Raw genomic sequence first — 46107 nt, 5'->3', positions numbered from 1 at the left:
GTAGCTCCGCTACGAGGATATTCGTCCCGCACGCCGAGGGCACGCACCGAACGCCGCTCCTTGCTCCACGGGGCAACTCAATACAGGCCCTAGTGGTGAAATCCGGACCGGGGTGCGGTGGCCGGTGCGGGCGGGGGCGAGGCCGTCAGGTGTTCGACGGCGCGGCGCAGGTCCGCGACGAGCAGGGCGATCTGGTCGCGGGTGACTCCGTGGCGGACCAGGACGCGCTGGATGACGGTGTCGTCGCGGTCGGCGGGCAGCGGGTACGAGGGCACCTGCCAGCCGCGCATCCGCAGCCGGTCGGAGAGGTCGTAGAGGGTGAAGGGGGAGGAGTCCGGGTCGGTGAGCGTGTAGGAGACGGCGGGCAGGGCTCCCTTGCCGTCGTAGAGGAGGGTGAAGGGGCCCATGTCGGCGATCTGGCGCGCCAGGTACTGGGCGGTGTCGGCGCAGGCCTGCTGGACCCTGGTGTAGCCGCCCCGGCCGAGGCGCAGGAACAGGTAGTACTGGGCGACGATCTCACCGCCGGGGCGGGAGAAGTTGAGGGCGAAGGTCGGCATGTCGCCGCCCAGGTAGTCCACCTTGAAGACGAGTTCGTCGGGGAGCATGTCGGCGGAGCGCCAGATGATCCAGCCCACTCCGAGGGGCGCGAGTCCGTACTTGTGGCCGGAGGTGTTGACGGAGGCGACGCGCGGCAGCCGGAAGTCCCACACCACGTCGGGGTGGAGGAAGGGCGCGACGAAGCCGCCGCTCGCGCCGTCGACGTGGATGGGGACGTCCCAGCCGTGCTCGGCCTGGATCCGGTCGAGTTCGGCGGCGAGTTCGGCGACGGGCTCGTAGTCGCAGGTGTAGGTGACGCCGAGGATGGCGACGACGCCGATGGTGTTCTCGTCGACGTACTGGGCGAGCTGATGGGGCTGCAGTCCGGTGGCGCCGGGCTCCAGCGGGACCTGGCGCAGCTCGACGTCGAAGTAGCGGGCGAACTTGTCCCAGCAGATCTGGACCGGCCCGCAGACCAGGTTCGGGCGGTCGGTGGGAAGCCCCGCGGCGCGGCGGCGTTCGCGCCAGCGCCATTTGAGGGCGAGGCCGCCGAGCATGGCGGCCTCGCTGGAGCCCGTGGTGGAGCATCCGGTCGCGGTGGTGCCGGCGGGGGCGTTCCACAGGTCGGCCAGGATGTTGACGCACCGGGACTCGATCTCGGCGGTCTGCGGGTACTCGTCCTTGTCGATCATGTTCTTGTCGAGACAGACGTTCATCAGGCGGTGCACGCCCTCGTCCGACCAGGTGGTGCAGAACGTCGCGAGGTTCTGGGAGGCGTTGCCGTCGAGCAGGAGCTCGTTGCGGAGGAGCTCGTAGACGACCTCGGTGGGCGAGTGGTCCTCCGGAATCCGGTACTTGGGGAGGATCTGGCCGCTCAACGTGGACGCGAACACGTCCGTATCGGCGTCCTGGCGGGATACGTCCTTCGTCTCATGCAGAGCCATAGCGGGACTATAAGTGACAAAGCTCGCTATTCATTGGCAGAACGGACATCGGCGCGGGGTGCGGCCTGCAGGCCGTCGGCGGGTGGAGCCGCCTCGGACCGCCGGCCGTCGCGGCCCGACCACAGGAGGGCGGCCGCCAGAAGGGCGCCCCCTCCCAGCAGCCAGGGCAGCGGGCCCGGCGGGAGAAGGCCCGCGATCGCACCGGTGAGGGCTGCCGACAGCTGCAGGGCGAGGGACTGCACGGACAGGGCCGTGGCCCGCCCCGATCCTTCGACACAGCGGTGCAGCAGCTCACCCTCGTTCGGGCCCGCAGCACCGAGCCCGAGGTAGACCAGCCCGAAGCCGGCGGCCGCGAGGACCGCCGGGCCCGTCCCGGCGGACGCCGCCGTGGCGGCCAGCAGGAACAGGCCGCCCGCCGCGGCGCAGAGGCTCACCAGGACGGCCCGCTCCCCGCTGCCGGCCAGCGCGGCGGCGCGGGGCGCGAGATGGCTGCCGACGGCGGAACACGCGAATCCGGCACAGGCGAGCAGAGCAAAGAGCACCGCACCCGACTCCGCAGCACCCGTCAGGGCCGCCGTGCGGCCCGGTGTGAGCAGCTCGACCACGGACAGCGCGCCGCCGGCGCCCGCCGCGCCGAGGAGGACCCGCCGGACCAGCGGGTCGCGTCCGCCGAGGCGCAGCCCGCCCGACACGGTGGCCGGGATGCCCCGGAGCACGCCGCGCAGCGTGGTCGCCGGCCGGGGCGGCTCGGTCAGGGCGGCCAGGGCGTGGACGACGAAGGCGACCTCGACCGCCGCGCCCAGCAGCAGCGGGACGGAAAGGGGCAGCACCAGCCCGGAGGTCGCCGCGCCCAGCCGGGCTCCGAGGTCCGGTCCGACTCCGAGGAGCCAGGGCAGGGCGCCGCCCAGCAGGGTGCCGCTCGCGAGCGCGGCGGACTTCGCGGAGGAGCCGCGGGCCAGGCCGGTGCGCAGTTCGGCGCCGGGACCGGCCGAGGCCTGGACGGTGTCGACGTACCAGGCCTCGGCCGGCCCGCTGGACAGGGCACGGCCCGCGCCCATCAGCGCCATGCCGAGTCCGAGCTGCCAGGGGGCGGTGCCCAGGGCCACGAGGGTGAGGGCGGCCAGGTTGGCCACGCCCGCGGCCGCCAGGACGCCTCGGCGCCCGAGGGCGTCGGACAGTCCCCCGGTGGGCAGTTCCAGCGCGACGACGGTGAGGGAGTGGGCGGCGAAGCAGCCGGCGATGGCCGCCAGCGTCAGGCCGCGCTCGGTGAGCAGCAGGATCAGGGGGGCGATCGTGAGCCCCAGTGGCAGCCAGAACAGGACGCATACCGTGACGTAGCGTCGGCGTGCGGCGGACGGGTCCGGCATCGTGCTCACGAGGCGTCCCCGGCGGCTCCGGCAGCCCCGGCAGCCCCGGTGTCGCCAGCGGCCCCGGCGTCCCCCGCGTCTCCCGTGGCCCCGGCGGCTCCAGTGACCCCCGCGGCCCCGGAGTCGCCGTCGGCTCCGGCGTCCCCCGTGGCCCCGGTGACCCCCGCGGCTCCCGCGGCTCCGTCCGGGCCGGCTCCGGTCTCGCGCGGCGCCAGCGGCAGGCCGGCGGTGAGGAGCACGACCTGCACCGCGCGCGGGTCGTCCGCGTCGCGCGCGGCCAGGTCCCGCAGGCGCCCGCGGAAGGATTCCCACAGTTCGGTGAGGGACTCGGGGGTCAGCCGGGGCATCCGGTCGCTGATCCCGGAGGGCTCCACCCATTCCCCGCCGAGCCGGCCCTCGGCGATGTCGGCCTCGTGCCGGACGAGCGACTCCTCCAGGTGCTGGATCTGCAGCCTGCGGGAGAGGGTGACGTAGGCGCGGCTGCCCGGCGTGGCCTCCATGGCCCGGTTGCTCCAGGAGGTCAGGGCGTGCACCGCCCGCCAGCGGCGCTCCCGCCCGTCGCGGTGCTCGGCCTCGGCGACGAACGCGTACTTCGCCAGCACCCGCAGGTGGTAGCTGGTGGAGGCGGACGACTCCGCTGTCCTGACGGCGAGTTCGCTGGCGGTGGCGGGGCCGTCCTGCCGCAGCATTCCGAGCAGCCGGATGCGCAGGGGGTGCGTGAGGGCCTTGAGCGCCGCCGCGTCCTGTTCGGGATCGAGAACGCGTTTTTGATCTTCGCTGGGCATGAGGGGGAGGATAGGGCGGCCCGCACACTCTCCAAAAGTATCTTTGCAGAAGCTTTTCGGGAGAGTTCACACCGCGTGCGACGGCTGCCGGGCCGTCAGGGGCGGGCGTGGAGGTACGCCTCCAGCCCGGCCGCGCCGGTGAGCAGGGCGCGGCCACGGGAGGACAGGCGGTCGCGCCAGGTGTGCAGCGCCGCCTCCAGGGGTTCCAGTCCGCCGGCTGCGCGGACCTCCGCGAGCAGCGGGGCGATCTGCTCCAGCAGGTAGCCGCCCCGCCTGAGCTGACGGGTCAGGCACGCGTCCCGTACGGCCGCCTCGTCGTAGACGCGGTAGCCGGTCACCGGGTCGCGGCGCGGGCGGACGAGTCCGGCCCGTTCCCACACCCGCAGGGTCGCGGGACGGATGCCGAGCCGGTCCGCGAGGGGCCCGATGAACAGCTCGCCGGGGGCGGACACGAAGGGGAACGTCGGCCGGGCGGGAGCCAGGTCGCGCAGGGCGTCCTCCACCGCCCGGAGGGTCCGCCGGTCCGCGAGCAGTTGTGCGTGGCTCTCGTCGATGAGGCGGAACGCCTCCTCCGCCGCGCCCCCGTTCACCGCCCGCATGATCGACGTCGCCGTCCGGTGTCCGTGGCCGGGCACGAGGGCGAGGAAGGCGTCCAGGGCGTGAGCGTGGAGCGGGGTGTAGGTGCGATGGCCGTGGGGTGTGCGGTCGGCGGGCGGCAGGATGCCCGCCTCCTCGTAGTTCCTGACGGCCTGGGTGGACAGGCCTCGCCCGCGCGCCAGATCGACCGGCCTCAGCCGCTCACGGGTTTTAAGGTTTCGCCCCATCCGCCCGACGATATCGCGCGAAAGTTTCAACCGGTGCTTCAACGATAGCGTTGAAGGCATGGCTACCGACATCAAGAACGTCGTCCACGCCGTCGAGGCCGGCGCCGTCATGGGCCTGCTCCCGGCCCGGCCGCGGGTGCTCGCACTGGGCGAGCCCACCCACGGCGAGGACGCCCTGCTCGACGTGCGCAACGAACTCTTCCGGCAGCTCGTCGAGGAGGAGGGCTACCGGACGATCGCGATCGAGAGCGACTGCCTGACGGGGTTGCTCGTCGACGCGTACGTCACCTCCGGCACCGGCAGCCTCGACGAGGTCATGGAGCACGGGTTCAGCCACGGCTTCGGCGCGTCCGAGGCCAACCGTGAACTCGTGTGCTGGATGCGGGCGTACAACGACGGCCGGCCCCCGTCCGACCGGCTCCGCTTCGCCGGGGTCGACGGTCCGCTGGAGATGACCGGAGCCGCGAGCCCCCGGCAGGCCCTCACCGCGCTCCACTCCTACCTCGCGTCCCACGTCGACGAGGACCTGCTTCCCTGCACGGCGCACACCCTCGACGGGCTGCTCGGCGCCGACGACCGCTGGAGCGAGCCCGCCGCGATGACGGACCCGGCGCGGTCGGTGGGCCGGTCCGCCGAGGCCGGGGAACTGCGGCTGCTCGCCGACGACCTCGTGGCGCTGCTCGACGCGCGGACCCCGCAGCTGATCGCGGCGACCTCGCGGGAGGAGTGGGAGCCGGCCCGGTTGCACGGACGCACGGCCACCGGCCTGCTGCGCTACCACTTCTGGATGGCCGACGCCTCTCCCGGCCGCATGGCCCGGCTGCTCGGCCAGCGGGACCTGATGATGGCCGAGAACCTCCTCGCCCTCGCCGAACGCGGCCCCACCCTGGTCCACGCCCACAACAGCCACCTCCAGCGGGCGAGGAGCTCGATGCGGATGGGCGGCCTGCCGCTGGAGTGGTGGAGTGCGGGATCGATCGCGAGCGCCCGCCTCGGCGAGGAGTACGCCTTCTTCGCGACGGCCCTCGGCACGATCCGGCACCGGGGCGTCGACGCCCCGCAGCCGGGCACGCTGGAAGGGCTGCTGTACGCGCTCCCTGACGACCTCTGCGTCGTCGACTCCCCCGGCCTCGGCGCCGCCCTCGCCGACACGCTCGCCGCACCCCGCGCGTCCGCGTGGTTCGGCTACTTCCCGTTCGAACCGGCCCACTTGGCGGTGACCGACGGGCTCGTGTTCATCAAGGACATCCCGCAGGGCCGTGCCACGTCCATCCGACCGTCCCCCTGACGCTCTGCTTCCGGCCGACTCTGCCGTGTGACACCGTTCATACGACCCCCGCCCGTCAGGAGAAATTACCGTCCAGTAGGGTAGATCCCGCAGATCTTCCCGTCCGGACCCCAGGAGCCGGTCCGGACGGGAAGATCATCCAACTTGTTCTACCGGCAACTTATCCGTCGATGTCCGGATACCAGTGGGGCCCCTTCCGAGCGCTGATACCTCTTCGGGCATGAACAAGATCACCCGCCGTCAGGCTCTGGGGACAACTGCCGGTGCGCTCACCGTCCTCGGCCTGACCGCCGCAGCAACGAGCGTCGCCACGAGCGCCGCCGCGACCCCCGCCGCGCCCACACCCCCGGGCACGGTCGACGAGGTCTACCAGGGCCGTCGCATCCAGATCACCCCCGGCGCAGGAGGCCACCACGGCGGCCACCACTCACCCGGTCAACCCACCGTCCGCATAGACGGCAGAGAACTCCACATCATGCAGAACGCCGACGGCAGCTGGATCAGCGTGATCAACCACTACGAGACCTTCACCGAGCCCAAGCTGCTCGCCCGAGCCGCCGTCCGCGACCTCCAGGGCGCTCCCCTCGTCCCCTTCGGAGGTGTGGCATGACCGTCCGCAAGAACCAGGCCACGCTGACCGCCGACGAGAAGCGTGCCTTCACCTCGGCCCTGCTGGAGCTCAAGCGCAACGGCAGCTACGACCGCTTTGTCACCACCCACAACGGCTTCATCATGAGCGACACCGACTCCGGCGACCGCGTCGGCCACCGCTCCCCCTCCTTCCTGCCCTGGCACCGCCGCTTCCTGCTGGAGTTCGAGGAGGCGCTGCAGGCGGTCGACGCGAGCGTCGCGCTGCCCTACTGGGACTGGACCGTCGACCGCACCACCCGCGCCTCCCTGTGGGCCCCCGATTTCCTCGGCGGCAGCGGGCGGGCCCGGGACGGACAGGTCATCGACGGCCCCTTCGCCTACTCCACCGGCCGCTGGAACATCGACGTGCGCGTGGACGGGCGCCCCTACCTGCGGCGCGCGCTCGGGGCGGGCGTCGCGCAGCTGCCGACCCGCGCCGAGGTGGACTCCGTCCTGGCCATGCCGGTCTACGACATGGCTCCCTGGAACAGCTCCTCGGGCGGCTTCCGCAATCACCTGGAGGGCTGGCGCGGGGCCAACCTGCACAACCGGGTGCACGTGTGGGTCGGCGGACAGATGTCCACCGGGGTCTCCCCCAACGACCCGGTGTTCTGGATGCACCACGCCTTCATCGACAAGCTGTGGGCGGACTGGCAGGCCAAGCACCCGCAGTCCACGTACCTGCCGGCCGCCGGCACGACGAACGTGGTGGACCTGAACGACACCATGCGGCCGTGGAACAACGTGACCCCGGCGGACATGCTCGACCACCGCAAGTTCTACACCTTCGACACCGAACCGGCCGCCGCCGCCGCCGCCAGCCACCGGTAGTGCAGTTCGGGGCGGCCGACCTGGCCGTACCGGGGGGTCCGGTCCGCGCGGCCGGTGTCCACCAGGTGCTCCAGGTAGCGGCGGGCGGTGATCCGGGAGATCCCGGCCGCCTCGGCCGTCCCCGCCGCGGTCAGCCCCTCGGGCGCGGCCCGCAGCAGGGCGGCGACCCGGTCCAGGGTCGGCGCGCTCAGTCCCTTGGGGAGTTCGGCCGGGCGGGGGGCGCGCAGGGCGGCCATCGCCCGGTCCACGTCGTCCTGGCCGGCCGCCTCGCCCGCCGCCTGGCGGAACTCGGCGTAGCGCAGCAGCCGTTCGCGCAGGGTCGGGAAGGCGAAGGGCTTCAGGACGTACTGGACCACGCCGAGCGAGACGCTCTCACGGACCACGGCCAGGTCCCGGGCGGAGGTCACCACGATCACGTCGACGGGGTGCCCGGCGGCCCGCAGTCCGCGCGCGAACCGCAGGCCGTGCCCGTCGGGCAGACCGAGGTCGAGCAGCAGCAGGTCGACCCTGGTGCGCTCCAGCACCCGGGTGGCCTCCGCGAGCGAGTGGACGGCTCCGACGGCGGTGAAGCCGGGCACCCGGTCGACGTAGAGCGCGTGCGCGTCGGCGGCGACCTGGTCGTCCTCGACCACGAGCACGCGCACCTCGGCGCCGCTCATCGCGCGTCTCCCGCGACCCGGGCCCGCTCCGCCGCCCGCCCGGGCACCCTGGGCAGCCGTACGGTGAACTCCGCGCCGCCGCCCGGCCCCTCCGAGGCGACCACCGAACCGCCGTGGCGCTCCGCGACCTGGCGGACGAGGGCGAGGCCCAGGCCGCGGCCCTCGCCCTTGCCCGACCAGCCCCGGCGGAACACGTCCACCCCCTCGGGCAGTCCGGGTCCGTTGTCCGCGACCCGCAGCAGCAGCCCCTCGCGCTCGGGCCGCAGGGTGACCGCTATCCGCGCGCCCGGCACGGCCGTCACCGCGTCGACGGCGTTGTCCATGAGGTTGCCGAGCACGGTCACGAGGTCACGGGCCGGCGGCAGTCCGGCCAGGTCGGCGAGACGTCGGCTGTCGGCGGTGACGACGAGTTCGATGCCCCGCTCGTGCGCCTGGGCGGCCTTGCCCAGCAGCAGCGCGACCAGGACCGGCTCGCCCACGGCGGTGACCACCTCGTCGGTGAGGGCCTGGGCCAGTTCCAGCTCGGCGGTGGCGAAGTCCACCGCGTCCTGCGCGCGGCCGAGCTCGATGAGCGAGACCACGGTGTGCAGCCGGTTGGCCGCCTCGTGGGCCTGGGAGCGCAGCGCCTGTGTGAAGCCCCGCTCGTGGTCCAGCTCACCGGTCAGCGCCTGCAGTTCCGTGTGGTCGCGCAGGGTGACCACGGTGCCCCGGCGGCCGCCGCCGGCGACCGGCGCGCTGTTGACCACCAGCACCCGGTCCGCCGTCAGGTGCACCTCGTCCACCCGGGGCCGGTCGGCCAGCAGCACGCCGGTGAGGGGGGCCGGCAGGCCGAGGTCGGCCGCCCCGGTGCCGGTGACGTCCGCCGGCAGGCCCAGCAGCTCGCGGCCCGCGTCGTTGATCAGGGTGATCCGGCGCTGTCCGTCGAGCATCAGCAACCCCTCGCGCACGCCGTGCAGGGCCGCCTGGTGGTAGTCGTACATCGCGCTGAGCTCGGCCGCGTTCATGCCGTGAGTGTGGCGGCGCAGCCGGGCGTTGACGACGTACGTGCCCACGCCGCCGAGGGCGAGCGCGCCTCCCGCGACCCAGACGAGGGCCGAGAGCTGCGCGCCGAGCCGGTCGCTGACGGCGCGGACGGTGATCCCCGCGCTCACCAGGCCCACGATCCTGCTGCCGTCCTCCAGCGGGGTGACCACGCGGATGGAGGGGCCGAGGGTGCCGGTGTAGGTCTCGCTGAAGGTCTCGCCGCGCAGGGCCGCGGCGGTGTTGCCCAGGAAGGGCTCGCCGATCCGGCGCGGATCGGGATGGGTCCAGCGCCTGCCGTCCGGAGCCATGATCGTCACGAAGTCGACCCCGGAGTCCACGCGGACCTTCTGGGCGTAGGGCTGGAGCTCGACCGACGGGTCGCTCCCGCGCGCCGCTCCCCGTACCGCCTCCCGCACGGAGGGCGAGTCCGCGACGGCCCGCGCCACCGCCCCCGCCTGGCGCCTGGCGGCCTCCTCGGCCTGCCCCCGGGCGGTGGCGTAGGCGAAGACGGCGCAGCCGGCCACGACCACGGCCACCAGCAGGACCTGCATGGCGAAGAGCTGGCCGGCGAGGCTGCGCGGCGGGCGAGGGAAGCGGAACATGGCGCTCAGTGTGCACCGGGTCGTGAACTCAATGAACGCAAGGGTGACCGGGGTCACAGCCCTGGGTGATGGTCTCCCCGGACGACTTCACCACCAGGAGGCATCGTGGCCGCCAAGCGCGACAGAACGCACTATCTCTACATCGCGGTGATCGCCGCGGTGCTGCTCGGCATCGGGGTCGGGTTCGCCGCGCCCGGCGTGGCCGTGGAGCTCAAACCGCTGGGCACGGGCTTCGTGAACCTCATCAAGATGATGATCTCGCCCGTGATCTTCTGCACGATCGTGCTGGGCATCGGCTCCGTGCGCAAGGCGGCCAAGGTGGGCGCCGTGGGCGGACTGGCCCTCGGCTACTTCATGGTCATGTCCACGGTGGCGCTGGCCATCGGTCTGCTGGTCGGCAACCTCCTGGAGCCGGGCAGCGGGCTGCAGCTGACCGAGGCGGCGCGCAGCGCGGGCGAGGCGCAGGCCGCGGCGGGCGGGGCCGAGAGTACGACGGAGTTCCTGCTGGGGATCATCCCGACCACGATGGTCTCCGCCTTCACCGGCGGCGAGGTGCTCCAGACACTGCTGGTGGCCCTGCTGTGCGGGTTCGCGCTCCAGGCCATGGGCGCGGCGGGCGAACCGGTGCTCCGGGGCATCGGACACGTACAGAAGCTGGTGTTCCGGGTGCTCGCGATGATCATGTGGGCGGCTCCCGTGGGTGCCTTCGGGGCGATCGCGGCGGTGGTCGGGGCAACGGGCATCGACGCGCTGAAGTCCCTCGCCGTCATCATGATCGGCTTCTACACCACCTGCCTGCTCTTCGTCTTCCTGGTGCTGGGCACCCTGCTGCGCGTCTGCACGGGCGTCAGCATCTTCGCCCTGCTGCGCTACCTGGGCCGGGAGTTCCTGCTGATCCTCTCCACCTCCTCGTCGGAGTCGGCGCTGCCGCGGCTGATCGCGAAGATGGAGCACCTGGGCGTCTCGCGGCCGGTCACCGGCATCACCGTGCCGACCGGGTACTCCTTCAACCTGGACGGGACCGCGATCTACCTGACGATGTCCTCGCTGTTCGTCGCCGAGGCCATGGGCACGCCGCTGGCCCTGGGCGAACAGGTCTCGTTGCTGCTCTTCATGGTCATCGCCTCGAAGGGCGCGGCCGGGGTGACCGGCGCGGGCCTGGCCACCCTCGCCGGCGGCCTCCAGTCGCACCGGCCGGAACTGGTCGACGGGGTCGGCCTGATCGTGGGCATCGACCGGTTCATGAGCGAGGCCCGGGCGCTGACGAACTTCGCGGGCAACGCGGTCGCCACGGTGCTCATCGGGACGTGGACGAAGGAGTTCGACCGCGACCGGGCCGCGGAAGTCCTGGCGGGACGCGCGCCGTTCGACGAGAAGACGCTGGTCGACGACGGGCACGGGACGGATACGGCCGAAGCGGACACGGCCGCGACCGGCGCCGCGGACACGGCTGCGGACACCACCGCTGACACGACCGCCGTGCCGGCCCCGGCACACAACCCCAAGGACGGCGTACCGGTCTGACACCCTCCTCCGGCCGGTCCGCCCGTACGCGGCCGGCCGGGCAGGGCTCGCCCCCACGGTGCCCAGCCCGGCCGGCCCGCCACATTCTCCGCACTTGCACCCATAGTCGGTATTCGGCCACCGATAAACGAACCCCCGTGCTGTAAAAGGTACTTCCGTAACCGGCCGCGTGCATGACATCTTGCGTCCACCACTTGTTTCGTACGACCCGGCCTGACCACCGGGTCAACGGAGGACGCATTGATACCCCACATATCCAGCCGACCTCGACGTACCCTCGTGCTGGCCGCCACGCTCGGCGCCGCACTCGCCTTCGGGGCCCCCGCCGCGCTCGCCGGCACCGCTCCGGTCTCTCCGTCCGGCTCCGCCGCCTCCGCTCCCGCGGCGGCGCCCCGGGCCGCGGCCCCTGCTTCCCAGAGTGCGACCTGGGTTGCCGGCACCCGCGCCTACCTCGTGATCACCGCGCCCGGTGACACCACGGCGGTCCGCAACGCGGTCACCGCCAACGGCGGAACGGTCTTCCAGTACTACGACGCGATCGGCGTCATCACCGCCCACTCCGCCTCGGCCTCCTTCGCCGCCACCATGCGCGGCGTCAGCGGGGTCCAGCAGGTCGGCGCCACCCGCACCTCGGATGTGCCGGCGGACGCCTACAACCCGGCGCTGCCCGCCAACCCGGCGCAGTCCACGACGCCTTCGGGCGAGCCGGTCCGCGCCGACATGACCCAGATCAAGGCCGACCAGGCCTGGGCGGTCACCACCGGCTCCGCGTCCGTCAAGGTCGGCATCCTGGACACCGGTGTGGACGACCAGCACCAGGACCTGGCCCCGAACTTCAACGCCGCGGACTCCGCCTCCTGCGCGTACGGCAAGCCGGACACCCGTACGGGCGCCTGGCGCGACATCGGCACCCACGGTACGCACGTGGCCGGCACGGTCGCCGCCGCCAAGAACGGCAAGGGCGTCATCGGCGTGGCCCCCGGCGTGAAGATCTCCTCGGTGCGCATCGCCGAGCCGAACTCCTCGCTGTTCTTCGCCGAGAACACCATCTGCGGCTTCATGTGGGCCGGTGACCACGGCTTCAAGGTCACCAACAACAGCTACTACACGGACCCGTGGCAGTTCAACTGCCCGGACAACGCCGACCAGGCAGCCATCATCGAGGGCGTCAAGCGCGCCCAGGAGTACGCCGAGGGCAAGGGCTCGCTGCAGGTCGCGGCGGCCGGCAACTCCAACCTCGACCTGGCGAACAAGACGACCGACACCGAGAGCCCGAACGACTCGACGCCGGTCAGGCGCACCATCACCAACGCCTGCCTGGACATCCCGACCGAGCTCCCGGGCGTGGTCACCGTCTCGGCGATGGGCACCACCGCGAAGGCCTCGTACTCCAACTACGGCCTGAACGTCATCGACGTCACGGCCCCCGGCGGCGACGCCACCGGCATCTACAGCACCCTGCCGGGCGGCAAGTACGGCTCCATGAGCGGCACCTCGATGGCCTCGCCGCACGTGGCCGGTGTGGCGGCGCTGATGGTCAGCACCAACCCGGGCATCACCCCGGCGCAGCTGCGCGACAAGCTGGCCACCCAGGCCAACGACGTCGCCTGCCCGTCGGACAGCCGCTGCAAGGGCACCACGGCGAAGAACGGCTTCTTCGGCGAGGGCCAGGTCGACGCCCTCAAGGCGGTCGGCAGCACCCCGCCGCCCGGCACGTACTTCGAGAACACCGCGGACGTCGCCATCGGTGACCACACCACGGTGGAGAGCCCCCTCACCGTCAGCGGCGTGACCGGCAACGCCCCGGCCACCCTCAAGGTCGGCGTGAACATCGTCCACACCTACATCGGTGACCTCAAGGTCGACCTGATCGCGCCGGACGGCTCCGTCTACACGGTCCACAACCGCTCCGGCGGCAGCGCCGACAACATCAACCAGGTCTACACCGTCAACGCCTCCTCCGAGGTCGCGAACGGCACCTGGAAGCTCCGGGTCAACGACAACGCCCGCGGCGACATCGGCAAGATCGACTCCTGGAACCTCACCTTCTGAGGTCTCCTGCGGTCTCCTGAGGTCTCCTGATCCGGTGGAGCGGGACGGCACCCAGCGCCGCAGGACGTCGGCGAGCCAGCCGAAGACGACGTCGCAGTGCTGCTGCGGGGCCATCGGGGAGCAGTGCAACTGCGCCCCGGTGGCCTTCGTCGGTTTCACGTACTCCCGCCGCGTGCGGAGCAGTTCGTACATCTCGCGCGGCTGCCCCGGGTAGAACTGCTCGACGTCGTAGTCCAGGACGGGTCTGCTCGGAGAGACCGGCCGCCTTGATCGTGTCGACCGCGGTCAGCACCTCGCCCCGCGCCCTGCCCTGCCCTGCTCCGAGCGGGCCGCTCAGCGCGGCCGGGTGCGCAGGACGCAGTCGCCGCACAGGCCGCCGCCGGGCACCCGGTAGTACAGGCAGCAGCTGCGCCGTACGAAGGCCACGCCGAGCCCCTCCTCGTGGACGAACGTGCCGGTGCCCGCGAGCGCGCCGCCCTCGGCCAGCAGAGCGCGTACCACCTCGACCGCCGCGCCGCCGGGCACCCGGTCGATCAGCACCCGCAGGGCGCCGACCAGGCCGGACGCGGCGTTTCCCCGCAGGACCGTCGGGGACACCCCGTACCGCCGGCGCAGGTCCGCCTCCAGCAGGGTCAGGTTGCCCAGGACCGACTCCCCCAGCCCGTCGACGGGGCGGGCGGCGGGCTCGGGCAGCCAGAGCTGGAGCGAGCCCTCCTCCGGCAGCCGCCACCACACCCGGTCGGCGGCCAGGTCCGGCACCCGCCCGTCCAGCGCCGCGCACCCCAGCCCGATCGACCACAGCCGGGAGGCGATCCCGAACTGCGCGGTCGAGGCGGCCACCCTGCCGGGACCGCTGCCGATCCGGCGGCCCACCTCGGCCACGTACGGCCCGAGCTGCTCGCCGTAGAGGGCGGTGAGGGGCCGGAAGCCCGGGCCGGGCGGCTCCTGCCCGTACGGGACCGTGAAGAAGGGCCCCACGGCGGCCAGTCGCCGCAGTACGTCGTCCATACCCGGAATGATCTCAGGCCCGCGCCTGGACGTGCTCACGTCAGCGCCTCCGGTGCCCGGTCAGGCGGGGTCCGGGGTCGCTCCTTCCAGGACCTCCACGTAGTGCGGGTTGCGCATGATCCCCAGCACGTTGCCGAAGGGGTCGGTGACCGCCGCCGTGACGAAACCGCCATCACCGTGCGCGGTCACCGGCTGGTACTCCTGAGCTCCCAGCTCCAGGAGCCTGCGGTGGACCCCCGGGAGGTCGTCGACGGCCCAGTAGGCCACCGCGCCGCCCGGCTCCTTCGCGGCTCCCGGCGGGGCGTAGCGGCGGTCGACGATGCCGATCTCGTGCTGGTAGTCGCCGATCCGGAACTCCGCGTACCCGGGCCGCTCGAAGTACGGCGCGGTGCCGAGCACCTCGGTGTACCAGGCCTTCGCCGCCTCCAGGTCGTCGGCCCAGAAGTTGATCGTCGCAAATCCGCGCAGCATGAGCACCCTCCTCGACGTGATCCTCCGGCGACTCTACGGCGGCCCCGGGTGGCGCAGTCGTGTGGCCCGCGATCCGACCGCCCGTGGACACTTCACCGACGGCCGTGCGTTCGAGGCCCGGACCGGCGGGAGGGCCGCGGCGTCACCGGCGGGGAGGGCCGGCGGAACGCCGCCCGGCTGTGCCGCGGATCTCACCGCATCACCGCAGGTCAGGAGTGATCGCGTGGCGTCCGGAGGCCGTGCGCGCGGCCGTCCGGGGGGCCCGCGCGGCCCAGGGGAAGGGATGTCCGAAGATCAGGATTACGGGGGCTGTGCCGCGGGGACCCAAGTCGGCGAAAACCGGCGTCACACCATTGCCAAATTGGGGCTTCATGGAAGGACTTCAAGGGGTTACATTGAGCCACTCGCGTTCATCTGACAGCCGATCGTCTTTCACTCGTGTTTTGCACGGGGGGCGACGTCGTGGACGCAGACTGTGCAACCACCCCACCGCCCAGAAGGACCGAAGGCTCCGTGCCCGTACCCGTACACCTCGCGGGCCGCACCGTGCGGCTCGAGCCCCTCGCACCCCACCACACCGAGGCCCTGGCCGTGGCCGGTGCCGAGGATCGTACGACTTACGCCTTCACCCCCGTACCCCACGGGGTGCAGGCGTCACACGAGTACATCGACCGCGCCCTCGCCGATCAGGCTGCGGGTCGATCGCTCCCGTTCGCCATCGTCAGAGCCACTGACGGGCGGGTGGTCGGTTCGACCCGGTTCCTGGAACTCGACTACTGGCAGGGGCCGCTGGTGTGGCCCGCCGTGCCCGGCGTCCCGTTCGGCGATCCGGCGACGGCGATCCCCGATGCCGCCGAGATCGGCAATACCTGGCTGTCCCCGACCGCCCAGGGCACCGGCATCAACACCGAGGCGAAGCTGCTCATGCTCCGCCACGCCTTCGAGACCTGGGGTGTCCGGCGCATCTCGCTGCGCGCCGACGCGCGCAACGGCCGGTCCCGGGCCGCGATGGAACGTCTCGGCTTCACCTGCGAGGGGGTCCGCCGGGCCCATTCGCGGGGGCTGGACGGCGCCGTCCGCAGCACCGCCTTCTACTCGATCCTCGACGAGGAGTGGCCGGCCGTACGGTCGATCATCGAGCTGAGGCTTTCGGCGGGGGCGCAGCGCAAGCGCCGCCGCAAGACGCTGATCCCGGCCTAGGGAGTCGGAAGAACGGAAAAACGGTCCTGCCCCGGCCCTCGTCCCGCCCCCTCATCCGAGGAAGGCCGGGGCGAGGGCCGATTCCATCCGCCCGGACGGGGCCCGCCCCAGCCGGCGGACACGGCGTACAGGTCGCCTCCGGGCGGGGCGGGCGTTCCCGGGGCGGAGCGGGGCGGGCGCTCCAGGGGAGGGGCGGGCGTTCCCGGGGCGGGGCGGGGCGGGCAATGGGCTGCCCCAGGAAACCCCAAGAGAAGGGAAAGTGCGGAACCCCGACGTACTTCCGTTCATCTTCCGAACGGAAGAACCGAGTCGTCGGACCACCCGCCCCTCTGGGGCAGCACCAGCCGGAGAGCCACCGCACATGTCGTACGCACCCGAGGGGCAGCAGCACCAGCCGTACAGGCCGGAGGGGCACACCCCGCAGCCGCCCTACGGCGACCCGTACGGGCAGCCGTACGGGCAGGGACAGTCCCCCTACGGTGAGCAGTACGGCGGGCACCCCGGGCAGCCGGGGCAGCCTCCGCGGGAGCACCGGGAGCAGGAGCGGCCCGAGCGGCCGCGCCGCCGGGGCCGGCGCGGGCTGATCGCCGCCGTCTGCGTCCTCGCGCTCGCGGGCACGGCCGCCGGCGTGATGACCTACTACGAGATACCCCCGTTCACCGACAAGGGCTCCTCGGTGTCCTTCGGGCAGAACGGCGGCGGCGCGGGTTCCGGCCAGGGCGGTCCGGGGGACGCCCGGCAGCCGGCGAACTCCAGGATGCTGATGCCGACGGGGCCGGCCGCCGAGTTCAAGAACTCGATGACGCTGCCCGACGGCACGCACGTGGCCGTGACCACCCTGGACGGCAAGAAGTCCGGCTTCAAGGGCAAGGTCTGGGTCTGGGCCCCCAAGGAGTACGACGACCCGAAGTTCGCCAAGAGCGGCTTCCCGGTCATGATCGCCCTCCCGGGCGGCGCGGGTTACCCGAACAACTACTGGATGGGCACCGACCTCGGCCTCCAGACCAGCATCAGCAAGTGGTACGCGGAGGGGAAGAGCAAGCCCTTCCTGCTGGCGATGCCGGTGCTCAACCCCGGCCCGGACGACAAGGGCGTCTACTGGGACGGCTCCGACATCCCCGGCCAGCCGAAGATGGGCACCTGGCTGACCGAGGACGTCCCGGACCTGATGAAGGCGAACTTCCGCACGGTGAAGTCCCGTGACGGCTGGGCGTTCATGGGCTCGTCCACCGGTGGGTTCGCCGGGATGAAGGCCGTGCTGAAGCACCCGGACAAGTTCAAGGCCGTGATCGCCTCCGGCCCGGACATCGTCCCGGACTCCTCCCTGTGGAAGGGCCACGACAAGGAGAAGGCCGAGAACAACCCGGAGCTGCTGGCCCAGCAGCTGATCGACACCAAGGGCCCGGACGTCTACATCGCCTTCCAGGTCGGCGACAACGAGAGCAACAAGAAGACCCTGCCCGACGTGCAGAAGTTCGTCGCCGCCTTCGGCGACAAGGGGCCCGTGCACACCAGCCTGCGGGTGATCCCGGGGGGCCGGCACAACGCCAAGACCTATGTCCCGAACATGGGCGAGGGCCCGATCCAGTACATCAGCAAGGTCATGGAAGGACCGGTCGAGTAGCCGCCGGCGCCTCCGTCCGCTCGCGCTCCGGCCCGCCGAAGACCTTCGGCGGGCCGTCGCCGTTCCAGGGCGCCCAGCCCGGGGAGCCCGTCGTCGCGAACCGCACCCACGCCGCGTGCATCTCGTCGGCGAGCGCCTGGGGGGCGGCCGGACCGGCCAGTGCGGCGGCCTCGGGCACGGACAGGGTGTCGAACACGAAGCCCAGCTCCAGGGCGTGGCAGGCGCCGAGCCCCGGGACGCCCGAGCACCAGGCGAACTCGTACAGGAAGCTCGGCGCCGTCCGCCGCACCGCCGCGAGCCTGCGCAGCGGATCGCGCAGCAGCCGGTCGGTGAAGAGCTGCCCGGCGAGCTCGGCCGGTCCGGCACCGGGCAGGGCGTCGCGCAGCTCCTGTACGGCGGCCCGGTCCTTGCCGGTGCGGGCTCGGGCCAGCGCCACGGCGAGCGGGCCCAGCCGGTCCAGGAGCCGCATCCCGCCGGTCGGGGCGAGCCAGAGCCGGTACTCCTCGGTGGTCCATCCGAACAGCAGCGGGATGTCGTCGGAGGGCGCGTCCGTGTCGGCGGTCAGGGCGTCGATCGGGTCGACGGGCAGCGTGTCCGGGTCGACGACCAGGCCGAAGGCGGGGCCGCCGAGGAGGGGGCCCGATCGGCGCAGGACGGCCGCCTGGGCGGCCAGCAGGTCGGGCAGGGAGGTGGCGGTGAAGGCGTCGGCGGTGGCCTCCGCCTTCAGCAGCGAGGCCATCCGCCGGACGATGGCGCGCACCCTGGAGCGCGCCGTCGCCTCGGGGGCTCCGCTCTGCAGGGCCGCACGGTGGAAGAGTCCGGCCGCGCGCGGGGCGGCCAGGAGGGCGCCGATGCTGATGGCCCCGGCGGATTCGCCGAAGAGGGTGACGCGGCCGGGGTCTCCGCCGAAGGCCCCGACGTTGTCGCGGACCCATTCGAGGGCGGCGATCTGGTCCAGCATGCCGCGGTTGGCGGGTGCGTCGGGGAACAGCCCGTACCCGAGGACGCCGAGGCGGAAGTTGAAGGAGACCAGCACCACGCCGTCGCGGGCGAAGGCGGCGCCGTCGTAGACGGGCACGGCCGAGGAGCCCCGGGTGTGCGCCCCGCCGTGGATCCACACCATGACCGGCAGCCCGGCCCCGGGGGTCGGGTCCGGCGTCCACACGTTCACGTTCAGGCAGCCGTCGCCGGGGATGACCGGGTCGGTCAGCAGGGCCGCGAACGCGGGCGGGTAGGGCACCTTCGGCGCGGTCGGGCCGAAGGCCAGGGCCTCGCGCACACCGTCCCAGGCGGCCGGTGGCGCGGGCGGCGCGAAGCGGAGGGCGCCGACGGGCGGGGCCGCGTACGGGATGCCCAGGAAGACGGAGACCCCGTCGGCCCCGGTACGGCCCTCGACCAGGCCGGCCCCGGTCCTGACCCGTGGCCGGTCCCGCCCGCCCGCGACGCCCTCTGTGCTCATCCCGTCCTCCTGCCGCTGTACCGGTCCCGCACGGTCGCACAGCCGTCCAACGGGTGACAAGGCGTGACCGGCCCGGGGACCGGCCCGGTTGGACGGGCATGCGAATCCTGCGTATCCACCACACTCTGCCCGTCCTGCTGCTGGCGGGCATCTCGTGCGTCGCCGGTCCGGCCCACGCCGCAGGGCCGGATTTCCAGTACGTCGGCCAGGACGACCGGGTCCACGGGCTCACCGCGCCGCGGGGCTGCGTGGCCGCGGAGGGCGGCGGCGGCCGTGCGGTCACCAACGCGACCCGGGGGACGGCGATCCTCCATCAGGGGCCCCGCTGCACGGGCCGGGTCGTGGGGACGTTGCGGGCCGGGGAGGCCACTCAGGTGCGGCCCTCCTTCGCCTCCGTCGATTTTCCCGTCACCGGGTAGGCGCGGGGGCCGTGACCCCACGGCCCTCCCGGCGTTGTATGCCATGTCAAATGCCACAGACTCTGTGGCGCCCCACATCTCACGAGGAGATCTTGATGTCGCGTATCGCGAAGGCATTCGCCATCACCGCTGTCACCGGTAGCGCCGTGGTCGCCGGTGCGGGCCTGGCTGTCGCCGATGCCGGAGCGCACGGTGCGGCGGTCGGCTCCCCCGGTGTCCTGTCGGGCAACCTGCTCCAGGTTCCGGTGCACGTCCCGGTCAACGTCTGCGGCAACACCGTGAACGTCATCGGTCTGCTGAACCCGGCGTTCGGCAACACCTGCGTCAACGCCTCGGGCGGCGGCGGCCACCACACCGAGGGTGCGGGCTACGGCCACTGATCACCTGCTCGGCCGAAGGGCCCCCGCCGTACGGCGGGGGCCCTTCCCCTGTGCCCGTACCCGGCTCCCGGCACCTGCGCGGACGCGCAGGCGGGGGACGGGTCATTCGTAGCGGTACTGGCCCTGGTGGCCAAGGACCTCGCGCGGGGTGACGTCCCACGGCGGCATCGGCTCGTCGAGGGCGATCACCCGGCCGCGCTGGAGGTCGCCGAGGGGCAGGGGCGCCGCCGGCAGATAGCCGGAGCGGGGGTGCTTCTGCTGCCAGCGGTCCCAGAGCAGGTCCACGAAGGCGTGGTGCAGCCAGAACGCCGGGTCGTTGGGCGCCGTACCACCGGTCATGTGTCCGCCGATCCACTGGTGGACCTTGTTGTGGTTGCGCCAGCGTTCGCTCCTGGGGGCCGCCCAGCCCTCCAGCTTGTTGCGGAAGCCGCCCGCCGTGGCCGTGGAGTCCCAGGGCGAGACGTCGTAGACGGGATCGTCGATCGCCCACTGGAGTTCGGCCGGTGTGGGCAGGGCGATCGGGTTCTGCGGCCGTCCCAGGTTGCGGGTGAGGAACGCGGACTCCGTGATGCCCACCGTCACCGTCCAGTTGCCCTTGTCGTAGGCGAACGGCCCGTTCATCACCTTGCGGTCGGCGGCGCGGCCCGTGCCGCCGAGGAAGTCGTCCGCCCAGAGCGAGGAGACCGGGCTGGTGTCGGTGGTCCAGTCCCAGTACGGGACGGACACGCCCGGGTCGATCTGCCGCAACTGCTTCTCGAACTCCAGCAGGTAGAGCCGGTGCCACGGGAAGAAGGACGGCGACATGTGCCCGACGCGCAGCTTGCGGTCGCGGTCGGGCACGAAGTACTTGTCGTGAGTGCGCACCAGGGCGTCGTAGGCACCGCTGCGTTTCAGCTCCAGTACCGCCGCGGTGAAGCGCTTCTTCTGGGCGCTGGTGAGGTTCTTCTGGTTCTGCCGGACGTGCAAAGCGGGGGTCCTCCCGTTCCCGTGTCTGTGTCAGCCGTGGTGCGGGGCCGCGAACGCCAGCTGGGCCGTCCCCAGTTCGTCGACGGCGGCCCGGGCCAGTTCCAGCGGGGTCGGATAGGACTGGAAGTGGTTGATCCCGCTGAGGTAACTGCCGTCGGCCCGGCGCATGACGTGCAGCGGGCGTCCGTCGATGCGGACCCCGGCGACGTCCACGGCGATGTGCCGGCCGCGGTAGGTCTCCTCCTCGGCGAGCGGCGCCGGGGTGAGGGTCTGCCGGGGGCGGCGGGCCCGGAGCACGGGGGCCAGGGCCGCACCCGTACCGGCCAGCACGGCCGCGGTGAACGCCGCGCGCAGGAGCGCGCGTCGGGTCAGTGGTGCGGCGGCGGTTGCTGCGGACATGCGGTCTCCCTCGCTCGATGGCCGGCGGCTACGGGTCTAACGCCGCGCGGCGGGCGAGGTCACCCGCGGGCGCCCGGGAGCCGCTTGTAGAAGAGGGTGGTCGGGTGCAGCCGGCCCGCCGGGTCGGTGGCGTAGTCCGGGATGGTGCCCGCCTCCGTCCAGCCCGCGCGGCGGTAGACGCGCTCGGCGCCGCTGCCGGTCTCGGTGTCCAGGAACAGCAGCAGCACTCCGGCTCGGACGGCCTCGCTCTCGGCGTGCGCGAGGAGGGCGCCGGCGGTGCCGCGGCCCCGGGCGTCCGGGTGGACCATGAGCTTGCGCAGCTCGGCGCGGTGGCGGCCGTTGGGCTTGGACTCCCGGTACCAGCTGACGGTGCCGTCGAGGGGGCCGTCGGTGCCGGTACGGGACACCCACAGGGCGAGGGACCCGTCCTCGACGGCGGGCAGCAGGGAGTCCCACCACGCGGCGGCGTCCGCGTGGTCGATGCCCGCGAGGAAGCCGAGCGAGGAGCCGTCGGCGACCACGGCGTGCAGGAGGGCGGCGAGTTCGTCGCGATGGGAACGCAGGCCGGCGGCGGACAGCCGGGTGATCACGGTGGTCATGCGGCGAGCATAGGGATCAGCCGGGGACGCGCCGGAGGCGGGGCAGGTGCAGGTCGCGGAAGATCGCCGCCAGCCGGAGGGCGAGGACGAGGCCGGCGGCGACGGTGATGGCGGCCGGGTCCGGGGCGCCGGCCCCGCGCAGGCCGAGGTAGGCGGCGGCGCCGGCGAGCGCGGCGGTCGCGTAGACCTCCTCGCGCAGCAGCAGGGGCGGGAACTCCCCGCACAGGACGTCGCGGACGACCTCGCCGGTGACTCCGGTCAGGACCCGGCACCCCGGTCGGAAGTACGACCGCGGCGCCGGGCGCGGGCGGGGCACCGCGGTGCGCGACGGCGGGGCCCCGCGTCGTGCGGGCACGTGTCCGGTCCGGCACCCGTGACCCCGAAGCCGCACCGGCGCGTCGGCGCATCGGCGCAACCCGCTACGGCGCCGGGAGTTCCGCGAAGTCGGCCACCAGGCCGCGGTGGTGGCCGGCTGTGCCGAAGGCGAGGGAGTCGGCCTTGGCCCGCTTGAGGTAGAGGTGGGCCGGGTGCTCCCACGTCATGCCGATGCCTCCGTGGAGCTGCACGCATTCCTCGGCCGCACGGACGGCCACGCCCGAGCAGTGGGCCTGGGCGACGGCGACCGTCAGGGGTGCGTCGGGGGCGCCGACCGCGAGGGCGTCGGCCGCGGCCCTGGCGGCCGCGCGGGCGGAGGCCACGTCGAGCCAGAGCCGTGCCAGCCGGTGTTTGAGGGCCTGGAAGGAGCCGACGGGCCGGTTGAACTGGTAGCGGCCCCTGACGTGTCGAACGGTCTCGGTCAGGCACCACTCGGCGAGCCCGACCTGCTCGGACGCGAGCAGACCCGCCGCGCAGAGCAGGGCTCCGGCGACCGCCGCCCGGGCCGTGGCGGGGTCGGCGAGGCGGGTGCCGGAGGCCGCGTCGAGGGTGACGGTGGCGAGCGGACGGGTCAGGTCCAGCGGGACCGTCGGGGTCACGCCGGACGGTGATGCCGGGACCGCGTAGAGCCCGGTGTCGGCCAGGACGAGCAGTACGTCGGCGGCCACCGCGTCGGCCACGGCGGTGACCGTGCCGGTCAGGATCCCTCCGCCGGCGTCCCGCACAGGGGCCGGCAGGCGGGCCCCGGGGGCGAGGGTCAGCGGCACGGCCGGGGCGCAGACCGTGCGCCCCGCCGCCAGCTCCGCCAGCAGCGCGGCCGCTTCGGCGGTGTCGCAGCCGAGCAGGATCTCCGTGGCGAGCACGGCGCTCGTGAGGTAGGGGACGGGCGCCACGGCGCGGCCCAGCTCCTCCAGCACCACGGCCGCCTCACGGTGGCCCGCGCCCAGTCCGCCGAGCTTCTCGGGTACGAGGAGCCCCGCCGTGCCGATCTCGACGGCGAGGGTGTGCCACAGGGCCGGGTCGTGCGGCCGGCCGGTCTCGGCCCGGGCGAGGACCTCCTTGGCGTCGCACCGGTCGGCGAGGAGCGAGCGTACGGCGGCGCGCAGTTCCTCCTCGGTGTCGGAGTAGAGGAGGCCGGCCGGGGCCGCCGGCGCTGTCGGTGCCGTCATCGGGAGAGGTCCTTCCATGCGAGGTCCTTGTCGTCGCGCGGCTCGGGGGGCAGACCGAGGACGCGTTCGGCGACGATGTTGAGGAGGATTTCGCTCGTTCCGCCCTCGATGCTGTTGCCCTTGGCGCGCAGGTAGCGGTAGCCGGCGTCGCGGCCGGTGAAGTCGACCAGCTCCGGGCGGCGCATGGTCCAGTCCTCGTACAGCAGGCCCTCCTCGCCGAGGAGTTCGACCTCCAGTCCGCTGATCTCCTGGTTGAGCCGGGCGAAGGTCAGCTTCATGCCCGAGCCCTCGGGGCCGGGCTGGCCGGCGGCGAGCTGCTGGCGCAGCCGTTCCCCGGTGAGGCGGGCGACCTCGGCCTCGACCCACAGTTCCAGCAGCCGCTGGTGGAGGGCGTGGGTGCGCAGTTCGGGGCGCTCGCGCCAGGCCGCGGCGACGGGTGCGATCATGCCGCCCTCGCGCGGGATGCGCATGCCGCCGATCGAGACGCGTTCGTTCATCAGGGTGGTACGGGCGACCGCCCAGCCCTCGCCGACGGCACCGAGGCGGTGGGTGTCGGGGATGCGGACGCCGGTGAGGAAGACCTCGTTGAACTCGGCCTCGCCGGTGATCTGGCGTAGCGGCCGCACCTCGACGCCGGGGGTGTGCATGTCGCAGAGGAAGTAGGTGATGCCCTGGTGCTTGGGCAGGGCCGGGTCGGTGCGCGCGACGAGGATGCCCCAGCGGGCGTTGTGGGCACTGGAGGTCCACACCTTCTGGCCGTCGACGGTCCACTGGCCCGCGTCCTCGTCGAGGACGGCGCGGGTGGCGAGCGCGGCGAGGTCCGAACCGGCGCCGGGCTCGCTGAAGAGCTGGCACCACACCTCCTCGCCCACCCACAGGGGCCGCAGGAAGCGCTGCTTCTGCTCCTCGGTGCCGTACGCGAGGATCGTGGGCGCGGCCATGCCGAGGCCGATGCCGATCCGGCGCGGGTCGTTGTCGGGGGCGCCGGCGGCCTCCAGTTCGGCGTCGACGACGGCCTGGAGGGAGCGGGGCGCGCCGAGGCCGCCGAGGCCCTCGGGGTAGTGCACCCAGGCGAGCCCGGCGTCGAAGCGGGCGCGGAGGAACTCGGTGCGGCCGGTCCCGGCGGGCGGGTGCTCGGCGAGCAGGTCCCTGGTGCGGGCGCGCAGTGCCTCGGGGGTGAGCGGGGTGCCGGTGGTCATCGGGCCGCTCCGTCCAGGCCCGGTACGACGACCAGGCGGCCGGTGGTGGTGCCGTCGGCGAGGCGCTGCACGGCGTCCGCGGCGTCCGCGAGCGGGACGCGTTCGCTGACGAGCGGGGTGACCGCGCCTTCGGCGGCGAGCCGGGTGAGCTCGGTGTGGCAGGCGAGGACGGCGGCGGGGTCCTTGGCCGCGTACAGGCCCCAGTGCAGGCCGAGCATGGAGTAGTTCTTCACGAGGGCGTGGTTGAGGGCGGGTGCGGGGATGGTGCCGCTCGCGAAGCCGACGACGACGATCCGGCCCTCGAAGGCGACGCATTTGGCGGAGGCGGCGTAGGCGTCCCCGCCGACCGGGTCGTAGACGACGTCGGCGCCGCGTCCGCCGGTGAACTCCTTGACGCGGGGGGCGATCTCCTCCGCGGTGCGGTCGATCACCAGGTCGCAGCCGAGTTCCTCGGCGGTGCGGGCCTTGTCCTTGCCTCCGACGACCCCGATGACGGTGGCTCCTGCGGCCTTGCCCAGTTGGACGGCGGCGCTGCCGACCCCGCCGGCGGCGGCGTGTACGAGGAGGGTCTCGCCGGCCTGCAGGCCCGCCCGGCGGTGCAGGCCGAACCAGCCGGTCTGGTAGCCGATGTGGAGGGCGGCCGCCTCGGCGTCGTCGAGGGTGTCCGGGGCCGGCAGCAGGGCGCGGGCGGGTGCGGTGACGTACTGCGCGAAACCGCCGTGCGGCAGGCTCGGGTTGGCGATGACGCGACGGCCGTCCTCGGTCTCGCCGCAGATCTCGACGCCGGGGGTGAAGGGCAGCGGCGGTGTGATCTGGTACTGCCCGCGGACGAGCAGCGCGTCGGGGAAGTTGACGTTCGCCGCGAGCACCCTGAGTCTCACCTCGCCCTCGCCGGGCACCGGTTCGGGAACCTCTTCGAGGCGCATGGCCTCGCGGGGCTCGCCGGGGGTGTGTACTCGCCATGCCTGCATCCGGGGCCTCCAGCCGCCGTCGAGGAATCCACTCCGGCCGCATACTAAGCGGTCGCTTGCCCTCCTGTGAATCACCGGGAGGAGTGGACCCCCGGCCGGTCCGAATCAACACGCGTCATTCCGGCCACATCCGTCCCGTCATCAGGCAGGATGTGGCGTGCACGTGTCATGACTCAACGGGGAACAGCACCTGTCCAGGGGGGACCACCACATGAGAAGAAGCATGTCCGCGGCCGGAGCCGGCGTCGTTCTGGCGGGCCTGATCACCGCGGCCGGGCCGGCCGTGGCGGCCGGCCCGACGGCCGGCGCCGCGGCCGGCGCGAAGTGCACGCCGAAGATCCAGGTGCTCGGCTCGATCGGGGACGAGTCGTACACGCGCGACATGCAGCGCAGCCAGGGCGTCTTCGACCTCGGTGCGGGCGATCTCGCCGTCGGCGTCTCGGGCCACAAGCCCGTCTACTGGACCGGCACCGCCGTCCACCGGGTCCCGCTGGCCGATCCGAACCAGTCCGGGCAGGTGCTCGCCGTCAACGCGCACGGCCTGATGGTGGGCATCCTCCGCGGCTTCGGCGGCACCTCCCTGTTCACGTACCAGGCGGGTGCCGCGGCGATCACCCCGCTGCCGGACAGCGACGGCTCGGACCTCGAGGCCGACATCAACGACGCCGGGTACGTGGTCTCCCGCTCCGGCAGCTGGACCGCCACCGTCTGGAAGGACGGCCGGAAGGTCCGCGAACTGCCCGTCCCGGCCGATGCGGGCCCGGGCACCCGGATCACGATGGTCACGGGCATCAACAACCGGGGCGACATCCTCGGCATGGCCACGCAGGACCACGAGGTCCCCGAGACCGGCGAGCACCTGGAGAACACCTACCCGGTGCTGTGGCCGGGAGACGGCACCGCCGCCCGGCTGCTGGCGCCGTCGGGGAACGACGCTTACGTCCAGGACCTCGACGAGAGCGGCCGGGTCGTCGGCTACGACTGGGCCGGCCCGTGGCACGAGTACCGCCCATGGGTCTGGGAGCCCCCGCTCACCGGTCCCGGCACCACGCCCGGGGGGCTGAGCTCGCACCCGTACGCCACGTTCGAGGCGATCAGCCCGACCACGAACCTCAGTGTCGGCACGGCCAAGTTCCACCCGGACGAGATGACCCTGCCGGACCAGGCGCTCCTGCGGGCCGGTTCCGGCCCGGTCAAGGCCCTGCCGCGGCTGGCCGCGGGGCAGGCGAGCATGGCCGACGCGGTCTCGGACGCCGACCGGGTCGGCGGGGCGGCGGTCAACGCGAAGGGGAAGCTCAAGCCGGTGATCTGGACCTGCACGACCCGGCAGGCGTACAACCCGGGCAGCTAGTCGGGGGCTCGCGGGAATGGTGAACCGGGCGTCCGCGCACCATTGACGGACGCATGGAGACCCCCGCGCGGCCTTCCCGCGCCGCCGCCCGGCGCCGCCGCCCGGCCCCCGTACCTACGCGGGGCAGGTGGTCCTCGTGACCGGCGGCGGCACCGGGCCGGGCCGGCGGGGGCAGGAGGGTCAGCGGGGGAAGACCTCGAACGCGACCGCCGGACGGCCGCCGAACCGCGGCGCCACCCGCTCGGCGTTGCCGGTGAGGAAGGTGCGGACGTAGTCCTCGGGATCCTGGTCCGTCAGTGCCGCGATGTAGGCCTTGTGCTCCAGCAGGGACAGCACCGAACGCTCCAGGCCCGGACCGGCGTCGGCCGCGTGCGTGGGCGTGCTGGTACCGGCCACCGCCACCCAGCGGACTCCGTTCCACGGCTCCAGGCCCTGCTCGGAGATGAGCTCCGGGAAGATCCACCGGTTGCCGGCGTCGGCGGCGGCGTCCAGGGTGGCCCGGCCGACGGCCTTGTGGTCGGGGGTGTTCCAGTAGCCACCGCCCTGCTCACCGCCCCACGTGTCCCGGTGGTTGAGGGTGATGACCAGTTCCGGCCGGTGCCGGCGGATGGCCGCCGCGATGTCCCGGCGCAGGCCGAGACCGTATTCGACGACGCCGTCGCGGTGGTCGAGGAACTCCACCGCGGACACCCCGACCACGGCGGCGCTCGCGCGCTGCTCGGCCTCGCGCAGCGAGGCGCAGGCGTCGGGGGCGACGGAGTCGATGCCCGCCTCACCGCGGGTGGCCAGGAGGTAGACCACCTCCCGGCCACCGTCCGTCCAGTCCGCGACGGCTGCCGCGCACCCGTACTCCAGGTCGTCCGGGTGTGCCACGACGGCGAGGGCGCGCCGCCAGTCGGTGGGCATGGGCTCCAAGGGGGCCTGCTGATCACGTTGTTCGGTCATGCGTCGCACCATAGGCGAACGGGCCGCCAGGGGCGGGCAGCGGCCCTCGTGGACTCCGGCGCGGCCCGCCGCCCCGGCCCCGGACGGACCCGCTGAACGCACCTGCGGGCCCGTCCGGCTGACGTGTACTCAGCCGATGGGGCGCGGCGCCGCCTCGATCCCGGAGGCCGTCGCACGGAACCAGACGGCCTTGCCGTCGGCGCCGACGGCGGCCAGGTCGGCGCGACCGTCACGGTCGAGGTCGCCCGCGGAGACCAGCGTCGGGTACGCTGCCCGGCCGAGGCCGGAGCCGATCTTCACGCGCTGCGCCGTGGCCCAGCCCGTGGGGTCGAACCGGCCGGAGGCGTCCATGGCTCCCCGCACGGCGAAGAGGTCGCCCGAGGCGTCGTCGCGCACCCACAGGTCGGTGGCGCCGTCGCCGTCGGTGTCGCCCGGGACGAGCACCGAGACGGCGTCCCAGCCTGCGTCACCGACGAGGACCGGGGCGCCGTTCATGTCGAGGTAGCCGGAGCGGCTGCCCGTGTAGGCCCAGAGCTTGGCGCCCTGCTTGACCAGCAGATCGGGCTCGCCGTCGCCGCCGAGGTCGCCCGCGTCGACGATGTCCTGGGCGTCGGACCAGTGGTCGTTGCCCTGCACCGGGTCGCTCTCGAAGACGCTCAGGACCATGCCGTCGTGCGGACGGACGCTGCCGAGGCCGTTGTTGGGGAGGACCCGGATCTGCTTGGCACCCAGTCCCTCGACGGTTTCCAGCACCAGCAGGTCGTTGTATCCGTCGTCGCCCCAGTCGCCGCCGGCTGCGATCCGACTGCCGGGGGCGAAGGAGGCCCCGCCGTCGACGGGCGCGGCGAAGGTGCCGTCGGCCCGGCCGGCCGAGAAGCGGAGCCTGCCGTCGGGGCCCAGGGTCCACAGGTCGCGCAGGCCGTCGCCGTTCAGGTCGCCGACGGCGTCGCGGATCCCGCCGTTGCCGAGGGCCCAGAAGTGGTACACCGTCTGGTCCGAGCGCCGCCCGGCCCGGTCGACGCTGTACGCGTAGAGCATGTTGGGGCCGGATGCCGTGGGCGTGATCACGACGGCCGCGCCCGGCGCCACCGTGACCTCCCGCGGCTCGGACACCGACCAGTACACGATCTTCTCGATGTTGTCGGCACCGCCGGTGCCGAAGGTGAACGTGCCCGGGGTACGGGCCTTCCCGGTCACGGCGGGTGCCCCGTTCGAGGCGTCGGGGAACTCCGGGGAGCTGATCACCGGCGGGGCCGGGCGGCCGATGGTGGCCTCCAGCTTCGCGCTCGCCGGAGCGAAGCGCTTCCAGGCCGAGGCGTCGGACTCGTCGGAGGCGAACAGACCGACGGTGACGGAGGTCCGGGACGCGGCCGCCGCCTCCTTCACCAGCGCGGTGGCGTCGAACTCCAACTCGCCCGCCGCGCAGCCCGCGCCGCCCTTGGCGTCGGTCACCGTCGCCAGCCGGACGCCCTTGGCCGGCTGCAGCTTCCACGTGGTCTGCGCCGAGACGGTGCCCACGCTCCACAGCTCCACCGGACGGCCCTCGCAGGACGCGGACCCCGTGTTGGTGATCCGGAAGGTCGCCCTGGAGACGGTGGCGCCCTTGAGCGCGGTGGTGTCCAGGGTCAGGTAGGCGCGTGAGAGGCCCTGGGCGCCGCCCTCGTTGCCGACGCGGAGGTCGTCGGCGGTGTTCCAGTAGGACCGGTTCGGGTTCTTCTTGGACACGCGCGTCCAGGCCTGTGCGCCGACGGGGGTCTCCCCCGTCCCCGCGGCGCTGACGGCCGGCGCGGCGACGGCGGCCGGTGCCGCTCCTGTCACCACGCCGGTCACGGCCAGTCCGCCGGCCAGGGCCAGCGAGACGGCGCTCGACATCCTTCTCGACATGCACGCTCCACACATGGGTCGGTCCCTCAGGGTCGAGGCCCACCCTAACCGCGTGATCAACTTCTGCGAGAACGATTATTTCAGGCCACCATCACACCCGTGACCTGCGAGGACGCCGGTCATACCGCATCGTGCACGAGGGCCAGAAGCCGGTCCAGGACGCGTGGGCCGCCCGCGCGCAGGCCGTCGTGCTCGAACTCGTCCGTCACCCAGGTGCGCAGGCCGCGGATGGCGCGGGCCGTGCGCAGGGAGTCTTCCACGTCCACGTACATGTCGTCGTGGTAGACCGCGGCCGCCACCGGCACCTCGTTGGCCGCGAGCCGCTCCGGGTCGTAGAGCGGCTGCCATCCGGTACGGGCGGCCAGGAGATCGGCGGTCTCGCGCAGCGGGGCGAGCGCCGGGTCGGTGGTGAAGTGCCAGGGGTGGATGGTCTCGCCGGTGAAGAGCAGGGGCTCGTCGCCCGCGAGAGCCTTGCCGGCGTCGAAGCGGGGGTGATCGGCCCGGACGCGGTCGGCCGCCCATGCGGTGGGCGCGGCCGGGTCCTGGGCGTAGATCGCCTCGTGGAGCAGTGCGTAGAGGGGGTGCCCGGCGAAGGAGAGGAGGGCGCGGGCGCCCTCCAGGAAGGCGTCGGAGAGGGCGGGGCCGCCGGGGGCCGGGACGAAGGCGTCCTCCAGCAGGTAGTGGAGCTGGTGGCTGCCGTCGCCGCCGCCGAGGAGGATGCCGAGGGACTGGAAGGCCTCGACCGTCAGGACGTGCCCGCCGGGGAGTTCGGCCGGCCGCTCCGCGAGACGGGCGGCGATCCGGCGGGCCCGTTCGACGTCCATGGGGTAACGGGCGTAGTGGGCCAGGTTCTTGCGCTCGATGCGGGGGTAGGCGGCCCGGTACACCTCGTCCGCGGTGGCGGCCAGCGCCGGGAGTCCGCCGGTGATCAGGGCGGCGGTGAGCCCCTCGGGCGCGCTGGAGAGGTACCGGACCGTGCAGAAGCCGCCGAAGCTCTGACCGAGCACGGTCCAGGGCGCGCCGCCGGTCAGCCCGGGCCGGATCGCCTCCGCGTCGCGCACGATGGAGTCGGCGCGGAAGTGGGCGAGGTAGGCGGCCTGCTGGGCGGGGGTGCCGCGCAGGGGCAGCGTCTGGCGGTTCGCCGGGGTGGACCGGCCGGTGCCGCGCTGGTCCAGCAGGAGCACCCGGTAGTCCTGCAGGGCGCGCTCCAGCCAGGCCTGCCGGCCGACGAAGCGGCGGGCACCGAAACCGGGGCCGCCCTCCAGGTACAGCAGCCAGGGCAGGCTCTCCGGGTCCTTGCCGGTGGCGACGACCTCGCGGCCGTACAGCTCGATCCGCTCGCCGTCCGGGCGCGCGTGGTCCAGCGGGACGGAGAACCGGTGGTCGGTGAGGACCGTGCCGGGCTGACGGTAGCTGTGGACGACGGTCACGGAACGGCCCCCAGGGGTACGAGGTGAGGTGCGGAAGGCCCGCGCCGCGGCCGGACGGGGCGCGGGCGGACGCGGCGGTCCGCCCGAGTCTAAGAGGTGGATCGCGGCGCCCCCGCTGCCGGGCCCGAGGCGTCCTGCGGGCAGCAGGATCCGCCGGGACCCGGTGTATCCCTCCAGCCGGGTTGCGCAGCGCCTCGGGCGAGTCGGGCGAGGGGTCGTGACATCGCCCGACGGGTCTGGACCTGGAGGGTCTCCGGGCCCCGGACCGGGCGGACCGGACCGGACCGGACCGGGCGGACCGGACCGGGGCCTTCGGGGCTGCGTCAGAACTCGACGACCGAACGGAGCACCTCGCCGCGCTCCATCCGGGCGAAAGCCTCCTCGACGCCGTCGAGGGGGATGGTCTCGGAGACGAAGGCGTCCAGGTCGAGCCTGCCCTGCAGGTAGAGGTCGATCAGCAGGGGGAAGTCCCGCTCGGGCAGGCAGTCGCCGTACCAGGACGACTTCAGGGCGCCGCCGCGGCCGAAGACGTCCAGGAGGGGGAGTTCGAGCTTCATCTCCGGAGTCGGCACTCCGACCAGGACCACCGTCCCGGCCAGGTCGCGTGCGTAGAAGGCCTGCTGGTAGGTCTCGGGGCGGCCCACCGCGTCGATGACGACGTCGGCACCGTTGCCGCCGGTGAGGCCCTGGACCGCCTTGACCACGTCGTCCGTGCGACCGTTGACGGTGTGCGTGGCGCCGAGGCCGCGCGCCCACTGAAGCTTCCGGTCGTCCAGGTCCACCGCGATGATCTTCGAGGCGCCGGCGAGCCTGGCGCCCGCCACGGCCGCGTTGCCCACTCCCCCGCAGCCGATGACGGCGACGGAGTCGCCCCGTCCGACGTTGCCGGTGTTCAGGGCCGCGCCGAGGCCGGCCATCACTCCGCAGCCGAGGAGTCCGGCGGCGGCGGGAGCCGCGGCCGGGTCCACCTTGGTGCACTGACCGGCAGCAACCAGGGTCTTCTCGGCGAAGGCCCCGATGCCGAGGGCCGGGGAGAGCGGGGTGCCGTCCTCCAGCGTCATGGGCTGGGTGGCGTTGTGCGTGGCGAAGCAGTACCAGGGACGTCCGCGCTTGCAGGCGCGGCAGTTGCCGCACACCGCACGCCAGTTGAGGACGACGAAGTCGCCCGGGGCCACGGAGGTGACGTCCGGGCCGACGGACTCGACGATGCCGGCCGCCTCATGTCCGAGCAGGAAGGGGAACTCGTCGTTGATCCCGCCTTCGCGGTAGTGCAGGTCGGTGTGGCAGACCCCGCAGGCCTGCACCCGGACGAGTGCCTCGCCCGGTCCGGGGTCGGGCACGAGGATCGTCGTCGTCTCCACCGGTGCGCCCTTGCTCCGGGCGATGACCCCTCGTACGCGATGTGTCACGTCGTACCCCGTTCTGTTCGATCGGTCTGGATCAACGAACGTACACGGACGGCGCCCGGTAAGGGAGTTGTGTCACGCTTCGGCGCGCGACCCGGCCAGATCCGGCGGTACGGCGGCGCGAAGTGCCTCGCCGAAGGCGGCCACGGCGGGGTGGGCCCCGGCCCCGCTGCGGAAGGCCAGGCCGGTGCGCCGCTGCATCACGAGCCGGGTGAGGCGCACAGCGGGGTCGGCGGGTCCCGTGGCACCGAGCTGGGGCACGACGGCCACGCCCTGGCCCGCCGCGACCAGCGCGAGCACGGCCGCGAAGTCGTCCATCCGGTGGCGCACCCGGGGCGTGAAGCCGGCGGCCTGGCAGGCCCGCACCGTCATGGTGTGGCAGAGGGTGCCGGGCGTGGCGGTGATCCACGGCGATGCGGCGTGCGTGCGCAGGACCGCACCCTGATCGGGCGGCGGGCAGACCTCTGCACCCGGCGCCCCGGGCGTTCCGCCCGTCGCGGAGGTTCCCCGCGCGGGCTCGGCCAGGTACATCGCCTCGCCGTACAGGGGCTCGGTGGTCAGTCCGGGCTCGCGCTCGGCGGGTACGAAGTCATACGCGTGGACCAGTGCGACGTCGAGGTCCCCGGCCCGCAGGGCGTGGGCGACCGCCGCCGGATCGGTCTCGCAGACCATCGGCTCCAGCCCCGGGTGGCGCCGGGTCAGGGCCACCAGCGCGGCCGGGACGATGGTGCGGGTGGCGGTGGGGAAGGCGCCGATCCGCAGGGCCCCGGAGAGGCCTCCGCGGGCCTCGGCGAGATCCGCGTCGGCCTGCTCCAGCCGCTCCAGCACGGCCTCCGCGTGACGGACCAGGTTCTCCCCGGCCGGGGTGAGGCGGACCCGCCGCCCGGTGCGCTCCAGCAGGGGCAGACCGGCCTCCCGCTCCAGCACGCCGAGCTGCTGGGACACCGCCGAAGGGCTGAAGGAGAGGGCTTCGGCCACGGCGGCGATCGTGCCGCGGCGGGCGAGTTCGCGCAGCAGGCGCAGGCGCCGTACATCGAGCATCGGCTCAGCTTACGGGTTGGGTAAGAAACGTGAACTGGATTCGGTGCTCGGGGTACGTGAGGCTCGTCGTCATGGCACAGGACACGGCACAGGACACAGCTCGGGACACGGCTCAGGACATCGCACTGCGCACCGCACAGGACGCGACGGGGAACACCCCACAGGACCTCGCGGGGACGCTCCCGCTCCACGGGGTCCACGTACCGCTCGTCACCCCGTACGCGCGCACCGGGGAGATCGCCGCCGGGGCCCTGGAGGCGCTCGCCCACGAGGTGCTCGACGCGGGCGCCACCGGCATCGTCGCCCTCGGCACCACCGGGGAGACGGCCTGCCTCGACGAGGCGGAGCGCGACCTCGTCACCGACGTGTGCGCCCGGGTCTGCGGGGAGCGGGGCGCCGTCCTGACCGTCGGCGCGGGGGCGGCCGGCACCCGGGCCGCGGAGGCCTCGCTGGCCCGGTTGGTGCAGTGGCCGCAGGTGGGGGCGGCGCTGGTGGCCGTTCCCCCGTTCGTACGGCCCTCGGCGGCGGGGGTGGCGGCGCACTTCGAGCGGCTGGCGGGGGTGAGCCCCGTACCGTTGATCGTCTACCACGTCCCCTACCGCACGGGGCAGCCGCTGGACGCCGCCACGCTGCGTTCCCTCGGCGCGCTGCCCGGGGTCGTGGGGGTGAAGTACTCCTCGGGCGGACTCGACCAGGACGCGGTGGAACTGCTCGGCGACCGGCCGGCCGGCTTCCACGTGCTGGCCGGGGACGACGTGTACCTGTCGCCGATGCTCGCGCTGGGCGCGTCGGGCGGGATCATGGCCTCGGCACACCTGGCGACGGAGCGGTTCGCCGAGCTGGCGGCGGCCTGGCGGGCGGGGGACGTGCTGCGCGCCCGGGCGCTGGGGCACGCGCTGGCGGGACTGTCGGCCGCGGTCTTCGCCGAGCCCAATCCGGCCGTCGTGAAGGGGGTCCTCCACGCCCAGGGGCGGATCCCGACCCCCGATGTGCGCCTTCCGCTGCTGCCGGCCTCGAAGGCGGCGGTGGCAGCCGTACTGGAGCGACTGGCGGCCCTCCGCGGGGCCTTCTCCGCGTAGGAGCGCGCGGGGAGGAAGCACCCGCCGGAAAGAGTCCTGGATGGGCGATTTGACCTCTACGCGCGAGTCGCCCGAATGAGCCCACCAGATACCGGACTTACCCCTATTGCTCCCCGAGTCCCCGCCTCGTGACGTCAGTCACGCGGAACACTTCAACATCATTTCCCGCACGAGGCCGATTCCCTTTTCCCGGAAAGGGAATCGGCCTTTTCGCCGAGATGCCCACAAGGTCATTTCCGGGGCGGATAGCGGGATGTCGATCTATCGGTGGAATTCGGGGCTTGTTCCCGCCCGGCGGGCTCACCTACGGTCACCTCACCCCAGCTGGCGAGACGGCCGAATACGGCCCCGCCAGCCGGGTCTCCCGTCCCCCCACGTGAGGAATTGCGCCATGCCTGCAAAGGGTAAGCACCGTCGGCCGAAGCAGAACCCGATCACCCGCAAGCTGGCCCTCGCCGGCACAGGTGGCGCGGCTCTCACGCTCCCGCTGATCAGCGCGACCACCGCAGGCGCGGCCGGGACGGGCGCTCCGGCCGCCGCGGTGACCACCGTCACCGCGGCCACCGCGGCCACCGCCGCCGTCAACGTGGCGACGGCCCCTCCCACCACGTATTCCGTGGTCGCGGGCGACACCCTTTCGGAGATCGCCGCGGACCATTCCGTCAGCGGCGGATGGAAGCAGCTCTACGAGGCGAACCGCGCCGTGGTCGGCGACAACCCCTCGGTCATCCAGCCCGGCATCAAACTGACCATCGGCACCCAGACGAAGGCCGCCACGGCCGCCCGGCCCGCCGCGAAGGCCGCCGCCAAGCCGGCCGCCTCCTACCCGAACAATCTCGACGGGTGGATCCGCGAGTCCCTCGACGTGATGGCCAAGCACGGTATTCCCGGCACCTACAACGGAATTCACCGCAACGTGATGCGGGAGTCCTCGGGCAACCCCAGGGCGATCAACCTCTGGGACATCAACGCCCGTAACGGAATCCCCTCGAAGGGCCTGCTCCAGGTCATCGACCCGACCTTCAAGGCCTATCACGTACCCGGTACGTCGACCGACTCCTACGACCCGGTGGCCAACATCACCGCGGCCTGCAACTACGCGGCCGCCCGCTACGGGTCCATCGACAACGTCAACGGCCCGTACTGACCGGGCGCAGGGACGCCCTCCGGGAGGCCGCGGCGCGGAGGAGGATCCGCAGGGGCGCCGCGGGACCGTACCCGACGTCCCGGCGCAGGGCGTCGGCCCCGGCCCGCTCGACGGCCGTCAGCTGGTGGGCCATGAGGTCCGCCATGGTGGCGACGACGGGACGCAGGCCGGGCTCGGCGAGGTCGAGGATGCCGTGGGTGGCGTCGAGTGCGGCGCGGGCCCGCCGGCTCTCAGCCGCGAGGAGGGCGCGCACGGCAGGGGTGTCGCGCGCCCGCTCCAGGTCGGCCCGGGTCACGGAGTACTCCTCCAGGCGGGCGAGCGGGAGGCAGAGCCGGCCGTCGGCGAGGTCGCCGTGGAGGTCGGCCAGGAAGTCGACGCGCTGGGCCGCGTCGACGAACCGCCGCCAGCCGGCGGCCTGTTCGGGATCCGGGCCGCCCTGGTACTGCAGTCCGGTGAAGACCAGCACCCCGGGCCAGGCGTACGCGTCGAGGTAGGCCTGAAAGTCGGCTTCGTCGGCGAAGCCGTCGAAGGCGGCCTCCGCCGTGGCGGCGCCCGCGAGGAACCTGCTCACCCAGTGCCCGGGCAGGCCCCGGGAGTCCACGGCGTGGGCGTAGGCCCGCAGCACGGGGTCGGGGCTGTCCCCGGACTGCAGGGCGGCGGCGACCCGCTCGGTCAACGCGGCGAGGCCCGCGGCCCGTTGCTGCCGGGTACCGGTCTCGGCCACGTCGTCGACCAGGTTCATGAAGGCCAGCCCGGCGGCGAGGTACGGCACCAGGGGCGGCGTGGCCAGCAGCCGCAGCGCGAGGTACGGCGCGGGTTCACGACGGAGCACCCGGCGGGCGGCATGCGTGTAGTCCTCCCGCAGCCGGGTGCCGGATATCCCGGCCGTCGTGAGGGTGGTGCGCCAGCTGGGCATGGTGGTGGTGCTCCTCAGGATACGCGCGGGCGGTTCCGGTGCGGGCCCGCGGTCGGTCGCGGGCCCGGGGTCAGGTGGCGGGCCCGGGGTCGGTCGCGGACCCGGGGTCGGGGTCGGTCGCGGGCCCGGGGTCAGGTGGCGGTGACCTTCCGCAGGCTTCCGTCGGTCTTCCACAGGACGTAGCCGCCGCGGCCGTACTCGTCGCTGAGGTAGGTACGGATCGAGGGGACCTGGTCCATCATCCAGGGGTCGACGATGACGTGGCGCGAGGTCGGCGTCTCGACCTTCAGGTCCTTCTTGGACTGCTCCAGCATCCCGGGCAGGGCGTCCCAGTTGACCGTGGCCATGTCGATCAGCGGCTCCCCCTCCTCGACCGTGCCGTCCGGTCCCGTGCGCGAGGCGGCGCCGTCCCGGTACTGCCACGAGTCGACGGTCTCGGCGCCGGCGGCGGTGGGGATGGAGGCGAGGATGTAGCCGTCGTAGAGCGTCATGTCGACGAAGGTGGTCGTCCCCGTCTCCTTCTTGAACGCTTCCAGGGCGGTGCGGACGTTCTCCGGCGTCAACATGCCGCCCTTGGGCGCGTCCGCCTTCTGCGCGCTCGCCCTCGGATCCGGGGCCGAGGAGGCCGACCGCACGGGCGGGGCGGCGGCGGAGGAGGTCGCGTCGCCGCCCTTCGCCTCGTCGTCGCCGGAGTTCCCGTCGGGCAGCAGCTGGACGATGCCGAACACACCTGCTGCCAGGACCGCGGTGAGGGCGGCGCCGATCAGGAACGGTCGCCGGCGCGGGGCGGAGCCGACCGGGACGGGCCGGGTGGGCGCCGCGTACGGGGAGGCACCGGAGCCGTACGGCGGCGCGGTGTTCGGGGTGTTCGGGGTGCTGTTCGGCGCGTACGGACCGAACTGCCCGTACGGGCCGGGCACGGGCGGGGAGGCGACGGCAGCGGCGGGCGGGGTGACGGGCGCGGGACCGGAGCCCGAGCCGTGGCCCGAGCCGTGGCCGGCGCCGGAACCGAGAGCGGCGCTCGCCTCCCGGAGCAGTTGTTCCAGCTGTGCGCCGTCGGGGCGTACGGCCGGGTCCCGTACCAGGAGCCGTTCCAGTACGGGCCCCAGCGGGCCGGAGCGCACCGGCGCGGGGATCGGCTCGTCGAGCACGGCGACGACCGTGGCCAGGCTGGTGGCCCGGCGCAGCGGGCTCACCCCCTCCGCGGCCACGTACAGGAGCATGCCCAACGACCACAGGTCGGAGGCCGCCAGCCCCTCCTCCCCGCGGACGCGCTCGGGCGCGATGTACTCGGGCGAGCCGATCAGCACGCCGGTCGCGGTGAGCCCGGTGGAGTCGTGCAGGGCGGCGATGCCGAAGTCGGTGAGCACCGCGGAGCCGTCCGGGCGCAGCAGCACGTTGGCCGGCTTCACATCACGGTGCAGGACGCCTTCGGCGTGGGCTGCGCGCAGCGCGGACAGTACGTCGAGGCCGAGCCGCACCGCTTCCGCGGGCGGCATCGGGCCCGACTCCAAACGGTCGTGCAGGGAGCCGCCCTTGACCATCTCCATGACGATCCAGGGGTGGCCGTCCGCGCCGTCCGCCGGTTCGACGATGTGGTGGATGGTCACGACGTGGGGGTGGGCGAGGCGGGCGAGCGCGCGGGCCTCGCGGACGGCGCGCTCGCGCATCTGATCGGCCAGCCCGGGCTGGGCGGCGGCGGTCGCCGGGTCGGGCGGGCGCACCTCCTTGAGCGCCACCTCTCGGTGCAGGGCGATGTCGCGCGCCCGCCAAACCGTACCCATGCCGCCGCTGCCCAGGGGCGCAACCAGCTCGAAGCGCCCGTCGACCAGCTGTCTGCCGGCCTCACTCGTTTCCATGGCGGAATCGTAGGCGGCGCCTGTGTCAGCAGCGGCGGCGGTCCACCGTCACGGTGCCCTGGACGGTGTCCACGGTGCGGTCGTAGCACCCGCCGGGTGCTTGTGCCCCGTACAACCGGTGGCGGGCGGAGGTGGTGGCCACCGCGTGGCGCTGGTCGCGCGGGACCTCGTACGTCGCGCCGCGCGGCCAGGGTAGTGGGCCCGGTTCCGGCGGCTGCGGGGGCAGCGGTCGTACGGCCGGACAACGGCCGGATCCCGGCGGGCCGGACCGGTGCCCCGGGGGCACCGGCGACGGCGAAGCGCTTCCCCGGAGTGCCCGCGACGCCCTGGATCAGCGGGATCCGACGGACACCCCGCCTCCGGGCACGGCCAGTTCCGCCTGCCCGGGCGGCACGCGGACCGGCGCGGCGCCCGTCGGCGCGGCCGGTGCCCGGGTCAGCAGGACCACGCCGCGCGCCGCCACGAGCGCTCCGGCTCCCGCCAGCACCAGCCCCGCCGGCCCGCCCTGGAGGCGTTCTCCGAGCAGGACCGCGCCGATGGCGGCCGCGGCGAGGGGGTTGGCCAGGTTGACCACGGCGAGCGGGGCACCGAGCCCGCCGCCCCGGTAGGCGCGCTGCGAAAGCAGCATCCCGCCGACCGCGAACACCACGACGAGCAGGGCCACGGCGACGACCCGGACGCTGAGCAGGGAGCCTCCGCGGCCGCCCGCGACGGCCACGGTCTGGGTCAGCGCGGAGGCCACCGCGGACGCCAGTCCCGAGGCCGTGGCGTGCCGCAGCCCCGAGCCCGGGTCCCGGACCGCGGTCAGGGAGAGGATCACCGCGGTGGTCGCCCCGGAGACGGCGAGCGCCTCGACCAGCGTGAGGGTGTCGTCGGGGGCGGGTCCGGAGGCCGGGAGCAGCAGCAGGCCGAGTCCGGCCACGGTGGCGAGGGTGCCGCGCCATTCGGTGGCCGCCACGCGGCGCCCGGCCCGGCGCGCCCCCATCGGGACGGCGGCCACCAGGGTGAGCGCGCCGAGCGGCTGCACCAGGGTGAGGGGCCCGTAGCGCAGGGCCGCAGCGTGCAGCAGGGCCGCGGCCGCGTTCAGCCCGGCCGACCACCACCAGACGCCGGAACCCAGCAGCGCCCCGGCGCTGCGCGCGACACCGGCACGGGCGAGCCGTTCCTGGGCGACGGCGCCCGCCGCGTAGGCCACGGCCGAGGCGAGGCAGAGGCCGACGGCCAGGACGGTGTCGTTCACTTCCCCGCTCCCGCTCCCGCGGCCGCGACGGCGCCCTTCTGGCGCGGGAATGCGGGTACGGCACCCTCCGCGCCGTCACCGGTGCCCGCGTCCGAGCCCGCGTCCGAGCCCGCGTCCGTGCCCGTGCCCGCGTCGGTGCCCGTGCCCGCGTCCGTCCCGTCCCGGCCGCTCGCACGCGGCCGCGGGACCAGCAGCAGGGCGGCCCCGAGCAGGACGGCGGCGACGATCGCGTCGAGCCAGTAGTGGTTGGCGGTGGCGACTATCACCAGGAGGGTCACCAGCGGGTGCAGCAGCCACAGCAGCCGCCAGGGCGAGCCCTTCCCGCCCTTCTTCCCGCGGGTCGCGACGATCATGCCGATGGCGAGCATGAGAGCCCAGCCGAAGTGCAGGGAGGGCATCGCGGCGAACTGGTTGGCCAGGGTGTCGGCGTCCGGTGCGGCCCGGTAGACGGTGGGCCCGTAGACCTGTCCGGTGTCGACGAGCCGGGCGACGGGAAGCATCCGCGGGGGCGCGAGGGGATGGACGAGGTGCAGCACGAGCGCGGCTCCGGTGAGCACCGCGAGCACCCGGCGGGTCCACAGGTAGTGGGCGGGGCGGCGAACGTAGAGCCAGATCAGGAAGAGCGCGGTGGCCGGGAAGTGGACGCCCGCGTAGTAGGTGTTCGCGGTCGTCACGAGCGCGTCCCCGTGCAGCAGCAGCCGCTGCACCGCGCCCTCGCCGGGCAGGTGCAGGGCGCGTTCGGCGTCCCAGATCCGTTCCGCGTTGCGGAAGGCCTCGCCGGTGCGGTCGGCCGAGAGCAGCCGTCCCGCCTTGTAGACGGTGAAGAAACCCGCGACGAGGAGCAGCTCGCGTATGAGGCGTCGGCGGGCTGCTCTCGGTCCGGCTGCCGGCCCGGCAGGCGTGGTGTGGGCGGTCATCCCCCGGTCTCTCTTCCTGTTGCGCACACAGCGACACGCCAGTGTATCGATACATTGGCGTATCGATACGTTCGTGTACCGATACGGTCGCGTTCCCGTACACTTCGAAGCAGGACCCCGCGCCCGAGGCGCACCCCGAGGAGAGCCGCACCCCATGACGTCGACGCCGCCCGCCGCGCGCCGCTCCAAGATCACTCCGGAGCGGGAGCAGGAGTTCTACGACGCCGTCCTGGAGCAGCTGCGCGAGCACGGCTACGAGGCCCTGACCATGGAGGGCATCGCCGCCCGGGCCAGCTGCGGGAAGTCCACGCTCTACCGGCAGTGGCGGACCAAGCCCCAGCTGGTGGCCGCCGCCCTGCGCTCCGGCCGGCGGGGCACCCTCGCCGCGGTGGACACCGGGAGCCTGGCGGGCGACCTGCGCGAGGCGGCCCGGATCGCGGCCGGCACCTCCGGCCGCGACACCCGGCTGACGCAGGCCCTCGGACACGCCGTACTCAGCGACGAGGCACTGCAGGCCGCCCTGCGCGAGGCACTGGTGGAACCCGAACTGGCCGCCTTCGACGCGATGGTCGGGCGGGCCGTGGCCCGCGGAGAGATCACCGCGGACCATCCCGCGGTGGAGTTCCTGCCGGCCCAGCTGATGGGCGTGCTCCGCATCCGGCCCGTGCTGGAAGGGCGGTACGCGGACGCCGACTACCTGATCCGGTTCGTGGAGGCGGTCATCCTCCCGGCCCTGGGTCTCGCACCCGAGCTCCCCGCCCGGCCGGCGGCCGGCCGGACCCCCTGAACCGGCGGGCCGTCGTCCCGATGACCTGACGTCGGCCCGCCCGCGCTGCCTCGTGGGGACGGCGGCAGCGCGCCACCCGGACCGGGCGGCGGCCACTCACCCGAGTGACCGCCGCCCGCTCTGAGCGGCCCCGCGGCTCTGAGCGGCCCCGCGGCGGTCTCCGCCCTCCGCCGTGTTCAGCGGACCCCGCCCATGGCCCGGGTGAACTCCTCCGGGTCCGCGTCGAAGCCCTCCAGCCGCAGCTCGAACGACCAGGCGCCCGAGGCGTCCCGGGTGAACTCGGCGACGGTGGCGGCGGTGGCGCCGGACACGCCCGCGAAGTCGCCCTGGGCGAGGTCGGTGTACCCCTCCCTGATCCGGAACCCGGTGCCCGCGACCTCGGCGAAGGTCTTCGCGCCCGCCGCGCCCCGGCCCGTTCCCGCACCGGAGTCCTGGATGACCACGCCGATCACCACACGGCCCTTGTCCGGCGCCATCCGGTGCAGTTCGACGGTCATCACCTCGTCGAAGCCGAAGCCCTGACCGGTGTGACTGTCCCGGTTGAGGGTGATGGTCCCGTCCGGCGACCGGCTGCCGAAGTGGACGAGCTGGACGGGAGCGCCGTGCGGATCGGCGGCCGCGTACACCGCGGCGACTATGTCGAGGTCGTTCGCGGGGGTGCCGGCCGGGCTGGGGTCCCACCGCAGCGCGACCTCCACCTTGGCCAGTCCTTTACGTACACCGGTCACCGAACTCCCCCTTCGTCTGCGGGCATTGCCCGCTCATGATCCCACGGACGCCGCCTCCGGGCCCGAACGGCCGTACGTTCCCGGCCAGTCGGGCCGATCCGGTCGCGCCGCGCCCTCGGGTCGGCTACCAGTCCCCGTCCTGTACGGGCCGGCCAGGCCTCGGGGCGTTCCCTAGCGGCTCGACCTGGCCGGGAGCCGGCTCCACCCACGGGTCGTGGTCGTCACCGAGCCACTCCCCCACCGGCTTGACCCCGCTCAGGGCGTCGGTCGGGGCCAGATCGGCGGCCGACTCGTCGTAGTAGTCGAACCAGGGCAGCCCCGCCTTGGTGTAGGCGGCCCGGTCGACCGGCGAGGGCGGAGCCTCCTCCCCGGTGATACGGCGCCACGCGGGCGGGGGCACCAGGTGCACGAAGACCCGGGCGGCCGGCTCCTCGGCCCAGTCGGAGAGCGGGCGCTCGTCCCGGTAGACCTCCTGACGCATGCTGCCGCCCACGCCGAGCCCCATCGCAGGAGCCGCGGGCGGGCCCGACCTGCCGCCCGGGCGGGCCGAACGGGGCGCCCCGGCCGGTGCGGGCGGAGCCGTCATCGGCGCCGGGACCGGGCCGCCGAAGGCGCCGCCCATGGGGGCCTGCACGGGCGGGCCGCCATAGAGCCCCTCGCCGCCCACCGGGGCCGGCGGCGGGGGCTGGGGCGGGGTCAGGCGCGCCCGTTCGACGCGGTGCCACTGCGCCAGCGCCGCGCGGCCCAGCTCGAACGCCTGGAGCTGCACACCGCCGGTGGTCTCCTCCCCCGTGACCTGTCCCTCGACCGTGGCACCGAGCCCCAGGGGTACGGCGACGAACTGGCGCACCGTCCCGTCCCCCGAGTTGATCCCGTCCAGCCAGGGCTGCCGGGGCAGCACCACGTAGTTCTGCGGGCTGCGCGCCAGACGGCCGCTCCAGCGCGCGCCGGAGACGGCGCACACCTTGCCGACGCCGACCTGGAGGGCGGCGGGCGCCCGGGTCCCGCCGAAGCTCAGCCACATCGCCTCGCGCAGGTACACGGGCAGCATCACGCCGCCCTTCGCCAGCCACTCCGGGGGAACGGTGTCCGGGTGGTCCTCGACCCTGCGCAGGGGGAATTCCCCCAGTCCCGGCGGCAGCGCGTGCGTTCCGGATTCGGGCAGACGCAGGGTCCGTATGAACCGGATCTGCACCCCTTCTCCCAATAGCAGCGCATTTCCGTCCACCCGTACCGAACCCGTTCCCACACCCGCCCCTTTCTGCTGGTCAGACCCGGTTTCACCGAACAAATTACGGTCGAGCCGGATCGTTATCCTCAAGTTTTGCTCAAATGTAGTGACGCTAAGGGCGCCCTCTTCCTAGCTTCCTCGTACACGTGTCTCGACGTGTCGTACGTTCCCGCGGTTCCACACGCCCGGCGATCCCGGTGACGCGTCCCGCGTTCCCCCCAGGAAAGAGTGCAAGCATGAAGGTTCCCCAGGCCGGCGCGGTCGCCGCAGTGATCGCCCTCGCCCTGACCGCCACCGGGTGCGGCGGTGGAGACGAGGACAAGGGGACCCTTCCCATCGGCATCAAGTTCGACCAGCCGGGCATCGGCATGCGGGAGACCGGCGGTGTCTTCAGCGGCTTCGACGTGGATGTCGCCACCTATGTGGCCAAGGAGCTCGGCTACAAGCCGGAGCAGATCGAGTTCAAGCAGGTCCTCAGCAACGACCGCGAACTGCTGCTGCAGTACAACGAGGTCGAATTCGTCGTCGCGAGCTATTCGATCAACGAGAAGCGCAAGGAGAAGGTCGACTTCGCCGGCCCGTACTTCGTGGCCCACCAGGACCTGCTGACCCGCGCCGACGACACCTCCATCGCCAAGGCCGAGGACCTCAACTCCAAGACGATGTGCTCGGTCACGGGTTCCACGTCCGCCGAGAACCTCAAGAAGAACCTCGCCCCCAAGGCGGCCCTGCTGGAGCTCGGCGGGTACTCGGACTGTGTCGTCGCCCTGCAGGAGGGCCGCGTCGACGCCCTGACCACGGACAACGCGATCCTGGCCGGGTACGCCGCCCGCAAGGGGAACGAGGGCAAGTTCAAGCTGACCGGCCAGAGCCTCAGCAACGAGAACTACGGCATCGGCGTCAAGAAGGGCGAGAAGGAGCTCCAGCGCAAGATCAACGAGGCGCTGAAGAAGATGGTCCAGGACGGGTCCTGGGAAGCGGCCGTGAAGAAGAACTTCGGCCCGAACTACAAGTACGAGCCGGCTCCGGCGATCACCACCGGCAGCTGACGCGGGCGGGAGCGGTGGCCGTGACCCCTCGGTCGGGGGTCACGGCCACCCGCGCGTTCCCGGTCGGCGGACGACCCGGGGTGCGCCGGTTCAGACCACGGGGGCCTTGCCGCGCAGAACGGTCAGGAACTCCCTCATCCAGCGCGAGTGGTCGGGCCAGGCCCTGGCCGAGACCAGGGTGCCGTCGACCACCGTCTCGGAGTCCTCGAAGTCGGCGCCCGCGGCTTTCATGTCCAGTTCCAGCGCAGGGTACGCGGTCACCCTGCGCCCGGCCAGGCCACCTGCCGCGGCGGTGATCAGCGGGCCGTGGCAGATCTGCGCGATCGGCTTGTCGGCCTCGGCGAAGGCGGCCAGGATCCGCCGCACCTCGGGATCGTTGCGCAGGTACTCCGGCGCGCGGCCACCGGGGATCACGAGGGCGGCGTAGTCCTCCGTGACCACGTCCGTGAAGGCCAGATCGGCCGGCCAGGTGTAGCCCGGCTTCTCGGTGTAGGTGTCGAAGCCCTCCTCGAAGTCGTGGACCACGAACCGCAGCTTCTTCACCTGCGGCGCCGCGATGTGGACCTCGTACCCCTCCTCACGCAGGCGCTGATACGGATACAGCACCTCCAGCGATTCGGCCGCGTCGCCGGTCACGATGAGGATCTTCACTGCCATGGGCTGCTCCAGACAAGGCCGTTCACGGTCGGGGCGGCCCCTGCGGGGCCATCGCTACCCTGCCCGCGGTCATGGGGGCGCACACCCCGGGCTTCCACGTCCCCGACACATGTTTTTTGCCTGATGGGCACATGACAATGCCATCCTCGTTCGGCCACCTGATCCCCCGCCAATTCCCCGGGCGGGGACGGTGCGTACGGAGAGGTACCCCCCACCCGATGAGAATCTCGCGCCTGACCCCCTGGGCGGCCGGACTCGCCGCCGTATCCCTGTTCGCCGTGCCGACGTCCGCGTCCGCCGCCCTGCAGGACACGGCGGCGCCCCGGACCCCCGTGGCCGCCCCCGCCACGGCCGCCTCGTACGACACGTACTACGCGCCCGCCGAGGGCAAGACCGGGGCCGCGCTGAAGGCGGCCCTGCACGACATCGTCACGTCACAGTCCAAGGTGACCTACGACGGTGTCTGGAACGCCCTGAAGGTGACCGACCAGGACCCCGCGAACCCGAACAACGTCATCCTCCTCTACTCCGGCCGCTCGCAGTCCAAGGCGACGAACGGCGGCGGCGTCAACGACTGGAACCGTGAGCACGTCTGGGCCAAGAGCCACGGCGGCTTCGGTACCGCCACCGGACCGGGCACCGACCTGCACCACCTGCGGCCCGAGGACGTCACCGTGAACAGCACCCGCGGCAACAAGGACTTCGACCTCGGCGGCAGCCCCGTCGGCGAGGCGCCGGGCAGCCGGACCGACGCCGACTCCTTCGAGCCCCGGGACGCGGTCAAGGGCGACGTGGCGCGCATGCTGCTCTACATGGCCGTCCGCTACGACGGCGGCGACGGCTTCGCGGACCTGGAGATGAACGACAGGGTCAACAACGGCTCGGCCCCGCTGTTGGGCAGGATCAGCCTGCTGAAGCAGTGGAACCGGACGGACCCGCCGGACGCCTTCGAGCAGCGGCGCAACCAGGTCATATTCGACGTGTACCAGCACAACCGCAACCCGTTCATCGACCACCCGGAGTGGGTCGACGCCATCTGGTGACACCGGACGGCGGCCCTCGGCGCCCTCCGGGGGTTAAGGCGGCCTCCGGGGGTTGACGCGCGGCAGGCCGGGTATTCGCAGGCCACAGGCTG

The 46107-nt window shown here is 73.2% G+C and carries 43 protein-coding genes; 15 read left to right on the top strand and 28 right to left on the bottom strand.

The annotated features are described in order from the left end of the window. Positions 1-89 precede the first annotated feature (89 nt). The 4 genes from ACIPXC_RS24330 to ACIPXC_RS24315 all read right to left on the bottom strand — a co-directional run bounded on the left by ACIPXC_RS24330 (position 90) and on the right by ACIPXC_RS24315 (position 4457). Positions 90-1481, bottom strand: a complete 1392-nt coding sequence (locus ACIPXC_RS24330; protein WP_401621929.1) for a glutamate decarboxylase — start codon at positions 1479-1481, stop codon at positions 90-92. Between the two features lie 26 nt (positions 1482-1507). Next, positions 1508-2848, bottom strand: a complete 1341-nt coding sequence (locus ACIPXC_RS24325) for an MFS transporter (RefSeq protein ID WP_401621937.1) — start codon at positions 2846-2848, stop codon at positions 1508-1510. Positions 2849-2853: 5 nt separating this feature from the next. Next, the gene (locus ACIPXC_RS24320) at positions 2854-3633 is read right to left on the bottom strand and encodes an ArsR/SmtB family transcription factor (protein ID WP_401621926.1); all 780 of its coding nucleotides are present in this window, start codon (positions 3631-3633) and stop codon (positions 2854-2856) included. A gap of 95 nt (positions 3634-3728) precedes the next feature. Then, the gene (locus tag ACIPXC_RS24315; RefSeq protein ID WP_401621923.1) at positions 3729-4457 is read right to left on the bottom strand and encodes a TioE family transcriptional regulator; all 729 of its coding nucleotides are present in this window, start codon (positions 4455-4457) and stop codon (positions 3729-3731) included. Between the two features lie 58 nt (positions 4458-4515). Here ACIPXC_RS24315 and ACIPXC_RS24310 point away from each other — a divergent pair, with 58 nt between their 5' ends. From ACIPXC_RS24310 to ACIPXC_RS24300, 3 genes are all read left to right on the top strand, one after another. Continuing rightward, positions 4516-5745, top strand: coding sequence for an erythromycin esterase family protein (locus tag ACIPXC_RS24310; RefSeq protein ID WP_401621920.1), 1230 nt, complete (start codon positions 4516-4518; stop codon positions 5743-5745). Between the two features lie 220 nt (positions 5746-5965). Then, positions 5966-6355, top strand: coding sequence for a tyrosinase cofactor (locus ACIPXC_RS24305; RefSeq protein ID WP_401621917.1), 390 nt, complete (start codon positions 5966-5968; stop codon positions 6353-6355). Continuing rightward, positions 6352-7206 carry a tyrosinase family protein gene (locus ACIPXC_RS24300; protein WP_401621914.1) on the top strand — a complete coding sequence of 285 codons (855 nt, stop codon included), beginning with the start codon at positions 6352-6354 and terminating at the stop codon, positions 7204-7206. The genes ACIPXC_RS24305 and ACIPXC_RS24300 overlap by 4 nt, the downstream gene beginning before the upstream one ends. Here the strand turns inward: ACIPXC_RS24300 and ACIPXC_RS24295 are convergent. Both ACIPXC_RS24295 and ACIPXC_RS24290 read right to left on the bottom strand, forming a co-directional pair. Next, positions 7155-7865 carry a response regulator gene (locus tag ACIPXC_RS24295; RefSeq protein ID WP_401621911.1) on the bottom strand — a complete coding sequence of 237 codons (711 nt, stop codon included), beginning with the start codon at positions 7863-7865 and terminating at the stop codon, positions 7155-7157. The two genes, ACIPXC_RS24300 and ACIPXC_RS24295, sit on opposite strands and share 52 nt — an antisense overlap. Then, positions 7862-9490: an ATP-binding protein gene (locus tag ACIPXC_RS24290; protein ID WP_401621909.1), complete on the bottom strand. Its 1629-nt coding sequence runs from the start codon at positions 9488-9490 to the stop codon at positions 7862-7864. The genes ACIPXC_RS24295 and ACIPXC_RS24290 overlap by 4 nt, the downstream gene beginning before the upstream one ends. A gap of 105 nt (positions 9491-9595) precedes the next feature. Here ACIPXC_RS24290 and ACIPXC_RS24285 point away from each other — a divergent pair, with 105 nt between their 5' ends. Next, positions 9596-11014 (top strand): cation:dicarboxylate symporter family transporter, encoded by a 1419-nt coding sequence (locus ACIPXC_RS24285; RefSeq protein ID WP_401621906.1) that lies wholly within the window; start codon positions 9596-9598, stop codon positions 11012-11014. Between the two features lie 279 nt (positions 11015-11293). Next, positions 11294-13066, top strand: a complete 1773-nt coding sequence (locus ACIPXC_RS24280; RefSeq protein ID WP_401621934.1) for a S8 family peptidase — start codon at positions 11294-11296, stop codon at positions 13064-13066. Positions 13067-13399: 333 nt separating this feature from the next. Here the strand turns inward: ACIPXC_RS24280 and ACIPXC_RS24275 are convergent, their stop codons facing one another. Both ACIPXC_RS24275 and ACIPXC_RS24270 read right to left on the bottom strand, forming a co-directional pair. Further along, positions 13400-14074, bottom strand: a complete 675-nt coding sequence (locus ACIPXC_RS24275) for a (2Fe-2S)-binding protein (protein ID WP_401621903.1) — start codon at positions 14072-14074, stop codon at positions 13400-13402. Positions 14075-14134: 60 nt separating this feature from the next. Beyond that, a complete protein-coding gene (locus tag ACIPXC_RS24270) occupies positions 14135-14545 on the bottom strand; it encodes a VOC family protein (protein WP_401621900.1) in 411 nt (136 codons plus the stop codon). Between the two features lie 513 nt (positions 14546-15058). Between ACIPXC_RS24270 and ACIPXC_RS24265 the strand changes: the two genes are divergently transcribed. Continuing rightward, entirely contained in the window at positions 15059-15745 is a 687-nt protein-coding gene (locus ACIPXC_RS24265; protein WP_030820224.1) for a GNAT family N-acetyltransferase, read from the top strand. A gap of 361 nt (positions 15746-16106) precedes the next feature. Next, the gene (locus tag ACIPXC_RS24260) at positions 16107-17369 is read left to right on the top strand and encodes an alpha/beta hydrolase (RefSeq protein ID WP_401621897.1); all 1263 of its coding nucleotides are present in this window, start codon (positions 16107-16109) and stop codon (positions 17367-17369) included. On the opposite strand, the gene ACIPXC_RS24255 is transcribed toward ACIPXC_RS24260, so the two are convergent. Continuing rightward, positions 17347-18828 (bottom strand): carboxylesterase/lipase family protein, encoded by a 1482-nt coding sequence (locus tag ACIPXC_RS24255; RefSeq protein WP_401621894.1) that lies wholly within the window; start codon positions 18826-18828, stop codon positions 17347-17349. The two genes, ACIPXC_RS24260 and ACIPXC_RS24255, sit on opposite strands and share 23 nt — an antisense overlap. Before the next feature lie 98 nt (positions 18829-18926). On the opposite strand from ACIPXC_RS24255, the gene ACIPXC_RS24250 reads away from it, so the two are divergent. Both ACIPXC_RS24250 and ACIPXC_RS24245 read left to right on the top strand, forming a co-directional pair. After that, entirely contained in the window at positions 18927-19247 is a 321-nt protein-coding gene (locus ACIPXC_RS24250; protein ID WP_401621891.1) for a hypothetical protein, read from the top strand. A gap of 95 nt (positions 19248-19342) precedes the next feature. Then, positions 19343-19627, top strand: coding sequence for a chaplin (locus ACIPXC_RS24245; RefSeq protein ID WP_386457577.1), 285 nt, complete (start codon positions 19343-19345; stop codon positions 19625-19627). A gap of 102 nt (positions 19628-19729) precedes the next feature. On the opposite strand, the gene ACIPXC_RS24240 is transcribed toward ACIPXC_RS24245, so the two are convergent. From ACIPXC_RS24240 to ACIPXC_RS24210, 7 genes are all read right to left on the bottom strand, one after another. Further along, complete coding sequence (locus ACIPXC_RS24240) at positions 19730-20593, bottom strand: tyrosinase family protein (protein ID WP_401621887.1); 864 nt, start codon at positions 20591-20593, stop codon at positions 19730-19732. A gap of 30 nt (positions 20594-20623) precedes the next feature. After that, positions 20624-20992, bottom strand: a complete 369-nt coding sequence (locus tag ACIPXC_RS24235; protein ID WP_030959645.1) for a tyrosinase family oxidase copper chaperone — start codon at positions 20990-20992, stop codon at positions 20624-20626. 59 nt (positions 20993-21051) lie between these two features. Then, positions 21052-21591, bottom strand: a complete 540-nt coding sequence (locus ACIPXC_RS24230) for a GNAT family N-acetyltransferase (protein ID WP_401621884.1) — start codon at positions 21589-21591, stop codon at positions 21052-21054. Between the two features lie 16 nt (positions 21592-21607). Further along, positions 21608-21946, bottom strand: coding sequence for a TRIC cation channel family protein (locus ACIPXC_RS24225; RefSeq protein WP_401621881.1), 339 nt, complete (start codon positions 21944-21946; stop codon positions 21608-21610). A 64-nt stretch (positions 21947-22010) separates the two neighbouring features. Next, entirely contained in the window at positions 22011-23135 is a 1125-nt protein-coding gene (locus tag ACIPXC_RS24220; RefSeq protein ID WP_401621878.1) for an acyl-CoA dehydrogenase family protein, read from the bottom strand. Next, positions 23132-24334 (bottom strand): acyl-CoA dehydrogenase family protein, encoded by a 1203-nt coding sequence (locus tag ACIPXC_RS24215; protein WP_401621875.1) that lies wholly within the window; start codon positions 24332-24334, stop codon positions 23132-23134. Before ACIPXC_RS24215 ends, ACIPXC_RS24220 begins: the two co-directional genes overlap by 4 nt. Continuing rightward, positions 24331-25305, bottom strand: coding sequence for an NADPH:quinone oxidoreductase family protein (locus ACIPXC_RS24210; protein WP_401621872.1), 975 nt, complete (start codon positions 25303-25305; stop codon positions 24331-24333). The genes ACIPXC_RS24215 and ACIPXC_RS24210 overlap by 4 nt, the downstream gene beginning before the upstream one ends. A gap of 223 nt (positions 25306-25528) precedes the next feature. On the opposite strand from ACIPXC_RS24210, the gene ACIPXC_RS24205 reads away from it, so the two are divergent. Further along, positions 25529-26656 carry a hypothetical protein gene (locus ACIPXC_RS24205; RefSeq protein WP_401621869.1) on the top strand — a complete coding sequence of 376 codons (1128 nt, stop codon included), beginning with the start codon at positions 25529-25531 and terminating at the stop codon, positions 26654-26656. A gap of 180 nt (positions 26657-26836) precedes the next feature. Here ACIPXC_RS24205 and ACIPXC_RS24200 read toward each other — a convergent pair whose 3' ends face one another. From ACIPXC_RS24200 to ACIPXC_RS24180, 5 genes are all read right to left on the bottom strand, one after another. Then, complete coding sequence (locus tag ACIPXC_RS24200) at positions 26837-27601, bottom strand: PIG-L deacetylase family protein (RefSeq protein WP_401621867.1); 765 nt, start codon at positions 27599-27601, stop codon at positions 26837-26839. A 129-nt stretch (positions 27602-27730) separates the two neighbouring features. Further along, the gene (locus ACIPXC_RS24195) at positions 27731-29485 is read right to left on the bottom strand and encodes a DNRLRE domain-containing protein (protein ID WP_401621864.1); all 1755 of its coding nucleotides are present in this window, start codon (positions 29483-29485) and stop codon (positions 27731-27733) included. 119 nt (positions 29486-29604) lie between these two features. Beyond that, positions 29605-30915: an alpha/beta fold hydrolase gene (locus ACIPXC_RS24190; RefSeq protein ID WP_401621861.1), complete on the bottom strand. Its 1311-nt coding sequence runs from the start codon at positions 30913-30915 to the stop codon at positions 29605-29607. Between the two features lie 323 nt (positions 30916-31238). Next, positions 31239-32324: an S-(hydroxymethyl)mycothiol dehydrogenase gene (locus tag ACIPXC_RS24185; protein ID WP_401621858.1), complete on the bottom strand. Its 1086-nt coding sequence runs from the start codon at positions 32322-32324 to the stop codon at positions 31239-31241. A gap of 72 nt (positions 32325-32396) precedes the next feature. After that, a complete protein-coding gene (locus ACIPXC_RS24180) occupies positions 32397-33362 on the bottom strand; it encodes a LysR substrate-binding domain-containing protein (protein WP_401621855.1) in 966 nt (321 codons plus the stop codon). Between the two features lie 71 nt (positions 33363-33433). On the opposite strand from ACIPXC_RS24180, the gene ACIPXC_RS24175 reads away from it, so the two are divergent. Both ACIPXC_RS24175 and ACIPXC_RS24170 read left to right on the top strand, forming a co-directional pair. Beyond that, positions 33434-34441, top strand: a complete 1008-nt coding sequence (locus ACIPXC_RS24175) for a dihydrodipicolinate synthase family protein (RefSeq protein ID WP_401621852.1) — start codon at positions 33434-33436, stop codon at positions 34439-34441. A 391-nt stretch (positions 34442-34832) separates the two neighbouring features. Further along, complete coding sequence (locus ACIPXC_RS24170; RefSeq protein ID WP_401621849.1) at positions 34833-35588, top strand: transglycosylase SLT domain-containing protein; 756 nt, start codon at positions 34833-34835, stop codon at positions 35586-35588. On the opposite strand, the gene ACIPXC_RS24165 is transcribed toward ACIPXC_RS24170, so the two are convergent. From ACIPXC_RS24165 to ACIPXC_RS24150, 4 genes are all read right to left on the bottom strand, one after another. Continuing rightward, the gene (locus tag ACIPXC_RS24165) at positions 35572-36504 is read right to left on the bottom strand and encodes a squalene/phytoene synthase family protein (protein ID WP_401621846.1); all 933 of its coding nucleotides are present in this window, start codon (positions 36502-36504) and stop codon (positions 35572-35574) included. The genes ACIPXC_RS24170 and ACIPXC_RS24165 overlap by 17 nt on opposite strands. A 131-nt stretch (positions 36505-36635) precedes the next feature. Further along, the gene (locus ACIPXC_RS24160; RefSeq protein ID WP_401621843.1) at positions 36636-38363 is read right to left on the bottom strand and encodes a serine/threonine-protein kinase; all 1728 of its coding nucleotides are present in this window, start codon (positions 38361-38363) and stop codon (positions 36636-36638) included. A gap of 331 nt (positions 38364-38694) precedes the next feature. Next, positions 38695-39603 carry a DMT family transporter gene (locus ACIPXC_RS24155; RefSeq protein ID WP_401621840.1) on the bottom strand — a complete coding sequence of 303 codons (909 nt, stop codon included), beginning with the start codon at positions 39601-39603 and terminating at the stop codon, positions 38695-38697. Next, on the bottom strand, positions 39600-40520 hold the full coding sequence (locus ACIPXC_RS24150; protein ID WP_401621837.1) for a phosphatase PAP2 family protein: 921 nt from the start codon (positions 40518-40520) through the stop codon (positions 39600-39602). The genes ACIPXC_RS24155 and ACIPXC_RS24150 overlap by 4 nt, the downstream gene beginning before the upstream one ends. A gap of 154 nt (positions 40521-40674) precedes the next feature. On the opposite strand from ACIPXC_RS24150, the gene ACIPXC_RS24145 reads away from it, so the two are divergent. Further along, positions 40675-41307: a TetR/AcrR family transcriptional regulator gene (locus tag ACIPXC_RS24145; protein ID WP_401621834.1), complete on the top strand. Its 633-nt coding sequence runs from the start codon at positions 40675-40677 to the stop codon at positions 41305-41307. A gap of 176 nt (positions 41308-41483) precedes the next feature. Here ACIPXC_RS24145 and ACIPXC_RS24140 read toward each other — a convergent pair whose 3' ends face one another. Then, on the bottom strand, positions 41484-42035 hold the full coding sequence (locus ACIPXC_RS24140; protein WP_401621831.1) for a TerD family protein: 552 nt from the start codon (positions 42033-42035) through the stop codon (positions 41484-41486). A 124-nt stretch (positions 42036-42159) separates the two neighbouring features. Continuing rightward, positions 42160-43284 (bottom strand): hypothetical protein, encoded by a 1125-nt coding sequence (locus ACIPXC_RS24135; protein ID WP_401621931.1) that lies wholly within the window; start codon positions 43282-43284, stop codon positions 42160-42162. A 218-nt stretch (positions 43285-43502) separates the two neighbouring features. On the opposite strand from ACIPXC_RS24135, the gene ACIPXC_RS24130 reads away from it, so the two are divergent. Next, positions 43503-44315, top strand: coding sequence for a glutamate ABC transporter substrate-binding protein (locus tag ACIPXC_RS24130; RefSeq protein ID WP_401621828.1), 813 nt, complete (start codon positions 43503-43505; stop codon positions 44313-44315). Between the two features lie 90 nt (positions 44316-44405). Here ACIPXC_RS24130 and ACIPXC_RS24125 read toward each other — a convergent pair whose 3' ends face one another. Then, complete coding sequence (locus tag ACIPXC_RS24125) at positions 44406-44972, bottom strand: DJ-1/PfpI family protein (RefSeq protein ID WP_401621825.1); 567 nt, start codon at positions 44970-44972, stop codon at positions 44406-44408. Between the two features lie 218 nt (positions 44973-45190). Between ACIPXC_RS24125 and ACIPXC_RS24120 the strand changes: the two genes are divergently transcribed. Beyond that, positions 45191-46015 (top strand): endonuclease I family protein, encoded by an 825-nt coding sequence (locus ACIPXC_RS24120; RefSeq protein ID WP_401621822.1) that lies wholly within the window; start codon positions 45191-45193, stop codon positions 46013-46015. Positions 46016-46107 lie beyond the last annotated feature (92 nt).

The organism is Streptomyces sp. NPDC090021 (assembly GCF_044748225.1).
Taxonomy (GTDB): Bacteria; Actinomycetota; Actinomycetes; order Streptomycetales; family Streptomycetaceae; genus Streptomyces.
This window is presented reverse-complemented; position numbering and strand designations above follow the sequence as displayed.

Bases quoted from the DNA above. Each gene is read 5' to 3' on its own strand.
- ACIPXC_RS24210 (WP_401621872.1), bottom strand. From the start codon at position 25,305: ATGCAGGCATGGCGAGTACACACCCCCGGCGAGCCCCGCGAGGCCATG.
- ACIPXC_RS24310 (WP_401621920.1), top strand. From the start codon at position 4,516: ATGGCTACCGACATCAAGAACGTCGTCCACGCCGTCGAGGCCGGCGCC.
- ACIPXC_RS24165 (WP_401621846.1), bottom strand. From the start codon at position 36,504: ATGCCCAGCTGGCGCACCACCCTCACGACGGCCGGGATATCCGGCACC.
- ACIPXC_RS24290 (WP_401621909.1), bottom strand. From the start codon at position 9,490: ATGTTCCGCTTCCCTCGCCCGCCGCGCAGCCTCGCCGGCCAGCTCTTC.
- ACIPXC_RS24235 (WP_030959645.1), bottom strand. From the start codon at position 20,992: ATGTCCGCAGCAACCGCCGCCGCACCACTGACCCGACGCGCGCTCCTG.
- ACIPXC_RS24150 (WP_401621837.1), bottom strand. From the start codon at position 40,520: ATGACCGCCCACACCACGCCTGCCGGGCCGGCAGCCGGACCGAGAGCA.
- ACIPXC_RS24160 (WP_401621843.1), bottom strand. From the start codon at position 38,363: ATGGAAACGAGTGAGGCCGGCAGACAGCTGGTCGACGGGCGCTTCGAG.
- ACIPXC_RS24260 (WP_401621897.1), top strand. From the start codon at position 16,107: ATGTCGTACGCACCCGAGGGGCAGCAGCACCAGCCGTACAGGCCGGAG.
- ACIPXC_RS24300 (WP_401621914.1), top strand. From the start codon at position 6,352: ATGACCGTCCGCAAGAACCAGGCCACGCTGACCGCCGACGAGAAGCGT.
- ACIPXC_RS24275 (WP_401621903.1), bottom strand. From the start codon at position 14,074: ATGGACGACGTACTGCGGCGACTGGCCGCCGTGGGGCCCTTCTTCACG.
- ACIPXC_RS24255 (WP_401621894.1), bottom strand. From the start codon at position 18,828: ATGAGCACAGAGGGCGTCGCGGGCGGGCGGGACCGGCCACGGGTCAGG.
- ACIPXC_RS24205 (WP_401621869.1), top strand. From the start codon at position 25,529: ATGTCCGCGGCCGGAGCCGGCGTCGTTCTGGCGGGCCTGATCACCGCG.
- ACIPXC_RS24170 (WP_401621849.1), top strand. From the start codon at position 34,833: ATGCCTGCAAAGGGTAAGCACCGTCGGCCGAAGCAGAACCCGATCACC.
- ACIPXC_RS24325 (WP_401621937.1), bottom strand. From the start codon at position 2,848: ATGCCGGACCCGTCCGCCGCACGCCGACGCTACGTCACGGTATGCGTC.
- ACIPXC_RS24315 (WP_401621923.1), bottom strand. From the start codon at position 4,457: ATGGGGCGAAACCTTAAAACCCGTGAGCGGCTGAGGCCGGTCGATCTG.
- ACIPXC_RS24200 (WP_401621867.1), bottom strand. From the start codon at position 27,601: ATGACCGAACAACGTGATCAGCAGGCCCCCTTGGAGCCCATGCCCACC.
- ACIPXC_RS24180 (WP_401621855.1), bottom strand. From the start codon at position 33,362: ATGCTCGATGTACGGCGCCTGCGCCTGCTGCGCGAACTCGCCCGCCGC.
- ACIPXC_RS24120 (WP_401621822.1), top strand. From the start codon at position 45,191: ATGAGAATCTCGCGCCTGACCCCCTGGGCGGCCGGACTCGCCGCCGTA.
- ACIPXC_RS24220 (WP_401621878.1), bottom strand. From the start codon at position 23,135: ATGACGGCACCGACAGCGCCGGCGGCCCCGGCCGGCCTCCTCTACTCC.
- ACIPXC_RS24305 (WP_401621917.1), top strand. From the start codon at position 5,966: ATGAACAAGATCACCCGCCGTCAGGCTCTGGGGACAACTGCCGGTGCG.
- ACIPXC_RS24230 (WP_401621884.1), bottom strand. From the start codon at position 21,591: ATGACCACCGTGATCACCCGGCTGTCCGCCGCCGGCCTGCGTTCCCAT.
- ACIPXC_RS24145 (WP_401621834.1), top strand. From the start codon at position 40,675: ATGACGTCGACGCCGCCCGCCGCGCGCCGCTCCAAGATCACTCCGGAG.
- ACIPXC_RS24320 (WP_401621926.1), bottom strand. From the start codon at position 3,633: ATGCCCAGCGAAGATCAAAAACGCGTTCTCGATCCCGAACAGGACGCG.
- ACIPXC_RS24295 (WP_401621911.1), bottom strand. From the start codon at position 7,865: ATGAGCGGCGCCGAGGTGCGCGTGCTCGTGGTCGAGGACGACCAGGTC.
- ACIPXC_RS24270 (WP_401621900.1), bottom strand. From the start codon at position 14,545: ATGCTGCGCGGATTTGCGACGATCAACTTCTGGGCCGACGACCTGGAG.
- ACIPXC_RS24250 (WP_401621891.1), top strand. From the start codon at position 18,927: ATGCGAATCCTGCGTATCCACCACACTCTGCCCGTCCTGCTGCTGGCG.
- ACIPXC_RS24175 (WP_401621852.1), top strand. From the start codon at position 33,434: ATGGCACAGGACACGGCACAGGACACAGCTCGGGACACGGCTCAGGAC.
- ACIPXC_RS24330 (WP_401621929.1), bottom strand. From the start codon at position 1,481: ATGGCTCTGCATGAGACGAAGGACGTATCCCGCCAGGACGCCGATACG.
- ACIPXC_RS24215 (WP_401621875.1), bottom strand. From the start codon at position 24,334: ATGACCACCGGCACCCCGCTCACCCCCGAGGCACTGCGCGCCCGCACC.
- ACIPXC_RS24245 (WP_386457577.1), top strand. From the start codon at position 19,343: ATGTCGCGTATCGCGAAGGCATTCGCCATCACCGCTGTCACCGGTAGC.
- ACIPXC_RS24125 (WP_401621825.1), bottom strand. From the start codon at position 44,972: ATGGCAGTGAAGATCCTCATCGTGACCGGCGACGCGGCCGAATCGCTG.
- ACIPXC_RS24195 (WP_401621864.1), bottom strand. From the start codon at position 29,485: ATGTCGAGAAGGATGTCGAGCGCCGTCTCGCTGGCCCTGGCCGGCGGA.
- ACIPXC_RS24130 (WP_401621828.1), top strand. From the start codon at position 43,503: ATGAAGGTTCCCCAGGCCGGCGCGGTCGCCGCAGTGATCGCCCTCGCC.